This is a genomic window from Streptomyces scabichelini, from assembly GCF_011045015.1.
GTDB lineage: Bacteria > Actinomycetota > Actinomycetes > Streptomycetales > Streptomycetaceae > Streptomyces > Streptomyces scabichelini.
The window spans coordinates 1-53,371 of record NZ_JAAKZY010000055.1 but is presented as its reverse complement, the minus strand read 5'-3'; the positions used below and the strand labels follow the sequence as shown (position 1 = coordinate 53,371).

The 53,371-nt window shown below is 69.9% G+C and carries 43 protein-coding genes and 2 pseudogenes; 18 read left to right on the top strand and 27 right to left on the bottom strand.

The annotated features are described in order from the left end of the window. Positions 1-81: pseudogene (locus tag G5C60_RS53700) on the bottom strand (DUF4937 domain-containing protein); the annotation flags it as partial. Positions 82-233: 152 nt separating this feature from the next. On the opposite strand from G5C60_RS53700, the gene G5C60_RS19135 reads away from it, so the two are divergent. Next, the gene (locus tag G5C60_RS19135; RefSeq protein ID WP_165260837.1) at positions 234-767 is read left to right on the top strand and encodes a TerD family protein; all 534 of its coding nucleotides are present in this window, start codon (positions 234-236) and stop codon (positions 765-767) included. 60 nt (positions 768-827) lie between these two features. Here the strand turns inward: G5C60_RS19135 and G5C60_RS19130 are convergent, their stop codons facing one another. Next, a complete protein-coding gene (locus G5C60_RS19130; RefSeq protein ID WP_165260835.1) occupies positions 828-3,713 on the bottom strand; it encodes a vitamin B12-dependent ribonucleotide reductase in 2,886 nt (961 codons plus the stop codon). Between the two features lie 150 nt (positions 3,714-3,863). Beyond that, positions 3,864-4,415 (bottom strand): transcriptional regulator NrdR, encoded by a 552-nt coding sequence (nrdR, locus tag G5C60_RS19125; protein ID WP_165260833.1) that lies wholly within the window; start codon positions 4,413-4,415, stop codon positions 3,864-3,866. A 508-nt stretch (positions 4,416-4,923) separates the two neighbouring features. Between nrdR and lexA the strand changes: the two genes are divergently transcribed. Further along, on the top strand, positions 4,924-5,706 hold the full coding sequence (gene lexA, locus G5C60_RS19120) for a transcriptional repressor LexA (protein WP_033318887.1): 783 nt from the start codon (positions 4,924-4,926) through the stop codon (positions 5,704-5,706). Between the two features lie 90 nt (positions 5,707-5,796). Here the strand turns inward: lexA and G5C60_RS19115 are convergent, their stop codons facing one another. From G5C60_RS19115 to G5C60_RS19100, 4 genes are all read right to left on the bottom strand, one after another. Beyond that, on the bottom strand, positions 5,797-7,809 hold the full coding sequence (locus G5C60_RS19115; RefSeq protein WP_165260831.1) for an ATP-dependent DNA helicase: 2,013 nt from the start codon (positions 7,807-7,809) through the stop codon (positions 5,797-5,799). A gap of 240 nt (positions 7,810-8,049) precedes the next feature. After that, positions 8,050-8,850 (bottom strand): GNAT family N-acetyltransferase, encoded by an 801-nt coding sequence (locus tag G5C60_RS19110; protein ID WP_165260829.1) that lies wholly within the window; start codon positions 8,848-8,850, stop codon positions 8,050-8,052. 39 nt (positions 8,851-8,889) lie between these two features. Beyond that, positions 8,890-10,827, bottom strand: a complete 1,938-nt coding sequence (locus tag G5C60_RS19105; RefSeq protein ID WP_165260827.1) for an IucA/IucC family protein — start codon at positions 10,825-10,827, stop codon at positions 8,890-8,892. 21 nt (positions 10,828-10,848) lie between these two features. After that, on the bottom strand, positions 10,849-12,273 hold the full coding sequence (locus G5C60_RS19100; RefSeq protein WP_165260845.1) for a diaminobutyrate--2-oxoglutarate transaminase family protein: 1,425 nt from the start codon (positions 12,271-12,273) through the stop codon (positions 10,849-10,851). Between the two features lie 361 nt (positions 12,274-12,634). Between G5C60_RS19100 and G5C60_RS19095 the strand changes: the two genes are divergently transcribed. Beyond that, positions 12,635-13,864: a trypsin-like serine peptidase gene (locus tag G5C60_RS19095; protein ID WP_206439702.1), complete on the top strand. Its 1,230-nt coding sequence runs from the start codon at positions 12,635-12,637 to the stop codon at positions 13,862-13,864. Positions 13,865-13,984: 120 nt separating this feature from the next. Here G5C60_RS19095 and hflX read toward each other — a convergent pair whose 3' ends face one another. The 6 genes from hflX to miaA all read right to left on the bottom strand — a co-directional run bounded on the left by hflX (position 13,985) and on the right by miaA (position 22,090). Then, positions 13,985-15,478, bottom strand: a complete 1,494-nt coding sequence (gene hflX, locus G5C60_RS19090; protein ID WP_165260825.1) for a GTPase HflX — start codon at positions 15,476-15,478, stop codon at positions 13,985-13,987. Between the two features lie 184 nt (positions 15,479-15,662). After that, the gene (locus G5C60_RS19085) at positions 15,663-17,189 is read right to left on the bottom strand and encodes a M1 family metallopeptidase (protein WP_165260823.1); all 1,527 of its coding nucleotides are present in this window, start codon (positions 17,187-17,189) and stop codon (positions 15,663-15,665) included. A gap of 101 nt (positions 17,190-17,290) precedes the next feature. Then, positions 17,291-19,447, bottom strand: coding sequence for a RelA/SpoT family protein (locus G5C60_RS19080; RefSeq protein ID WP_165260821.1), 2,157 nt, complete (start codon positions 19,445-19,447; stop codon positions 17,291-17,293). Positions 19,448-19,616: 169 nt separating this feature from the next. Then, positions 19,617-20,486, bottom strand: a complete 870-nt coding sequence (gene dapF, locus G5C60_RS19075) for a diaminopimelate epimerase (protein WP_165260819.1) — start codon at positions 20,484-20,486, stop codon at positions 19,617-19,619. Positions 20,487-20,545: 59 nt separating this feature from the next. After that, a complete protein-coding gene (locus tag G5C60_RS19070; RefSeq protein WP_165260841.1) occupies positions 20,546-21,043 on the bottom strand; it encodes a hypothetical protein in 498 nt (165 codons plus the stop codon). Between the two features lie 108 nt (positions 21,044-21,151). Then, the gene (miaA, locus tag G5C60_RS19065; protein WP_165260817.1) at positions 21,152-22,090 is read right to left on the bottom strand and encodes a tRNA (adenosine(37)-N6)-dimethylallyltransferase MiaA; all 939 of its coding nucleotides are present in this window, start codon (positions 22,088-22,090) and stop codon (positions 21,152-21,154) included. A gap of 182 nt (positions 22,091-22,272) precedes the next feature. Here miaA and G5C60_RS19060 point away from each other — a divergent pair, with 182 nt between their 5' ends. Beyond that, positions 22,273-22,545 (top strand): hypothetical protein, encoded by a 273-nt coding sequence (locus tag G5C60_RS19060; protein ID WP_165260815.1) that lies wholly within the window; start codon positions 22,273-22,275, stop codon positions 22,543-22,545. Positions 22,546-22,568: 23 nt separating this feature from the next. Next, the gene (locus G5C60_RS19055; RefSeq protein ID WP_165260813.1) at positions 22,569-22,844 is read left to right on the top strand and encodes an antitoxin; all 276 of its coding nucleotides are present in this window, start codon (positions 22,569-22,571) and stop codon (positions 22,842-22,844) included. 164 nt (positions 22,845-23,008) lie between these two features. Here the strand turns inward: G5C60_RS19055 and G5C60_RS19050 are convergent, their stop codons facing one another. The 3 genes from G5C60_RS19050 to miaB are packed head-to-tail and all read right to left on the bottom strand — an operon-like array spanning position 23,009 to position 25,543. After that, positions 23,009-23,740, bottom strand: a complete 732-nt coding sequence (locus tag G5C60_RS19050) for a class III extradiol dioxygenase subunit B-like domain-containing protein (protein WP_165260811.1) — start codon at positions 23,738-23,740, stop codon at positions 23,009-23,011. 10 nt (positions 23,741-23,750) lie between these two features. Further along, the gene (locus tag G5C60_RS19045) at positions 23,751-24,032 is read right to left on the bottom strand and encodes a hypothetical protein (protein WP_165260809.1); all 282 of its coding nucleotides are present in this window, start codon (positions 24,030-24,032) and stop codon (positions 23,751-23,753) included. A 23-nt stretch (positions 24,033-24,055) separates the two neighbouring features. Further along, positions 24,056-25,543 (bottom strand): tRNA (N6-isopentenyl adenosine(37)-C2)-methylthiotransferase MiaB, encoded by a 1,488-nt coding sequence (miaB, locus tag G5C60_RS19040; RefSeq protein ID WP_206439701.1) that lies wholly within the window; start codon positions 25,541-25,543, stop codon positions 24,056-24,058. Between the two features lie 137 nt (positions 25,544-25,680). On the opposite strand from miaB, the gene G5C60_RS19035 reads away from it, so the two are divergent. Beyond that, on the top strand, positions 25,681-26,679 hold the full coding sequence (locus G5C60_RS19035) for a TAXI family TRAP transporter solute-binding subunit (RefSeq protein WP_165260805.1): 999 nt from the start codon (positions 25,681-25,683) through the stop codon (positions 26,677-26,679). An 80-nt stretch (positions 26,680-26,759) separates the two neighbouring features. On the opposite strand, the gene G5C60_RS19030 is transcribed toward G5C60_RS19035, so the two are convergent. Further along, positions 26,760-28,163, bottom strand: coding sequence for an ATP-binding protein (locus G5C60_RS19030; RefSeq protein ID WP_165260803.1), 1,404 nt, complete (start codon positions 28,161-28,163; stop codon positions 26,760-26,762). Positions 28,164-28,172: 9 nt separating this feature from the next. Continuing rightward, complete coding sequence (locus tag G5C60_RS19025; protein ID WP_165260801.1) at positions 28,173-28,859, bottom strand: response regulator transcription factor; 687 nt, start codon at positions 28,857-28,859, stop codon at positions 28,173-28,175. 282 nt (positions 28,860-29,141) lie between these two features. Between G5C60_RS19025 and G5C60_RS19020 the strand changes: the two genes are divergently transcribed. The 8 genes from G5C60_RS19020 to G5C60_RS18990 all read left to right on the top strand — a co-directional run bounded on the left by G5C60_RS19020 (position 29,142) and on the right by G5C60_RS18990 (position 35,602). Then, positions 29,142-29,918 (top strand): amino acid ABC transporter ATP-binding protein, encoded by a 777-nt coding sequence (locus G5C60_RS19020; protein ID WP_165260799.1) that lies wholly within the window; start codon positions 29,142-29,144, stop codon positions 29,916-29,918. A 56-nt stretch (positions 29,919-29,974) separates the two neighbouring features. Next, entirely contained in the window at positions 29,975-30,826 is an 852-nt protein-coding gene (locus G5C60_RS19015; protein WP_165260797.1) for a glutamate ABC transporter substrate-binding protein, read from the top strand. 96 nt (positions 30,827-30,922) lie between these two features. Beyond that, on the top strand, positions 30,923-31,597 hold the full coding sequence (locus G5C60_RS19010) for an ABC transporter permease subunit (RefSeq protein ID WP_165260795.1): 675 nt from the start codon (positions 30,923-30,925) through the stop codon (positions 31,595-31,597). Beyond that, positions 31,594-32,502: an amino acid ABC transporter permease gene (locus G5C60_RS19005; protein WP_165260793.1), complete on the top strand. Its 909-nt coding sequence runs from the start codon at positions 31,594-31,596 to the stop codon at positions 32,500-32,502. Before G5C60_RS19010 ends, G5C60_RS19005 begins: the two co-directional genes overlap by 4 nt. A 281-nt stretch (positions 32,503-32,783) precedes the next feature. Then, the gene (locus G5C60_RS19000) at positions 32,784-34,382 is read left to right on the top strand and encodes an FAD-dependent monooxygenase (RefSeq protein WP_165260791.1); all 1,599 of its coding nucleotides are present in this window, start codon (positions 32,784-32,786) and stop codon (positions 34,380-34,382) included. Between the two features lie 89 nt (positions 34,383-34,471). Further along, positions 34,472-34,558, top strand: coding sequence for a putative leader peptide (locus G5C60_RS54185; RefSeq protein ID WP_420907385.1), 87 nt, complete (start codon positions 34,472-34,474; stop codon positions 34,556-34,558). A 79-nt stretch (positions 34,559-34,637) separates the two neighbouring features. Next, positions 34,638-35,174 (top strand): cupin domain-containing protein, encoded by a 537-nt coding sequence (locus G5C60_RS18995; RefSeq protein WP_338145865.1) that lies wholly within the window; start codon positions 34,638-34,640, stop codon positions 35,172-35,174. Next, positions 35,165-35,602: a rhodanese-like domain-containing protein gene (locus G5C60_RS18990; RefSeq protein ID WP_165260839.1), complete on the top strand. Its 438-nt coding sequence runs from the start codon at positions 35,165-35,167 to the stop codon at positions 35,600-35,602. Before G5C60_RS18995 ends, G5C60_RS18990 begins: the two co-directional genes overlap by 10 nt. A gap of 144 nt (positions 35,603-35,746) precedes the next feature. Here the strand turns inward: G5C60_RS18990 and G5C60_RS18985 are convergent, their stop codons facing one another. The 6 genes from G5C60_RS18985 to G5C60_RS18960 form a co-directional block, all read right to left on the bottom strand. Next, on the bottom strand, positions 35,747-38,278 hold the full coding sequence (locus G5C60_RS18985) for an FtsX-like permease family protein (protein WP_165260787.1): 2,532 nt from the start codon (positions 38,276-38,278) through the stop codon (positions 35,747-35,749). Then, the gene (locus tag G5C60_RS18980; protein WP_165260785.1) at positions 38,275-39,033 is read right to left on the bottom strand and encodes an ArsR/SmtB family transcription factor; all 759 of its coding nucleotides are present in this window, start codon (positions 39,031-39,033) and stop codon (positions 38,275-38,277) included. Before G5C60_RS18980 ends, G5C60_RS18985 begins: the two co-directional genes overlap by 4 nt. A 237-nt stretch (positions 39,034-39,270) precedes the next feature. Further along, positions 39,271-40,242: a recombination regulator RecX gene (recX, locus tag G5C60_RS18975; RefSeq protein ID WP_165260783.1), complete on the bottom strand. Its 972-nt coding sequence runs from the start codon at positions 40,240-40,242 to the stop codon at positions 39,271-39,273. A gap of 3 nt (positions 40,243-40,245) precedes the next feature. After that, complete coding sequence (gene recA, locus G5C60_RS18970; RefSeq protein ID WP_165260781.1) at positions 40,246-41,370, bottom strand: recombinase RecA; 1,125 nt, start codon at positions 41,368-41,370, stop codon at positions 40,246-40,248. 306 nt (positions 41,371-41,676) lie between these two features. Then, the gene (locus tag G5C60_RS18965; protein ID WP_165260779.1) at positions 41,677-42,936 is read right to left on the bottom strand and encodes an AI-2E family transporter; all 1,260 of its coding nucleotides are present in this window, start codon (positions 42,934-42,936) and stop codon (positions 41,677-41,679) included. Positions 42,937-42,996: 60 nt separating this feature from the next. Next, the gene (locus tag G5C60_RS18960; RefSeq protein ID WP_165260777.1) at positions 42,997-43,191 is read right to left on the bottom strand and encodes a DUF3046 domain-containing protein; all 195 of its coding nucleotides are present in this window, start codon (positions 43,189-43,191) and stop codon (positions 42,997-42,999) included. A gap of 79 nt (positions 43,192-43,270) precedes the next feature. Between G5C60_RS18960 and G5C60_RS18955 the strand changes: the two genes are divergently transcribed. Further along, positions 43,271-44,215 (top strand): hypothetical protein, encoded by a 945-nt coding sequence (locus G5C60_RS18955; RefSeq protein ID WP_165260775.1) that lies wholly within the window; start codon positions 43,271-43,273, stop codon positions 44,213-44,215. A 77-nt stretch (positions 44,216-44,292) separates the two neighbouring features. Here the strand turns inward: G5C60_RS18955 and G5C60_RS18950 are convergent, their stop codons facing one another. The 3 genes and pseudogenes from G5C60_RS18950 to G5C60_RS18940 form a co-directional block, all read right to left on the bottom strand. Beyond that, complete coding sequence (locus G5C60_RS18950; RefSeq protein WP_165260773.1) at positions 44,293-44,601, bottom strand: AzlD domain-containing protein; 309 nt, start codon at positions 44,599-44,601, stop codon at positions 44,293-44,295. Further along, on the bottom strand, positions 44,598-45,359 hold the full coding sequence (locus tag G5C60_RS18945; RefSeq protein ID WP_165260771.1) for an AzlC family ABC transporter permease: 762 nt from the start codon (positions 45,357-45,359) through the stop codon (positions 44,598-44,600). The genes G5C60_RS18950 and G5C60_RS18945 overlap by 4 nt, the downstream gene beginning before the upstream one ends. A gap of 113 nt (positions 45,360-45,472) precedes the next feature. Further along, positions 45,473-46,222, bottom strand: a pseudogene (locus G5C60_RS18940) (AraC family transcriptional regulator); the annotation flags it as partial. Positions 46,223-46,661: 439 nt separating this feature from the next. On the opposite strand from G5C60_RS18940, the gene G5C60_RS18935 reads away from it, so the two are divergent. The 3 genes from G5C60_RS18935 (at position 46,662) to G5C60_RS18925 (ending at position 53,276) form a co-directional block, all read left to right on the top strand. Continuing rightward, a complete protein-coding gene (locus tag G5C60_RS18935) occupies positions 46,662-51,443 on the top strand; it encodes an ATP-dependent helicase (protein ID WP_165260769.1) in 4,782 nt (1,593 codons plus the stop codon). Positions 51,444-51,651: 208 nt separating this feature from the next. Beyond that, positions 51,652-52,479: an Fpg/Nei family DNA glycosylase gene (locus G5C60_RS18930; protein ID WP_165260767.1), complete on the top strand. Its 828-nt coding sequence runs from the start codon at positions 51,652-51,654 to the stop codon at positions 52,477-52,479. A 32-nt stretch (positions 52,480-52,511) separates the two neighbouring features. Continuing rightward, a complete protein-coding gene (locus tag G5C60_RS18925) occupies positions 52,512-53,276 on the top strand; it encodes an SDR family NAD(P)-dependent oxidoreductase (RefSeq protein WP_165260765.1) in 765 nt (254 codons plus the stop codon). The last annotated feature ends 95 nt before the right edge of the window (positions 53,277-53,371 follow it).

Below are 53,371 nucleotides of genomic sequence, written 5' to 3'. Positions count from 1 at the left end.
CAGAAGCCCCGCCCATTTCCGCTGCCCCCGCTCGAACCCGCGGCGGTCCACCACGGTGCAGCGAATCCACTTGACCAGCACCGCGCCATCGTAAGGCCACAGAACGTGGCCTCGGTCACGCTCCGGCGGAGTACATGCGGCGTGCGCCCCCATGTGCGTGACACGATGGACAACACGCCTCAACTGCTCGGCAGTTGGGGCGACTGTCACAGGGGACCAGGAGGGGAGATCTGGTGAACGGCCTCAACAAGGGCATCAGCAAGGTCGAGGTCGCGGTGAAGTGGGACCCGAGTCCCGCCGGAGAGCCGCCCACCGATCTCGACCTCGTCGCCGCGACCTACTTGGCGACCGACACACACGAAAACCCTGACTACGTAGTGCACTTCGACAGCCGCTCCCCGGACGGCACCGTCTACCTCAACCGGGACAGCAAGGACGGCAAGGGCTTCGGCTGGGACGAGGTGATGACGCTGGAGCTCGGCCGTCTCGACCAGCGGTACGCGCGCGTGGTCGTCGGCGTCTGCATCCAGCAGCGCTCAGACCGCAGGACCTTCGTCGGCGTGCACAACCCCTCGCTGCGCATCCGCGAGGGCTATACCGTCCTGGCCGAGGACGACTTCGGAGGCGTACTGGGAGCGACGTCCGCGACAGTCGCCGAGTTCGTACGCGACGACTCCGGAGAGTGGTCCTTCCACCCCGGCGTCCGAGGTTTCGACACGGACCCGGTGTCCTTCGCCAGGATCATGGGCAGCCGCCACGAATCCTGACCCGCTCAAGCCGAAGGGGCGGCACGGCCGGTGGCCGTGCCGCCCCTCACGGTGTGCGGATCAGCTGCAGCCGCTGGTGGAGCCGCAACCCTCGCAGATGTAGCAGGACCCGGCCCGCTGCATCTTCGTACCGCAGGAGAAGCACAGCGGGGCGTCCGCCTGGATGCCCAGCTGCATCTCGACCAACTCGGCGTTGGTGTGCGCCTGCTGCGGGGCGGGCTTGGCCTCCTCGACCTCGGCCCTCGGGGAGGCCACGGCCTTCAGCTCCTGCGCACGGGGCGCCGACTGGGCGAGACCCTCGACGTCGAGCTCGTCGTCGGTCGGCTCGTACGAACCGGTCTCCAGGTGACGCTGGCGTTCCTCGGCGGAGTGGATGCCGAGCGCGGAACGGGTCTCGAAGGGCAGGAAGTCGAGCGCCAGGCGGCGGAAGATGTAGTCGACGATCGACTGCGCCATCCGCACGTCCGGGTCGTCCGTCATGCCGGCCGGCTCGAAGCGCATGTTGGTGAATTTCGAAACGTACGTCTCCAGGGGCACGCCGTACTGAAGGCCCACGGAGACGGCGATCGAGAAGGCGTCCATCATGCCGGCGAGGGTGGAGCCCTGCTTCGACATCTTCAGGAAGACCTCGCCGAGACCGTCGTCCGGGTAGGAGTTGGCGGTCATGTAGCCTTCGGCGCCGCCCACCGTGAAGGAGGTGGTGATGCCGGGACGGCCCTTGGGGAGGCGCTTGCGGACCGGGCGGTACTCGACGATCTTCTCGACCGTCTCGCGGATGGTCTCCTCCGCCTTCTCCGCGACCTTCTCCTCGTACTTCTTGGCGGAGAGCGGCTGGCCGACCTTGCAGTTGTCGCGGTAGATCGCGAGCGCCTTGACGCCCAGCTTCCATGCCTCGAAGTAGACCTCTTCGACGTCCTCGACGGTCGCCGACTCCGGCAGGTTGACCGTCTTGGAGAGCGCGCCGGAGATCCAGGGCTGGATCGCGGCCATCATGCGGACGTGGCCCATCGCGGAGATGGAGCGCTCGCCCATGGCGCAGTCGAAGACCTCGTAATGCTCGTGCTTGAGGCCGGGGGCGTCGATCACATTGCCGTGGTCGGCGATGTGGGCGACGATCGCCTCGATCTGCTCTTCCTGGTAGCCGAGGCGGCGCAGGGCCTGCGGCACGGTGCCGTTGACGATCTGCATCGAGCCGCCGCCGACCAGCTTCTTGAACTTGACCAGTGCGAGGTCGGGCTCGAGGCCGGTGGTGTCGCAGGACATCGCCAGACCGATGGTGCCGGTCGGGGCGATGACGGACGCCTGGGAGTTACGGAAACCGTTCTTCGCGCCGAGCCGGATCACGTCCTGCCAGGCCTCTGTGGCGGCGGCCCAGACCGGGGTGTCCAGGTCGTCCACGCGAAGGCTCACGGCGTTGGCGTCGGCGTGCTGCTTCATGACGCGCTGGTGCGGCTGGGCGTTGCGGGCGTAGCCGTCGTACGGGCCGACGACCGCAGCGAGCTCCGCGGAGCGCTTGTACGACGTACCCGTCATCAGGGAGGTGATGGCGCCGGCGAGAGAGCGGCCGCCGTCGGAGTCGTACGCGTGGCCGGTCGCCATCAGGAGGGCGCCGAGGTTGGCGTACCCGATGCCCAGCTGGCGGAAGGCGCGGGTGTTCTCCGCGATCTTCTGGGTCGGGAAGTCCGCGAAGCAGATGGAGATGTCCATCGCCGTGATGACCAGCTCGACGACCTTCGAGAAGCGCTCGACCTCGAAGGACTGGTTGCCCAGGCCGTCGTCCTTCAGGAACTTCATCAGGTTCAGCGAGGCGAGGTTGCAGGACGTGTTGTCCAGGTGCATGTACTCGCTGCACGGGTTCGAGCCGTTGATACGGCCCGACTCCGGGCACGTGTGCCAGTGGTTGATGGTGTCGTCGTACTGGATGCCCGGGTCGGCGCAGGCCCAGGCGGCCTCGGCCATCTTGCGGAAGAGCTCCTTGGCGTCGACCTCTTCGATGACCTCGCCGGTCATCCGCGCGCGCAGGCCGAACTTCTCGCCGTTCTCGACCGCTTTCATGAACGCGTCGTTCACACGGACCGAGTTGTTGGCGTTCTGGTACTGGACGGACGTGATGTCGTCGCCGCCCAGGTCCATGTCGAAGCCCGCGTCACGGAGGGCGCGGATCTTCTCTTCTTCCTTGACCTTGGTCTGGATGAAGTCCTCGATGTCGGGGTGGTCGACGTCGAGGATGACCATCTTGGCGGCCCGGCGGGTGGCGCCGCCCGACTTGATCGTTCCTGCCGAGGCGTCGGCACCGCGCATGAAGGAGACCGGACCGGAGGCGTTGCCTCCGGAGGACAGCAGTTCCTTGGACGAACGGATCCGGGAGAGGTTCAGGCCGGCCCCCGAGCCGCCCTTGAAGATCATGCCCTCTTCCTTGTACCAGTCGAGGATCGAGTCCATGGAGTCGTCGACGGCCAGGATGAAGCAGGCGGAGACCTGCTGGGGCTGCGGCGTGCCGACGTTGAACCACACCGGCGAGTTGAAGCTGAAGATCTGGTGCAGGAGGGCGTACGCCAGCTCGTGCTCGAAGATCTCGGCGTCGGCGGGCGAGGCGAAGTACTTGTAATCCTCACCGGCCTTCCGGTACGTCTTCACAATGCGGTCGATGAGCTGCTTGAGGCTCACCTCGCGCTGCGGGGTGCCCACAGCACCCCGGAAGTACTTGCTGGTGACGATGTTGACCGCGTTCACCGACCAGAACTCGGGGAACTCGACGCCACGCTGCTCGAAGTTGACCGAGCCGTCGCGCCAGTTGGTCATGACGACGTCACGACGCGCCCACTCGACCTCGTCGTACGGATGCACGCCCGGGGTGGTGTGGATGCGCTCGATCCGCAGCCCCTTGTTCGCCTTGGTGCCCTTGGCTCGGGAACTCCGTGCCGGACCGCTCGCCGTCTCTGTCATGCCGCCTCCCTGTATCGGGCCAAAACGCCCTGAAGTGCCTCGTTCTTCCCGGGCACGGTGTGTCTCTGGTTGTTGCGCGCACCGCGTACGCGTCCGCTCGCAACAGGTCTCTGGTCGCCGCCGACCGGCCGACGCGGGTCGGCCCGCTCGTCAGTCGGCGGCGCTGGCGGGCACGGGGACTTCGGCAGTCCCTCCGGACCCGCGGTCGCTCCCCTGGCGCCCCTGGCCCGCGTCATCGTCGTCCGCGGCGGGGCGCTGCGTCTGTTCCCTGAGTTCCGCGATGGCGGCCTCGAAGTCCTCCGGCGAGTCGAACGCCCGGTACACGGACGCGAATCGCAGATAGGCGACGAGGTCCAGCTCCTGCAGCGGGCCGAGGATGGCCAACCCCACGTCGTGGGTGGTCAGTTCGGCGCTTCCGGTGGCCCGCACCGCCTCCTCGACCCGCTGGCCGAGCTGGGCGAGTGCGTCCTCGGTGACAGGTCGTCCCTGGCACGCCTTGCGTACGCCGTTGATGACCTTGGTACGACTGAAGGGTTCGGTGACTCCGGACCGCTTGACCACCATGAGCGAGCACGTCTCCACCGTCGTGAATCGACGGGAGCAGTCGGGGCACTGGCGGCGCCTGCGGATCGACGTACCGTCGTCGGTCGTACGGCTGTCGACGACGCGGCTGTCGGGGTGCCTGCAGAAGGGGCAGTGCATCGAACTCCAACCCTCCTTCACAGCACGACTCAATAGCCTCGGAAGGCCACTCGGGCCCCTCGAAGCAGCTCCCAGCATAGGCGATGATCAGACCCTGGAGGACCCGGGGGACCACAACTTCTGGGCTGCTATTGCCATCCAACCACTAGATCTGGGGTTTGACCGCAAAATTACCCCCCGCGCGCGTGTCGCGCCGGTGCCGACAGGTGCTGCACACCCATATCGGGGCCGGGGCCTGCGGAGATAACGTGGGCGCGGCACACAGGGGGCCGGTAACCGGTTGACGGGATACCGGATGGCAGACTGGGCGCCGACCCACGAGGTCGTCGTCCCGGCGGCGAAGAGTACACCAATCAGCCGTTTTGTCCGCCAGGTGCCATGTTGGCCATACACCCAAACACATGATCAGGCCAGGCAATTCGCAATCTTTCACTCGAACGTGTGTTTGGCGCAACCTTTCGAAAGCAACTACCGTTGTCCAGCAGGGAGACGAACGAGAGGGGCCGACGTGACCACCACCGCAGACAGTGCCACCATCACTGCCCAGGACCGCTCCCAGGGCCGACTCGAGCCGGTGCATGCCATGAATGAAGCATTGAATCAGGAGGGACCCAAGCCCACACGCTCCCTGCCGGGCCGACCTCCAGGAATCCGGGCGGACAGCTCGGGACTCACCGACCGGCAGCGCCGGGTGATCGAGGTCATCAGGGACTCCGTGCAGCGTCGCGGGTACCCGCCGTCGATGCGGGAGATCGGGCAGGCCGTGGGCCTCTCCAGCACCTCCTCGGTCGCACACCAGCTGATGGCACTCGAGCGCAAGGGCTTCCTGCGCCGCGACCCCCACCGGCCGCGCGCCTATGAGGTCCGGGGATCCGACCAGTCCACGGTGCAGCCCACCGACACGGCGGGCAAACCGGCCGCGTCGTACGTCCCGCTGGTCGGCCGCATCGCCGCCGGTGGCCCGATCCTCGCCGAGGAGTCGGTCGAGGACGTGTTCCCGCTGCCCCGGCAGCTGGTCGGCGACGGCGAGCTGTTCGTCCTGAAGGTCGTCGGCGACTCGATGATCGAGGCCGCGATCTGCGACGGAGACTGGGTGACGGTGCGCCGCCAGCCGGTCGCCGAGAACGGCGACATCGTGGCCGCGATGCTGGACGGCGAGGCCACGGTCAAGCGCTTCAAGCGCGAGAACGGGCACGTGTGGCTGCTGCCCCACAACTCCGCGTACCAGCCGATCCCCGGCGACGAGGCGACCATCCTCGGCAAGGTCGTGGCGGTGCTGAGGCGGGTCTGACACTCCGCCCCTGACCGGGCCCCGGGACCAACTGCGCCGGTTCCGGGGCCCTGTGCTGTCCCCGGCCGACACCGGGGACAGCACAGTCGGCTACTCGCCCTCCGCCTCCCGTGCCGCCTCGGCCTCCTGTGCCACCTCGGCCTTCCGTGCCGCCTCGTCGATCGCGGCCAGCGACCTCCGTACCTGGTTACGGTCCGTCGTGTACCAGAAGTCGGGCAGTGACGCCTTCAGGTAGCTGCCGTAACGAGCCGTGGCCAGCCGCTGGTCCAGTACGGCGACCACGCCGCGGTCCCCCATCGCTCGTACGAGGCGGCCGGCGCCCTGAGCCATGAGCAGTGCCGCGTGCGTGGCGGCGACAGCCATGAAGCCGTTGCCCCCGGCGTCCTCGACGGCCTTCTGGCGAGCGCTCATCAGGGGGTCGTCCGGGCGCGGGAAGGGGATCTTGTCCATGACGACCAACTGGCAGCTGGAGCCCGGCACATCGACCCCCTGCCAGAGGGAGAGCGTGCCGAAGAGACACGTCTTCGGATCGGCCGAGAAGTTCTTGATCAGCTCGCCGAGCGTCTCCTCGCCCTGGAGGAGGATCGGGAACTCGGGAATGCGGGAGCGCAGCTCTTCGGCCGCCAGCTGAGCGGCCCGCATCGACGAGAAGAGCCCGAGCGTCCGGCCGCCTGCCGCCTGGATCAGCTCAGTGAGCTCGTTCAGCATGTCCGTGCGGTCGCCGTCGCGCGCGGGACGCGACAAATGCTTGGCGACGTACAGGATGCCCTGCTTCGGGTAGTCGAAGGGCGAGCCGACGTCGACGCCCTTCCACTGCGGGAGGTCGTCGCCCTCCGTGCCTTCGGGCGCCAGCCCCAGGGACGCCCCGACTCCGTTGAAGTCGCCGCCGAGCCTCAGTGTCGCCGAGGTGAGGACCACGGAACGGTCCGTGAAGAGCTTCTCCCTGAGGAGGCCCGAGACGGACATGGGCGCGACGCGCAGGGAAGCACCGAAGCGGTCGTGGCGCTCGTACCAGACGACGTCCCACTCGGAACCGTTCGTGATCCGCTCGGCCACATCGTGGATCGTCTCCACGGCGGCGAGCGCCTGTTTACGGACCGCGTCCTCGTCCCCGACCGACTTGTCGCGTGTCGTCCCCATCGCGGAGATCACCGTACGGGCGGCGTCGCGCAGTGCCATCAGTGCGTACCCGAGGTCCTCCGGGAGCTCCTCCAGGCGGCCCGGCAGGGCCAGCTCCATCAGGCGCTCGAAGCCCTCGGCGGCCGTCTGGAGCTGGTCGGCCGCCTTCTCGTTGACGAGCTTCGCGGCGCGGCGCACGGCGCGGTTGACCTGGCCCGGGGTGAGCTCGCCGGTCGCGACTCCGGTGACGCGGGAGACCAGTTCGTGGGCCTCGTCGACGATCAGCACCTCGTGCTGCGGCAGGACCGGGGCGCCTTCGATGGCGTCGATCGCGAGGAGTGCGTGGTTGGTGACGACGACCTCGGCGAGCTTGGCGCGCTCGCGGGCCATCTCGGCGAAGCACTCGGCGCCGTACGCGCACTTCGAGGCGCCCAGGCACTCCCTGGAGGACACGGAGATCTGTGACCAGGCCCGGTCGGAGACGCCCGGGGTGAGGTCGTCGCGGTCGCCGGTCTCGGTGTCGTCCGACCAGTCCCGCAGCCGCAGGAGGTCCTGGCCCAGCTTGCTGGTGGGCGCGGCCGCCTCGAACTGATCGAAGAGGCCCTCCTCTTCGTCCTGCGGCATGCCTTCACGGAGGCGGTGCAGGCAGAGGTAGTTCGACCGGCCCTTGAGCATGGCGAACTCCGGGCGGCGGCGCAGCAGCGGGTGCAGCGCGTCGACCGTACGCGGAAGGTCCCGCTCCACCAGCTGCCGCTGGAGCGCCAGGGTGGCCGTCGCGACGACGACTCTTTCCCCGTGTGCGAGCGCGGGCACCAGGTAGCCGAGCGACTTACCGGTGCCGGTGCCCGCCTGGACCAGCAGATGGGAGCCGGCGTCGATGGCCTCCGCGACGGCTTCGGCCATGGTCACCTGGCCAGGGCGCTCCGTACCGCCGACGGCTGTGACGGCGGCATGCAGGAGTTCGGGGAGTGAGTGCTCTGTCATAGCGCGACCACCCTACGGGTCGCCACCGACAACCGGGCGATCAATGCCGGGGCGAGGGGCGCGATCAAGACGCGTGGGGAGACGGTGATCACTGCTGGTACAGCCGGTTCGGGACGGCGGGGGTTTCGGCACGGGACTCCTCGACTGGGAACCGGATCGGGTTCGCGAGTTCGGCTGAGAACCGGATCGGGTTCGACTGGGAACCGGATCGGGACGAGCGGTGTACCAAAAGTGATGGCGCTACAGCAGATCGCGCAGGACCCGGTCTCGGACCATGAGGGCGGCCCGTTTGCCGGGCAGGTCGACCTCGGCGGAGAACCGGAAACCGGCGCTCAGGAAGGCGGACACGGAGGGGGGGTTACGAAGATCGGGTTCCGCGACGACACGTGCGCACGACGGGCGCCGGTCGAGTACGAGGTCGGAGACGGCCCTGAGCAGGGCTGAGCCGAGTCCCCGACCACGGTTGGCGACACCGCCGATGAGGAGGTGGATTCCAGTGTCATGGAGACGAGCGGGATAGTGGCGGGCCAGCGGGTCGAGGTCCGCGCGATAGATCTCCCAGTAGCTCATCGGCGTGCCGTCCAGCACGCCGAGACAGGGAACGCTGCGGCCGTCCCCGTCGAGCTGGGCGCTCAGGTGGTCCCCGGCCACCTTCTCGGGTCCCGCCAGCTCCCAGAACGCCGCGACGGCGGGGTCGTTCATCCAGCGGCTGACGAGCGGAAGGTCGCGGTCGATGCGTACGGGGACGAGGTGGAGGACGCCGACAGGGGTGGCGATCGGACCCCAGTCGCCGACGCCGTCGAGCAGGTCGTCACCGGCCGGGGTGCCGAGGTCGGGCTTCGCCGTGCCCTTCCTGTCGTCCCGTTCCGCTGCGCGCTCTGCTCCCCCGGCTGCTTCGCCCTCATCGGCGAAGAGCGCGATGAGTTCGTCGGGCAGGCGCAGGTCGAGTGTGTCCTGGCTGTCCGCGCCGGGGCCCGTGTCGCTGCCGAGGGACGAGCTGGGGGCGGTGCCGGCGTCGGTGCTCGCATCGGTGGGAGGCACGGCGACGCTCCTCTCAGGAGATGGGGCGGGTCATGTTCCTCAGGAATGAAGGGGGTTGGCGATGGTGATGTAGACGGACTGGGTGTCGACCGGGCCGATGAGTTCGTCGAGCCCGTGCAGCCGGGTCAGCAGGTTGGCCTTGCAGCGCAGTACGGGTGAGTCGAGCAGGTGGGCGGGCAGGGGTGTACGCAGTCGGGCAGGGCCTGAGGCGACATCGGCGAGGAAGCGACGGAACGCGGCGAGCAACAGCCGTTCGTCGGCGAGGTGTTGGGAGCCGAAGGCGCCGATGAGGCCGAGCACGTTGTTGATGGCGAGGTAGTAGGCGAAGCGTTCGTCGGTGACCTCGTCGGAGACGAAGGTGTCGCTGTGTCGGCCGATGCCGGGAAGCCGCCTGTCCAGCTCCGCGCGCCGGGACTCGCGGAAGTAGTAGCCCTGGTTGTCGCGGTAGCGGCCGCCGACGGGCCAGCCCTGTGCGTCCAGCAGGAGCAGGGTGTTCTGCTGGTGGGCCTCCAATGCGATACCGGCCTCGCTGTCCAGCCAGAGGACGGGGCGGATCACCTGTTCCAGGTAGCGGAGGAACCACTCGGCGGCGACGGCGCCACGCGGTCGGCCGGTCCGTCCGGCCAGGCGCGTGACGATCTCGGTGAGCCGTGACCGCATCGTGGGCCTGCCCTGCTCGGAGCGCGGCGATCCGCCGGGCTGGACCGTGGGCCTTGCTGAGACGAGTCCGGCGATACAGGAGACGGCGTCCGTCGGCGTGAACGGGTTGTGGCGGATCATCACGTCGAGCCCGGGCACGGGGTTGCCGTCCGGGTCGTCGACGGCGAGCCAGGCCGGGTCACGGACGATGTCGAAGCCCGGGTGGGCCGCCTGCCACTGCTCGGCGAGACCGGAACGCAGCAGGCGGTGGACCTCGACACCGCGGTGGAGTTCCTTGCGGAGGTTCTCCCGGCGGGAGTTGGTGATGCGCAGGCCCAGCGGCAGCTTCAGCATCGCGGGGGCGCCGGAGCGGTAGAGCGTGCGTACGGAGGAGGTGGGGTGCCAAGGGGAGCCGTGAGGGCCGAGGTCCTGGAGCAGACCGGCGTCCAGCAGTTGCGCCGTCGCGGAGCGGTGGCGGACCTCGCGGATCTGCCAGGGGTGCACGGGGAGCGCGGCGTATCCGTCGGGCAGCGGCAGTCCGGAGCCGGCAAGCCGGGTGGTGAGCTGCTGAGCGGGTACGGGACGTCCACGCTCGGTCCAGGCAGAGTCAGTGGCGAGTACGGAGGGGGCTACGGCCATCCAGTGCAGCGGGAAGGAGCCGCGCGACTCGGGTGAGTAGAACCGGGTCTCGGCCTCGGAGAGTCCTTCGCGGCTCTTCGGGGAGGGATGCAGCGGGTGACCGAACAGGAGCGACTGCTCGGCGGCGAGGAAGAGGTCCGAGCTGTCGGCAGGGTGCTTCCTGCGCTCGCTGATGAACACGACGGTTCGCTGGACGGAGTCGGCCACCCGGCCCACCAAGTCTCCGCTGTCAGCCTTCGTCCCGGCCTTCCCCTCGGCCTTCGCCTCCGTCTCTGCCTCGGTCTCCGTGCCGCCCGCCAGAGCCTCTCGTCCGAGGAGCGCCGCCAGCGTGGCCGCGTCCGTGGGGGGCGCCTGGTCGGGGGCGTCGGAGAGGTAAGGAGGCCCGAGGCGGTGCCAACCCGTCGGGGACCAGTAGTGCACCGGGACGACGAGGGCAGTGCCGCTGGCGGGAAGGGGGATGCGGAGGGTGCCGTCGTCGGGTGCGGTGAGGTCGTTCTCCCGTACCCAGCAGCGCAGCAGGTTCTCCACAGCTGCGGCCTGGGCTGCGGTGTGCGCATCGGGGTGATCCAGCGGGTCGGCGGTTGCACCGCGCAGCCGCTCGGACTCCCCGGGCCCTTCCTTCTGCCTGGGGACGAACTCTGCTCCCGGGCCCCGCTCAGTGGTGTGGAGGCGGCTACGGGGTGCGGGGGTGGCGTTCAAGAGCGTTCCTTGGGAGGTGGTTCAGACTTGTGCTGCGACGAACCGGGGCTGTTCCGGCGTTGGTTGGACCTGGGTCTTTCCGAGTTGCGGCCCCGTCGGAGCCGCTGCAACCGCCGCGACCGCTTCCGACAGCCGCTCGAGCACCGCGTTGGCCTGCTCGTCGGTGATCGTCAGGGGCGGCAGGAGCCGCACCACGCTGGAGTGCCGTCCGCCGAGTTCCACGATCAGCCCGCGGCGCAGGCACGCCCGCTGAACGGCGGCCGCCAGGTCGGGGGCGGCGGGGCGCGGCCTGCGGGCGGGGCCTGCGGCGGTGGACTCGGGCGGTTCCTCCGGGTCGACGAGTTCGACACCGATCATCAGTCCTCGTCCGCGTACGTCGCCGACGCAGGGGAAGTCGGCGGCCAGGCACCGCAGTTGGGCCAGCATGCGGGCGCCCAGGAGGGCGGCGCGCTCGGCGAGACGGTTCTCACGGACGTACGCGAGGGTCGCAGCGCCTGCGGCCATAGCGAGCTGGTTGCCGCGGAACGTGCCTGCGTGGGCGCCGGGTTCCCACATGTCGAGGTCGTCGCGGTAGACCACGACAGCCAGGGGCAGGCTGCCGCCGATGGCCTTGGAGAGGACCATCACGTCGGGTGTGATGCCGCTGTGTTCCACGGCCCAGAAGGTGCCGGTACGACCGACGCCCGTCTGGACCTCGTCGGCGATCAGGGGGATGGAGCGCGCGGACGTGATCTCGCGCATTCTCCGCATCCAGTCGTCACGCGCCGGGATCACGCCGCCCTCGCCCTGCACCGGTTCAAGGATCATCCCGGCGGGTTTCGGCACTCCGGACTTGGCGTCGTCGAGGAGGGACTCCGTCCAGCGAGCGGCGAGTTCGGCTCCCCGCTCGCCGCCGACGCCGAACGGACAGCGGTAGTCCTGCGGATAGGGCAGGCGCGCGACGCGTACGTCCGACGCGCCCCCGGATGCTTCGAGCGCCCCCGCGGTCATCCCGTGATAGGCGCCGGCGAAGGCGAACATCCCGGTGCGCCCGGTCGCGGCGCGCACCAGCTTCAGCGCGGCCTCGACCGCGTCCGTGCCCGCGGGCCCGCAGAACTGCACGCGCGCGTGGTCGGCGAAATCGGATGGCAGCGTACGGAACAGCTCGGTGGTGAACGCGTCCTTGACGGGTGTGGCCAGATCGAGGATGTGCAGCGGCGCCCCCGAGTCGAGGACGTTCCTGATCGCTTCCAGCACCACCGGGTGGTTGTGGCCGAGAGCCAACGCCCCCGCACCCGAAAGGCAGTCGAGGTAGCGCGCCCCATCGGCCCCCTCGATCGTCATCCCCCGCGCGCGGACGGGCACGATCGGCAGGGCACGCGCATAGGTGCGTGCCGCGGACTCGCGCGCCGACTGCCGTCGCAGAATCCCCTCATGTGCAAGGGGCGCGACCTCGGCCTCGTGCATCGCGGACGCCACGCCGGGCGCAGACTCGGTCACGGCCACGTTGTCGGTCCTCCCGCTGTCCAGAGGCGAGTTGCTCGGCCACCCCGAGGGGCGGCAAGGGATGAACGCAGGCGGAACGTCCCCCGTACGTACCAACGACGTGGACCCCGAGGGGCAACGGTGGGACGAAGATCCCTGCCGTGACGGAACCGTTGCCGTTCCGTCGGAAGTCCCCCACAGCAACGGCATAGTCTTTGGTGCCGTTCAGCGATCCCTGCTGAACGGCGTACACGGTCCCGTCCGGGCAAGTCCGGATCGGCAGATCCGTACGAAGCTGCATATGGCAGCTCAGAGTTCTCTTACGTCCAGGGGGAGTTACACCATGCGATCCATACGCCCGCTCTTCGCCGCCCGTCGAGGGAGGGGCACGCGCCGCGGAACCTCCCCCGTGCTGGCGGCGGTCGGCCTGGCCACCGCGCTGGCACTGACCGCCACCGCCTGTAGTTCCGGCGACGACACGAACGCGGGCGGCGACGCGTCCGCCACCGCGGCCGCCGGCGGCGAAAAGATCCAGATCCCGGACGACATCAAGGACCGGCTCAAGGAACACGGGATCGATCTGGACCAGTGGAAGGGCGGCGCCTGGAAGAACTGGGACAAGGACGACTGGCTGCGCGAGGCCGGCGACTTCGTCAACCCGATCATCGAGGACCTGTGGGACCCGGACCGCATGCGCGAGGCCGAGGACCCGGACCAGGGCAAGGGCGTCGACGAGAACGACATCTCCGGTGACCAGGGCGTCACCGACCCGGAGCCGGCGCCCGTGGAGGCGCAGCCCGTGCAGGCTGCGTACCACGACAACGCCCCCGAGGCGGGCAAGGTGTTCTTCGACTCGCCCGAGGGCACGATGGTCTGCTCCGCGACCGTGGTCGAGGACCCGGCCAACCCCGGCAAGTCCAACCTCGTGTGGACGGCGGGCCACTGCGTGCACGCCGGCAAGGCGGGCGGCTGGTACCGCAACATCGCCTTCGTGCCCTCGTACAACAACGACGCCAAGTCGGCGGCTGAGCTCACGAACGCCACCCAGGAGGAGGTCGCTCCGTACGGTGTCTGGTGGGGTGACTGGGTGCAGACCTCGGACCAGTGGATCGAGCAGGGCGGTGCGACGGGCGGCCAGGGTGCCTCGTACGACTTCGCCGTCATTCATGTGACGCCGGAGGAGGGCAGTGGCGGCAAGTCCCTGGAGGAGACGGTCGGTTCGGCCCTTCCGGTCGAGTTCGACGCTCCGGCCGTGTCCGAGGTCGGCGGCATCACGGCGACCGGTTACCCGGCCGCGAAGCCGTTCGACGGCGAGACGATGTACCAGTGCAAGGACGAGCCGGGCAGGCTCTCGCTCGCCAAGTCCGACCCGACGATGTACCGCATCGGCTGCACGATGACCGGCGGTTCGTCCGGCGGCGGCTGGGTGGCGACGGGCTCGGACGGCAAGCCCGCGCTGGTGTCCAACACCTCGATCGGCCCGGTGACCGCGGGCTGGCTGGCGGGCCCGCACCTGGGCAAGGAGGCCAAGGGCGTCTACGACGAGGTGAGCGAGAAGTTCGCAGGTCAGTGACCGCACGCTGACGGGTGAAGGCCCGCCCCCTCTCGAGAGGGGGCGGGCCTTCACCGTGTGGAGCTGTGTGGACCAGAGGAACTCTGTGACGATGCCTGTGGACCAGACGAACTCTGTGGATCAGAGGGCCGGCGCCGGAACGTACGGTGCCAGCTCCGCCGCCAGTTCCTCATGCACCCGCAGCTTGAGCAGCGTGCCCTCCGGGGTGTGCTCCTCGGAGATCACCTCGCCGTCGGTGTGAGCGCGGGCGACGAGCCGGCCGTGCGTGTACGGCACGAGCGCCTCGATCTCGACCGAGGGGTGCGGCAGTTCGACGTCGATGAGCGCGAGCAGCTCGTCGATGCCCTGGCCCGTGCGGGCCGAGACCGCGATGGAGCGCTTCTCGATCCGCATCAGCCGCTGAAGCACCAGCGGGTCGGCAGCGTCCGCCTTGTTGATCACCACGACCTCGGGCACGTCGGTCGCGCCCACGTCGCGGATGACCGCGCGCACGGCGGCCAGCTGCTCCTCCGGCGCCGGATGCGAACCGTCCACCACGTGCAGGATCAGGTCCGAGTCGCCGACCTCCTCCATCGTGGAGCGGAACGCCTCGACGAGGTGGTGCGGCAGGTGTCGTACGAACCCGACGGTGTCCGCGAGCGTGTAGAGCCGCCCGCTGGGTGTCTCAGCCCGACGCACGGTCGGGTCGAGGGTCGCGAACAGCGCGTTCTCGACCAGGACGCCCGCGCCCGTGAGCCGGTTGAGCAGCGAGGACTTGCCCGCGTTGGTGTAACCGGCGATGGCGACCGAGGGCACCTTCTTGCGACGGCGCTCCCGGCGCTGGATGTCGCGGCCGGCCTTCATGGCCGCGATCTCCCGGCGCATCTTCGCCATCTTCTCGCGGATACGGCGCCGGTCCGTCTCGATCTTGGTCTCACCGGGACCACGGGTGGCGAGACCGCCGCCCTTGCCGCCGCCCATCTGACGGGACAGCGACTGACCCCAGCCTCGCAGCCGCGGCAGCATGTACTGCATCTGCGCGAGCGCGACCTGCGCCTTGCCCTCTCGGGACTTGGCGTGCTGGGCGAAGATGTCGAGGATCAGGGCGGTGCGGTCGATCACCTTGACCTTGACGACGTCCTCGAGGTGGATCAGCTGTCCCGGGGAGAGTTCACCGTCGCAGATGACGGTGTCCGCGCCGGTCTCGAGCACGATGTCGCGCAACTCGTTGGCCTTGCCGGAGCCGATGTACGTGGCCGGGTCCGCCTTGTCGCGGCGCTGGATCACGCCGTCGAGCACCAGAGCGCCCGCTGTCTCCGCGAGAGCGGCCAGCTCCGCGAGGGAGTTGTCCGCGTCGGCCGCGGTCCCCGAGGTCCACACCCCGACGAGCACCACACGCTCGAGGCGGAGCTGTCGGTACTCGACCTCGGTGACGTCCTCGAGCTCGGTGGAGAGGCCCGCGACGCGGCGCAGTGCCGCGCGGTCGGAACGGTCGAACTGGTCGCCGTCCCACTCTCCGTCGATCGCGTGGCTCCAGGCGACGTCCTCTTCCATCAGGGCATCGGCCCGAAGACCTTCGGGGTAGTTCTGCACGAGGCTCTGCGTGTCCTGGGAAGGGGAAGAAGAGGAGGTCATTGGGTCCTTACGTCGATGGGGATACCTGTGGGGCGACGAACCGCGGTCCGTCACTGGAGACAACGTCCGGGGCCGCCGGGAGATTCCCGGCCCGGGGCGTGTCCGGCGGATCATGCCGGAGACCCGGGGTGCCGCGTCGTCGACCTGACGATGGTTGCACGGCAGCCCCGTCTCGTCATCCGAGTTATCGCTTGAGCCTCGCCCTCTCCTTGGCGGGCGCGACGCTCCGCCAGTCCGGGTGTCCCGGCATGGACGGGGTCTTGTTTCCGTACAGCCAGGCCTTGAAGAAGCCGCTCAGATCGCGGCCCGCGCTGGCCGACGCGAGGTCTTCGAAGTCCGCGGTCGTCACGGTGCGGTCACGGTGGATGTTCGCCCAGGTCCGCTCCAGCCGCTCGAAGGCCGGGCGGCCGATCTCCTGGCGCAGCGCGTACAGAACCAGGGCGCTGCCGTCGTAGACGTTCGGCCGGAAGATGCTGATCTTCTGGCCTGGCTCGGGACCCTTGGGTGCCGCGGGAGGGCCTCCGGCGGCCCGCCAGGCGTCGGACGCCTGGTAGGCCTCACGCATCCGCGTCTTCAAGGGCTTGCCTGCCGTCTCCTCCGCGTACAGGGCCTCGTACCAGGTGGCGTGTCCTTCGTTGAGCCACAGGTCGGACCAGGAGCGCGGGGTGACGCTGTTGCCGAACCACTGGTGTGCCAGCTCGTGCACCATGATCGACTCGACGTACCACTTCGGGAAGTCGGGCCGCGTGAAGAGCTCTCTCTCGAAGAGAGAGAGCGTCTGTGTCTCGAGTTCGAACCCGGTCCGCGCGTCGGCGACCAGCAGCCCGTACGTCTCGAAGGGATAGCTGCCGACCTTCCTCTCCATCCAGGCGATCTGCTGGGGTGTCTTCCTGAGCCAGGGCTCCAGCTTCTTGCGGTCCTTGGTGGGCACCACATCGCGTACGGGAAGACCGGCGGGGCCGCTTCTGTGCGGCACGGAGGAGCGGCCGATGGACACCTGGGTGAGTTCGGTGGCCATGGGGTGCTCGGTTCGGTACGTCCAGGTGGTCGTTCCCGCGCGGCGGGCCGTTCCGAGCGGCAGTCCGTTGGCCACGGCCGTGTATCCGTCTGGCGCGGTGACACGGATGGTGAACATCGCCTTGTCGGAGGGGTGATCGTTGCTCGGGAAGACCCGGTGTGCGGCGTCGATCTGGTTGGCCATGGCGAGCCCGTCCTTGGTCCGCACCCAGCCGCTCTCCACGCCCTTTCCGGGCGTCGGGTCGCTGTGGTGGCCCACGGTGATCCGCATCCGGCTGCCCGGGACCAGCCGCTTCGCGGGTGTGACCACCAGGTCTTCACCCGCGCTGCGGAACTCCGCGGGCACGCCGTTGACCTCGACCGATCGCACTGTTCCGTGCGAGTAGTCAAGATTGATCTGCTCCAACCGGTCTGTCACCCAGGCATCGATCGTGGTGACGGACGGCAGTGGCTCGCTGTTGTTGCCGCGATAGGCGAAGGCGAGGTCGTACGCCAGGACGTCGTACCCAGGGTTGCCCAGGTGCGGGAAGAGGCGGTCGCCGACACCGAGCGGCGCCGCCGGTGCGGGGGCACTCGCGGCGATGAGGCAGACGCAGGATGCGGAGGCGAGCAACGCCGTACGGAGTGGTCTGTGGGCCTTCGGGCGTGCGGCCCTGGTTCTGAGAGTCGTGGTGTTTCTGGAGGTCAGCGGCATGGACCACGGCTATCAGCGCCCGCGCGGCGCGCGGTGACGACTCGCTCCGCGCACACTCGAACGGGTGGCCGATGACCTGCTGATGGCCCGCCGATGGCCTACTACGGAGTCGTCGCCTGGTGCTGGGCCCGGCTCACGTCGTACACGCCCGGCACATTGCGCATCGCCCGCATCAGCGCGGGAAGATGTGCGGCGTCCGGGAGTTGGAGCGTGTAGGTGTGGCGTACGCGCTGCTGGCTGGGGGGTTCGACGGTCGCCGAGACGATGGCGACACCCTCCAGGGCGATGGCTTCGGTGAGGTCGGCCAGCAGATGGGGCCGCCCGAAGGACTCGGCGACCAGCGTGACGCGGCACTCCGTGGTATCGCCCCAGCGCACGTCGACCTCCGTGCGCCCCGCGCCTTTCATGCGCGCCACCACGGCGCACTCGGCGCGGTGCACGGTCACCACTCCCCCGCGTACGACGAAGCCCGTGACCGTGTCGGGCGGTACCGGCGTACAGCAGCCCGCGAGCCGTACGGTCGCTCCGGGCTGGTCGACGACGGCGTTCGCGTCGGCGGGTGGCATGGAGGGCCCGTCGGCGGGCGGCCTGAAGGACGCGGCCGGGATCTCCTCGTCCGGAGTCTCCCTGGGTGAGGGATGTGTGGCGAGCCAGCGTTCGATGGCGATGCGTGCGGCCGGCGTACGCGCGTGCTCCAGCCACTCCTTGGAGGGCTCCGAGGACGCGTCCTGGCCCATGAGCAGCTGCACTGTGTCGCCGTCCCGCAGGACCGTGCTCAGCGTCGCCAGGCGCCCGTTGACGCGGGCGCCCATGCAGGCGTGCGCGTCCTCGCCGTACTGCGCGTACGCGGCGTCCACGCAGCTGGCGCCCGCGGGCAGCCCGATCGTGCCGCCGTCGGGACGGAACACGGTGATCTCCCGGTCCTGGGCGAGGTCTTCGCGCAGCGTGGACCAGAACGTGTCGGGGTCCGGCGCCGCCTCCTGCCAGTCGAGGAGGCGGGAGAGCCAGCCGGGGCGGGTGGGGTCGATTCGCTCGCCGTCACTGTCCATTTGCTCCTCCGAAGGAGGAGCGTAGGGATTGCCGAGCGCGACGACGCCGGCCTCGGCGACCTTGTGCATCTGGTGTGTGCGGATGAGGACTTCGGCGACCTGGCCGGCCATGTGGGTCCCCCCGGGCGAGTCCGTTCGAGCCTGGGGGAGGGCGACCGCCGTGTGCAGCGACTGGTACAGGTTGAACTTGGGGACGGCGATGAAGTCCTTGAACTCCGAGACCACCGGCGTGAGGCAGGTGTGCAGCTCGCCGAGGACTCCGTAGCAGTCGGCGTCCTCGTTCACGAGCACCAGGAGGCGTCCGAAGTCCACTCCGCGCAGCCGGCCGCGCTTGCGGGAGGTGCGGTGCAGGGAGACGAAGTGCCGTGGCCGGATGAGGACTTCGGCCTGGAGTCCGGCCTCGCGCAGGATGGTGCGCACTTCTTCCGCGATCTCCGCGAGGGGGTCGTCGGCGCGCGCGGCGTTGTCGACGATGAGCCCCTTCGTGTGCTCGTACTCCTCGGGGTGCAGGATCGCGAAGACTAGGTCCTCGAGCTCGGTCTTGAGCGCCTGGACGCCGAGCCGTTCGGCGAGCGGGATCAGCACGTCCCTGGTCACCTTGGCGATGCGCGCCTGTTTTTCGGGGCGCATGACGCCGAGGGTGCGCATGTTGTGCAGCCGGTCGGCGAGTTTGATCGACATCACACGTACGTCGTTGCCGGTGGCCACGAGCATCTTGCGGAACGTCTCCGGCTCGGCGGCCGCTCCGTAGTCGACCTTCTCCAACTTCGTGACGCCGTCGACGAGATAGCGGACCTCCTCGCCGAACTCCTCCCCCACCTGGTCTAGCGTCACTTCCGTGTCCTCGACGGTGTCGTGGAGCAGGGACGCCGTCAAGGTCGTGGTCTCCGCGCCGAGTTCGGCGAGGATCAAGGTCACGGCGAGCGGGTGCGTGATGTAGGGCTCACCGCTCTTGCGCATCTGGCCGCGGTGCGAGGACTCGGCGAGGACGTACGCCCGGCGCAGTGGCTCCAGGTCGGCGTCGGGGTGGTGGGCGCGATGGGCCTCGACCACGTGGCTGATCGCGTCGGGCAGCCGGTCGCGGCCCGCGGGCCCCAGGAGCGCGGCCCTGCCGAGGCGGCGCAGATCGATGCGCGGGCGGCTCCTCCTGCGCTGCGCTCCGGGCGCGATCGGGCCGGGCGTCGCGGGGTTTGTGGCCTCCGCACTCATGGGCACCTCCGGCTGCGTTGACCGACGGACGGGGTACCCCATGGCGTACACGGCTCTGGGGATGGTGTCGTTCCCCCGTCCGGGCCGGTGCTTGATGCTACCGAGCCGAACACGCTCGGCTGACCGCCTCACGCCGAGCGTGAAACGGATCACCCATTCGAGCGATGGTTCAGGGGTTTACGGTTTCGAGCCACTCTGCGTCGATCTCGCCCTCGGCGACGATCACCGCGGGTCCGCTCATCTCGATCTCGCCGTCGGGCCGCTCGGTGATCACCAGGCGTCCGCCGGGCAGATCGACGGTGTACGTCGCCGGGGTGCCGGTCACGGCGGGATCGGCACCGTCTCGTCTCGCCGCCGCCACCGCGACGGCACACGCGCCCGTGCCGCACGAGCGGGTCTCGCCGGCGCCACGCTCGTGCACCCGCAGCGCGACGTGCCGAGGGCCCCGGTCGACGACGAACTCGACGTTCACCCCGTCCGGGTAGGCGGAGAGAGGGCTGAAGGGCGGCGGCTGGAACAGGTCACCGGCGGCGTCGAGGTCGTCCACGAAGGCGACCGCGTGCGGGTTGCCCATGTTCACGTTGCGCGCGGGCCAGCTGCGCTCTCCGACGCTCACGGTGACATCCCCTTCGGGGAGGAGCGCCTTGCCCATGCCGACGGTGATGTCGCCCTCCTTGGCGATGTGCACTGTCTTCACGCCCCCGCGCGTGGCGACCGCGATGTCCCCTTCGGCGACATGTCCGGCGCGTTGGAGGTAGCGCGCGAACACGCGCACTCCATTGCCGCACATCTCCGCGATCGACCCGTCGCCGTTGCGGTAGTCCATGAACCACTCCGCCTCGGCGGCCATCTCCTCGGCCTCGGGATGCGCGGCGGACCGTACGACATGCAGCAGACCGTCTCCGCCGATGCCCGCGCGGCGGTCGCAGAGGGCGGCGACGGCGGCCGGGGACAGGTCGATGGCGTTCTCGGGGTCGGGGACGATGACGAAGTCGTTCTCGGTCCCGTGCCCCTTGAGGAAGGCGATCCGCGTGCTCATTCCTCGATCGTACGGGGTCGCTACGACACCGCGGCCATCCGTCAGAAGCCCTCTGGGCCTCAGCGCAGGCGGGCCACCCGCCACACGGCGAGGACGACGACCAGGGCGACGACAACGGTGTACGCGATCACGACCCGCCAGTCCGGGCGTCGGCTGGAGCCTCGCTGCGGCAGGCCCGGCCAGGTGTACCCGACGCGGCGGGCGGCCATCATGCCCCAGCCCGCGGCACAGGAGGAGATCAGCAGCCCGAGCATGGCGATCATGGCTCCGCTGTCGCCGAAGTCGAACGCCAGCGGGAAGGCGAACATGAGGGAGCCGAGCGCGGCGAGGCCCACGATGGGCGCGAGCTGCCAGATGCGCAGTCGGCGCTGCGGACGCAGCTCGACCTCGACCTCGGGCTCCGCGAACATCTCGTCGGGCCCGGGTCCGTCGGCGGTCACGCCGCCCGAGGTCTCGTCCGGCCCGTCGGGGCTCAGTCGGTCCCCGTCCGGATCCTGCTGATCCCGTACGGTGTCGTGCTCTGCGCCTTGTGCGGTGTCGCGAGGGCCGGCCTCCATCGCCACGCGCCCTCCCAACTCGGACTCCACTTGGTCGATCGAAGCTCGATGATGGCACGGTGTCAGAGGCCGGGATGACGGGCGGAGCGTCCCGATGCCATGACGTGATCAGGCTGTAACCGGTCGTTCGACCAATGTCAGTGCGTGCCGTGGAAGTTCCCTGAGATCCGCCGCGGCCCCACTGAGCCAATGCACCCGTGGGTCGCGCCTGAACCAGGAATCCTGACGGCGCGCGAAGCGCTTGGTGGCGCGTACGGTCTCGGCCCGCGCCTCGTCGTCGGTGCACTCTCCGGAGAGCGACGCCAGAACCTGCTGGTAGCCGAGTGCCCGCGATGCCGTACGCCCCTCGCGCAAGCCCTGCGCCTCCAGCGTGCGCACCTCCTCGACGAGTCCTTCCTCCCACATACGGTCCACCCGGCGGGTGATGCGGTCGTCGAGTTCGGGGCGCGCCACGTCGACGCCGATCTGCACGGTGTCGTAGACGGAGTCATGGCCGGGGAGGTTGGCGGTGAAGGGCTTGCCGGTGATCTCGATGACTTCCAGGGCGCGGACGATCCGGCGGCCGTTGCTGGGCAGAATCGCATGGGCCGCCTCCGGATCGGCGACCGCCAGCCGGGCGTGCAGGGCACCCGAGCCGCGCAGAGTGAGCTCTTCCTCCAGGCGGGCCCGTACCTCGGGATCGGTGCCGGGGAATTCCAGGTTGTCGACGGCTCCGCGGACGTACAGGCCGGAGCCGCCGACGAGGATCGGCCAGCGGCCCTCGGCGAGGAGCGCGTCGATGCGGGCGCGCGCGAGCCGCTGGTACTCGGCGACGCTCGCGGTCACCCTCACGTCCCAGATGTCCAGGAGGTGGTGCGGAATGCCGCGGCGCTCCTCGGGCGTCAGCTTGGCGGTGCCGATGTCCATCCCCCGGTAGAGCTGCATGGAGTCGGCGTTGACGATCTCGCCGCCGAGTTGCTGGGCCAGCTGAACTCCCAGATCGGACTTTCCCGCCGCGGTGGGACCGACGACGGCGATGACCCGCGGGGCGGGGGCAGAACTACTCACCGCAACAGTCTCGCAAACCTCAGGGCCTCTCCTCGAACGAGTTACGTGACGCCACGGGGCCGGGTTCGTTGCCTGTTGCGAGGTTCCAGCCGCCGGTTTTGAGGACCGGCGACCCGGGCGACGCAATGGGACGCACCGGGCGGCACGGAATTTCGCCCACACGAGTAACGTATGGAGACGATATGGGCGTTTTTGCACGGCTTCTTCGGAAAGACAAGCCTCAGTCCAAAGGCTCGGAGGAGGCGTCAACCTCCGAGGCACAGGCCGGCACACTGACGGCCGAACCCGACTCCGAGGCCAAGCTCGAGGACGCGGCACAGGCGTCGGCCGACGCCGAGGCCGCGGAGACGTCGGCGGACTCCACCGGGACCGCGTCGGACGGTGCCGAGATCCCGAAGCAGCAGTCCGCCGGAGAGGCGGCCGACAACGAGGCCGACGAGGGCGCCCGCAAGTAACTGTCCCGCGAGGGAGGTGAACCATGGGTCTCCTGGACCGTCTGAAGGCCAGGCTCGCGCCCGCCAAGGGGAAGGTCTCGCACCTCGCGCAGCAGCACGAGGGCAAGATCGAACACGGTCTCGACAAGGCCGCGAAGCTGGCCGACAAGAAGACCAAGGGCAAATACAGCGACAAGATCCAGAAGGGCACGGGCAAGGCCAAGGGGGCCCTGGACCGGCTCGCGCACCAGGAACGTGACGGGGCGGACGGCGGCGCGACGCCTCCGTCACCCTCACCGCCACCACCCTCGGCATCCTGAAAAACAGCACATCGGCGGACGGCCATGGAGCGTTCGAGGCTCCAAGCCGTCCGCCGTGTTCTCTTGACCGACGCCCGGAGAGTCCAGACGCCGGGCGTGGTCTCCGACACTCCGGGGCGCATGCCGGCCGCAATGCGCCCACCGCGGCCGCCGTCGCCTCGCGCCTACGACCAGGCCGCCACCAAGTAGCCCACGCCATAAGGCGCTTCCTCGTACAGCAGCGCGCCGCCGAGGGCCGCGCCCTCGCCCGCGCCCGCGAGCACCTGCCAGGGGGCCCGGCCGGAGGCCTGCAGCTCGTACGCCAGCTCGGAGTCCAGCGCCTTGAGCGCCGCCACGTCCACCGCCGCCAGTGCCCGCGCGACCTCCGCGTCGAATCCCGCCGCCCGCTCGTCGAGATACCCCGGTGCCTTGAGTGTCCGGCACGCGCTGGCGTCGCCCATCACCAGCAGTGCCACCCTCTCGGCCTTCCCGACGATTTCCTTCCCGATCTGAATACACCGCTCGGCCGCGAGAGGTTCCCCCACCACAAGACCTTCGAGGGGAGCGTGGGACCAGTCCGTCCGTTGCAGCAGCCAGGCGGCGACGGCGAGAGAGGCCGGAAGCTCGCGCTCCGACTCGGCCGGATCCAGCCTGTCTCCGCCCGGGCCAACGCCCAGACGGACATCGAGATTCACGCCGAAGCCGCGGAACGACCCCCGCGTGCCCTCCGGATACGGCCCGTGCCCGCTCTGCTCGGCGGGGCCGACGACCACCAGCCGGTCGGGCCGCGCGTCGGCCAGCACCCCGAGGGCGTCCGTGCACGCGGCGCGCGCGGTGTCCAGCTCGGGTGCGGCGCCCGCGGCGACCTCGGGCACGAGCAGCGGCGGACAGGGACAGACGGCTGCGGCGACCAGCATGATCGCCAGCCTACTGCCGCGGTTCCCAGTCGGAGTTCCAGACCAGCTCGGCGGCTCGGAACACCATCTCGTGCGTCAGTACAGCGCCCATGACGTACACGTAGTACGCATCACCGCCGGCGTAGCGATAGATGAGCCTGCGCCGCTCGCGCCGTGCCGACTTGTGTGTGCGTGCGGTGTCCGCGAGCATGCGCTCGGCGTCCTCACGCGTACCGTCGAACTCCGCGATCGTCTCCATGCCGGGCCCCGAATCCAGCTTCGGGTACTCCACTGTGATCATCCAGCGCGCCATGGCCCCCCTTTGCGCAGTGCGGATCAGTGAGCGGAGCAGCCCCCTGTGGGGGTCGGCAGCGGCGCCGGGACGCCCACGGCCGGCAGCCCGAGCATCACGCCCGCCGGCTTCGCGGTCTCGGTCGCGTTGCGCTTCTCCCAGGCGTCCCCCGCGCGCGTGCGGCGCACGTCGAGGACGGTGCCCTCGGCGAGGAGGTGGTGCGGGGCGGCGTACGTGATCTCCACGGTGACCACGTCGCCGGGGCGGACCTCGGCGTCGGGCTTGGTGAAGTGCACCAGGCGGTTGTCGGGGGCGCGGCCGGAGAGGCGGTGCGTGGCGCCGTCCTTGCGGCCCTCGCCCTCGGCGACCATCAGCTCCAGGGTGCGGCCGACCTGCTTCTTGTTCTCGTCCCAGGAGATCTCCTCCTGGAGGGCGACAAGACGCTCGTACCGCGCCTGCACGACCTTCTTGGGGATCTGGTTCTCCATGGTGGCCGCCGGGGTTCCGGGGCGCTTGGAGTACTGGAACGTGAACGCCTGCGCGAAGCGGGCCTCGCGGACCACGTGCAGGGTCTGCTCGAAGTCCTCCTCGGTCTCGCCGGGGAAGCCCACGATGATGTCGGTGGTGATCGCGGCGTGCGGGATCGCGGCGCGGACCTTCTCGATGATCCCGAGATAGCGGTCCTGCCGGTACGAGCGGCGCATCGCCTTCAGGACGGGGTCGGAGCCGGACTGCAGCGGCATGTGGAGCTGGGGCATCACGTTCGGCGTCTCGGCCATCGCGGCGATCACGTCGTCCGTGAAGTCGCGAGGGTGCGGCGAGGTGAACCGCACGCGCTCCAGGCCTTCGATCTTCCCGCAGGCCCGCAGCAGCTTGCTGAAAGCCTCACGGTCGCCGATGTCGGAACCGTAAGCGTTCACGTTCTGCCCGAGCAGCGTGATCTCGGAGACGCCCTCGCCGACCAGTGCCTCGATCTCGGCGAGGATGTCGCCGGTCCTGCGGTCCTTCTCCTTGCCGCGCAGGGCCGGAACGATGCAGAACGTGCAGGTGTTGTTGCATCCGACGGAGATGGAGACCCAGGCGGCGTACGCGCTCTCGCGGCGGGTCGGCAGCGTCGACGGGAACGCCTCGAGCGACTCGGCGATCTCGACCTGCGCCTCTTCCTGAACGCGGGCGCGCTCCAGAAGGACGGGCAGCTTGCCGATGTTGTGCGTCCCGAAGACGACGTCCACCCAGGGCGCCTTCTTCACGATGGTGTCGCGGTCCTTCTGCGCGAGGCAGCCGCCGACAGCGATCTGCATCCCGGGCCGCTTCGACTTCATCGGCGCAAGGCGGCCGAGATTGCCGTACAGGCGGTTGTCGGCGTTCTCCCGCACGGCGCACGTGTTGAAGACGACGACATCCGCGTCGCCGTCCGCGCCGTCGGGCGCACGTACGTATCCGGCGTCCTCCAGCAGCCCGGAGAGCCGCTCGGAGTCGTGGACGTTCATCTGGCACCCGTAGGTGCGCACCTCGTAAGTCTTCGCGCTCATCTCGTACACCAGAGTACGGGGTCACCACGCGCGCGTTGGCGGGTATATCCGGGCCGTACGGTCCCCACGCGCGCGAGCGGGTGCCTTGCGCGTCCGGCCCTGGTCATCCTCGTCGGTGAGCTGGCAGGATCGCGCGCATGTTCCAGGAACTCTCCCGTATCGGCAGACGTCGGGCCCTGCAGGGCTCGGCCGCCGCCTTCGTGGCCTTCGGGCTGCTGTTGTGGTGGCTGCTGCCGCTGGGCAAGAGCTCACCGGGCGGAACGGTGTCCTTCAGCACTGGGTCGGCGACCGGCGTGTACCAGCTCTACGGGACGCTGCTGCAGGAGGCGCTCGCAAAGGACATGCCGCGCCTGAATGTGCAGCTACGGGAGAGCGTGGGCTCCCAGCAGAACGTGCAACGGGTGGCCACCGGGGAGGACGACTTCACCATCGCGGCGGCCGACGCGGTGAAGAAATACCAGCGGCAGGGTGGTCAGGGCGCGGATCTGCTGCGCGGCTGCGCGCGTCTGTACGACGACTACGTGCACGTGATCGTCCCTCAGACATCCTCCGTGGAGAACATCGCGGACCTGAAGGGCAAGAAGGTGGCGGTGGGGCAGCCCGACTCCGGAGTGCGACTGATCGCGGAGCATGTACTGAGGGCGGCCGATCTCGACCTGGAGAAGGACATCGAGCCGGTGTCCGCCGGCATAAACGAAATGCCGGAGCTGCTGGAGACGGAGAAGATCGACGCCTTTTTCTGGTCCGGCGGACTTCCCACGGGTGCGGTGACCGAGCTCTCGAACAGGTTCGACATCAGGCTGGTCCCGATCAAAGAGGCCCTCGTGAAGGAGCTGCACAAGCAAGGCGGGGAGGCCGAGTACTACCGGTCCGCCGTCATGCCGGCGGAGGCCTACCCCAGCGCCCAGTCCGGAGAGTCCGTACAGACGGTGGCGGTGGCGAACCTGCTCGTGACACGGGCCGGCACGGACGCGAAGCTGACCGAGGGGATGACCCGCACCCTGATCAACAACCGCGACAGCATCGGCGACCAGGTGCACGCGGCGCAGCGCGTGGACCTGCGGACCGCCATCTACACCGACCCGTTGGACCTGCACGAGGGCGCGGGACGCTACTACCGCTCGGTCAAGCCGTAGCGGCTCGTACGGCGGCCGCGGGCCCCCTTCGGGCCGGGGACCCCCTCGACAGACGCCCCGTAGGCGCCGTAGTGGCCCATTCAGGCCCCGGGCACCGTCCGCGGCACGCTCACCGTCACCTTCAGGCCGTGCGGCTCGTGGTGCTCGTATGCGATGGAGCCGCCACCTGCGGCGAGCAGGGCCCGGGAGATGGACAGGCCCAGGCCCGAACCCCTGACGTTCTGGTGGCTGGGGCTGCGCCAGAAGCGGTCGCCGACGCGGGCGAGTTCCTCGTCGCTGAGGCCGGGGCCGTGGTCGGCGACCACGACCGTCGACAGCGCGCCGTTGGAGGACACTTCGACCTCGACGCACTCTCCCTGAGGGGTGAACTTCAGCGCGTTGTCGATCACGGCGTCCAGGGCACTGGACAGGGCGACGGGGTCGGCCCAGGCGGTGGTGGCAGGGCAGGTCCCGACAAGTCGTACGCCCTTGTCGTCGGCGACAGGCGACCAGGACGCCAGGCGCTCGGCGGTCAGCTCGCCGATGTCGGTGAGCCGCAGGTCCGCCTCGGCATGCTCGGCAAGAGCGAGATCCAGGAGATCGTCCAGGACATGGGCAAGGCGCTTGCCCTCGGTGCGGACGGAGGCGATCTCCTCGTTGCCCTCGGGGAGTTCCAGTGCGAGCAGTTCGATGCGCAGCAGCAGGGCGGAAAGGGGGTTGCGCAGCTGGTGTGAGGCGTCGGCCACGAAGGCGCGCTGCTGCTCCAGGACCTCCTCGACGTTGTCGGCCATCTCGTTGAACGAGCCGGCCAGGCGCCGGAGTTCCGGCGGACCGCCGGCGGCCGCGACCCGTGACTTGAGGCGGCCCGTCGCGATGTCGTGGGTGGTGGCGTCGAGGACGCGTACGGGCCGCAGCACCCAGCCGGTCAGGCGCAGCGCGGCGCTGAGCGCGAGGAGCATCGCGGCGATCTCACCGGCGCCGATGACCAGCCAACCGCGCAGGATCTTCGAGCGCATCTGCCCGGTGGGCGAGTCGGTGACCACGACGGCGAGGACATCACCGTCCCGGATGACGGGCGACGCGACGACGAGACGGTCCCGTTCCCACGGCCAGACCTGTTTCGGGTCATGGCTGCGGCGGCTCTGGAAGGCCTCGTCGAACGCGTCCTTCACCTCACCGTCCCCGGGGATGTACCAGTCCGCGGGCGCGTTGGCCATGACCTCTTCGCGGTAGAAGACGCCGGCCTTGATGCCGTACAGCCCGTTGTACTTGATGAGTTCCCTGGTGAGGGTCTTGAGGCGTTCGTTCGGGGAGTTGACACGTGAGCCCTTTGGGGGGCTGGTGACGAACTGCGCGAGGGACGCGAAGCGTGCCGTGTCGTCGATCCGGTCGACGACCACCTTCTGCTGCTGGGCGGCCGCCAGACTGACGGCAAGGGGGATGCCGAGCGCGAGCAGCACGGCCGCCATCAGGACGATGAGCAGCGGGAGGAGGCGTGCGCGCACCTGGGCCCGCTATGCGGCGGGGGCGACGAGCCGGTAGCCGACGCCTCGCACGGTCTCGATCAGGGCGGGCATGCGCAGCTTGGAGCGCAGGGACGCGACATGCACCTCCAGGGTGCGGCCGGTCCCTTCCCAGCTGGTGCGCCACACCTCGCTGATGATCTGCTCCCGTCGGAACACCACTCCGGGGCGCTGGGCAAGGAGCGCGAGAAGGTCGAACTCCTTGCGGGTCAGTTGGACAATCGAACCGTCCACGCTGACCTGGCGGGTGGGCAGTTCGATTCGTACGGGACCCAGGTGCACAGAGGTCTCTGCGGGGGCAGCCGTTTCATCGTGAACGGTGCGTCGGCTGACCGCGTGGATACGGGCGAGCAGTTCCCCGGTGTCGTAGGGCTTCACTACGTAGTCATCGGCGCCTAGGTTGAGTCCGTGGATCCGAGAACGTACATCGGAGCGCGCGGTCACCATGATGACCGGGGTACTGGTGCGCTTACGGATCTTTCCGCATACCTCGTAGCCGTCCTGGTCGGGCAGACCCAGGTCGAGCAGGACCACTCCGAAACCCGCACCCTCCGGGACGAGCGCCTGAAGCGCCTCCTCGCCGCTGCGGGCGTGCGTGACATCGAAGCCATGACGCGCGAGGACCGCGGACAGAGCGGCGGCGACATGGTTGTCGTCCTCGACGAGGAGCAGTCGCATTCCGGCCCCCTTCGGTTCATCGGCCATACAGTCTCGGCGCATAGAGATGGGCACGCGCGCGTGCACCAAGGAAGTCACGCCGATGGACGAGTACGGCGTCAAGGGAGTTCGGGGCGCGGCGGGTTTCCGTTACGCAGCCGGTACGGACCGGAGGCGACCGTTCACGAAGAGTGTCCGGTTGCTACCAGATCGTTATGCTCAATTTCCCCTCAGATGTAATGACGCTGGTCGTACGGCGTTACTACTGTCCTCCGCAACCGAGGAGGACGGAGCAAGAGGCCGATGACCGAAGTATCGGTGACCAAGGACGCCGTACCCACGGCTGAAGATCTGGTCGTGCTGAAGAACGTCAACAAGCACTTCGGCGCGTTGCACGTGCTCCAGGACATCGACTTGACCATCGCCCGTGGTGAGGTCGTCGTGGTCATCGGACCCTCCGGGTCCGGAAAGTCCACCCTGTGTCGCGCCATCAACCGCCTGGAGACCATCGAGTCGGGAACCATCTCGATCGACGGAAAGCCGCTGCCCGAGGAGGGCAAGGAGCTCGCGCGACTGCGCGCCGACGTCGGCATGGTCTTCCAGTCGTTCAACCTGTTCGCGCACAAGACGGTGCTCGAGAACGTGACGCTGGGCCAGCTCAAGGTCCGCAAGGCGGACAAGAAGGCCGCGGAGGAGAAAGCACGGGCGCTGCTCGACCGGGTGGGTGTCACCGCTCAGGCGGACAAGTACCCCGCGCAGCTCTCCGGCGGTCAGCAGCAGCGTGTCGCGATCGCGCGGGCGCTGGCGATGGACCCCAAGGTCATGCTCTTCGACGAGCCGACATCGGCCCTGGACCCGGAGATGATCAACGAGGTCCTGGAGGTCATGCAGCAGCTTGCGCGCGACGGTATGACAATGATCGTAGTGACGCACGAGATGGGCTTCGCCCGTTCGGCTGCCAACCGGGTCGTCTTCATGGCGGACGGCAGGATCGTCGAGGAGGCTGTGCCGGACCAGTTCTTCAGCAACCCGCGCAGTGACCGTGCCAAGGACTTTCTGTCGAAGATCCTGCACCACTGACGACCTGCGCCACCCGCAACGACGGCCCTCTCCTCACCACTCAAAGGATGTTCACAATGAAGGTTCGCAAGGTCACCGCCGCGGCGGCCACTGCGCTCGTCCTCTCCCTTACCGCGACGGCCTGTGGTGGAGACGGCGACAGCGACAGCGCCGACACCGGGTCGGGCTCGGGTGGCGGCGACAAGATCAAGGTCGGCATCAAGTACGACCAGCCCGGTCTGGGCCTGAAGGAGCCGGACGGTTCCTTCTCCGGATTCGACGTGGACGTGGCGACGTACGTGGCCAAGCAGCTCGGTTACGACGCCGACCAGATCGAGTTCGTCGAGACCAAGACCCCCGACCGGGAGAACGCGCTGAAGCGCGGCGACGTGAAGTTCATCGCCGCCACCTACTCGATCAACGACGAGCGCAAGAAGGCGGTCGACTTCGCCGGCCCCTACCTGCTGGCCCACCAGGACCTGCTGGTCAAGGCCGACTCGGACATTACCGAGGGCACCGACCTCAATGGCAAGAACCTGTGCTCGGTGACCGGCTCCACCTCGGCGCAGAACGTCAAGGAGGAGATCGCTCCGAAGGCCAACCTCAAGCAGAACAGCAGCTACTCGGAGTGCATCTCCGCTCTGCAGAGCGGCGCCGTGGACGCGCTGACCACGGACGACTCGATCCTCGCCGGCTTCGCCGCGCAGGAGCAGTACAAGGGCCAGTTCAAGCTCCTCGGTCTCAAGCTCAGCAACGAGAACTACGGCATCGGTGTGAAGAAGGGCGACACCGAGACCCTCAACAAGATCAACACCGCCCTGGAGAAGATGGTCAGCGACGGCGCCTGGGAGAAGGCGGTCACGGACAACTTCGGTCCGGCCAACTACAAGAACGAGCCCGCGCCGAAGATCGGCAACATCGTCAAGTAGCGCGAGGGTTCACGGGCGTGCCGTCGCCGACTGCGATCAAGGCGGCGGCGCGCCGCGCTGTCCACGTACGCCACACACCCGGAAGCGCGGGAAATCGTGTTCGACTTTCTTTCAGACTATGACGACCCGAGCCTGTTGGGCGCCTTCTGGACGACGGTACAGCTCACCGTCCTCTCCGGCGTCGGCTCCCTGGTCTGGGGCACCCTCCTGGCCGCGATGCGGGTCAGCCCGGTGCCGCTCATGCGCGGGTTCGGCACGGCCTACGTCAACATCGTCCGGAACATCCCCCTGACCGTCATCATCGTCTTCACCTCGCTCGGCCTCGCCGACATCTTCGGCGTGACGATGGGTGCGTCCGACTTCGAAGACCAGGGCTTCCGCCTGGCGGTCCTCGGTCTCGTCGCCTACACCGCGGCCTTCGTCTGCGAGGCGATTCGTTCCGGCATCAACACAGTGCCGCTCGGGCAAGCCGAGGCGGCCCGTGCCATCGGCCTGAACTTCACCCAGACCCTGCGGCTGATCGTCCTGCCGCAGGCCTTCCGTTCGGTGATCGGCCCGCTGGCCAACGTACTGATCGCCCTGACCAAGAACACGACCGTGGCGGCCGCGATCGGTGTGGCCGAGGCCGCTCTCCTGATGAAGGAGATGATCGAGAACGAGGCCCAGACGCTGCTCATCGGCGCCGTCTTCGCATTCGGGTTCGTGGTACTGACCCTCCCGACCGGCCTCATCCTCGGCTGGCTGAGCAAGCGACTGGCGGTGAAGCGATGAGCTCGGTTCTCTACGACACTCCGGGCCCCCGCGCCAAGCGGCGCAATGTGCTCCTCTCGGTGGTCTTCTTCATCCTGCTCGCCCTGGTCCTGTGGTGGGTCTGGCAGACCATGGACGACAAGGGCCAGCTGACGTGGGCCCTGTGGAAGCCGTTCACCGAGTCCGAGGCCTGGACGACGTATCTGCTGCCAGGCCTCGGCGACACGCTGAAGGCCGCGTCACTGGCGATGCTGATCGCCCTTCCGCTGGGCGCGGTCTTCGGTATCTCGCGCCTCTCCGACCACCGGTCGGTGCGGGGTGCGGCCGGCGTGGTGGTCGAGTTCTTCCGGGCGATCCCGGTACTGCTTCTGATGCTGTTCGCCAACGAGTTCTACGACCGCTACACGAACGTCAGCAGCGAACAGCGGCCCCTCTACGCGGTCGTCACCGGCCTGGTGCTCTACAACGCGTCCGTCCTCGCCGAGATCGTACGGGCCGGCATCCTGTCCCTGCCCAAGGGCCAGTCGGAGGCCGCGATGGCCATCGGCCTGCGCAAGGGCCAGACGATGACCAACGTCCTGCTGCCGCAGGCCGTCACGGCCATGCTGCCGGCCATCGTCAGCCAGCTCGTGGTCATCGTGAAGGACACCGCGCTGGGCGGCGTGATGATCGGCTTCACCGAGCTGCTCAACACGCGCGGCACGCTCGCTGCCAACTACGCCAACGTCGTTCAAAGCTTCGTCGTGGTGGCGGTCATCTACATCGTGCTCAACTTCATCCTCACCAGCTTCGCGAGCTGGCTGGAGCGCAGGCTGCGGCGCAGCAAGAAGAGCACGGGCGCGGTCCTCGGGGTCGACGACGTGGACGACATCAACGCCGGCGAGGTGGGGGGCGCGGCGGCGACCGGTGCCGGCGGCACCGTCTGATCAAGATCGGCTGCTCACGTCTTCAAGGACACGCTGAACACGTGGAATGCACCGGCAGAAACTGCCGGTGCATTCCTCTGCTTCTGCCGTCGCAGTCCCGCCCGAGGGTCCGAGCGAGCTCGCAACTGCCCGGGTGACGGCATCCCGGGAGTCACGCCCCTCCGTCACTTGACGCAAGCACCGGCAATGGGTTGCATACGTTCTGTGATCGTGCACCCTGCTCCAACTGCCAGTCCCGATAAGACACTCAGGACACCGCTCCGGGCAGGGGGAGCCGCGCCGTGGACCCGGTGATCATCGTCGGAGCGGGGCCCGTCGGGCTCACGCTCGCGCTGGCACTGGCGCGTCAGGAGGTGCCTTCCGTCGTCCTGGACGAGGGCCCCGGCAAGGACGAACAGCGGCCCGCGCGAACCGTCGTACTGCGTGAGGACACCGCCGCGCTGATGGAGCGGCTCGCGGGATTCCCGATCGCCGAGGCCGGTTTCCGTTGGGCCGGATGGAGGTCGATGCGGCGCAAGCAGGTGATGCGGCAGATCACGTTCGGCGACGACGATCCGGCGCCGCTGCACATCGCCCAGCACGTTCTGACGGCCGCCCTGCGGGACGCGATCGCGGGCGAGCGCCTGGTCAAGGTCGCCGTGGAGAACCGCCTCGACTCCGTCGAGCAGGAGAAGTCCGGCGTGACGGCGCATACGCGCGGCCCCAAGGGCACGTGGTGGCGCGGCAGTTACCTGATCGGCTGCGACGGTCCGCGCTCGACCGTGCGCAAGCTGGCGGACATCCGCTTCCCGGGACGTACGGCCGTGGAGCGACACGCCGTCGCGGCGCTGCGTACGGAACTTCCGTGGTCCGGTGAGGCGTTGTTGCATCGGATGCCGCCGTGGCGGACGTCGGGGCCTTCGGCCGGGGAGGTGACCGGACGTCCCCTCGCCGACGGCGTGTGGCGCCTGGACTGGCTGCTGCCGCCGGGGAAGGACCTGGTCACCCCAGACCTGCTGGTGGCGCGCGTCCGGGAGACCCTCGCGGGCTGGAGCGGTGGCTCCACACCGCCGTACGAACTTCTCGACACCGGAGTCCACATCGTCCACCACCGCCTGGCCCGCCGGTGGCGGGTCGGCCGTGTCTTCCTCGCCGGGGACGCCGCACACCTGCTCGGCGCACTCGGCACCCAGGGCCTCGACGAAGGTCTGCGGGACGCGGACAACCTCGCGTGGAAGCTGGCTCTCGCCTGGCACCACGGGCCGCACGAGGCACTGCTCGACAGCTACCAGGTGGAGCGACGCGCCGTCGTGGCCGCCCGGCTGCGCGCCGCCGACCAGTCGCTGCCGCTGCTGCGCGCCGGCGGAGGCCTGCGCTCCGTCGTGCCCGGCTCGGCGCGCGGCCATGACGCGCTCCTCACGGACGGTCACCTGGGGCGCGGCCCGCTGGGTGCGCCCGGGGCGCACGCCGATTCGCCCCTCACGCCTCAACACGCCGAGTCGGCGGTCGAGGTCGCCACGGAGGTGGGTGCTCCGGTCGTCGATGTGCGGGTGACGGCGGAGGACGGTTCGTTCGTACGGCTGCGGGAGCGGCTGGGCCGTGGGGCGCTCCTCGTGCTGCTGATCGCGCCGGGTACGGGCGTGTGGGAGCGCAAGCACTGGGTGACGGCCGGGATCATGCCACGGCTCGCGGCCGCTGTGACCGCGCTGCCGCACCCCGCCGAACTGCTGGTCGCCGAGAGCTATCCGGGTGCCGCCCCGCACACGGTGTTGCTGATCCGCCCGGACGGACACCTGGTCACGGCGTTGAGCGGGGTACGCCCGGCTGATCTGTACGAGGCTGCCGAGGCGACGCTGGGCGGACCACGGGTCACAGCGGACGCCACGGCGGGAACGGGCTGAGCACCACTGTCCTGGGGCGACACCGGGCCACTCGTCCATAGGGCGATCCTGAGTTGACCGGCCTGCACCATCATGGTGTACTCCGGAGCGTGACTGACACCTGTGTGCGCCTGTGGCGGAGGGTCCATATGGACCTCGTCCGCTATGCGGGCTGCGTGTGTCACTCGTCCTGCTGAATTCGCATCTCACTCAGCCGCGCGCGCCACTCATGTTCCGCTGCGCGCTCCCACGCGAACACTCATCTGGACGGTACCCGTGTCTGTGTCACCCTCGTCACCTGCTCTCTCCACTCCGATTCACACCCCGACCCAGGCCGACCTGCTCGACTTCGTCCGGCGGACGGCCGCCGACACCGAGCTGATCGCCTCGCTCCCGCTCGACCCCGAGGGCCGTACCTGGGTACGCCTGGAAGGCCCCGGCGGCAGCGAGGCCTGGCTCATCGGCTGGCCGCCCGGCACCGGCACCGGCTGGCACGACCACGCCGAGTCGGTCGGCGCCTTCCTCACCGCGTCGGGCGAGCTCAAGGAGAACTCGCTCACCGCCCGGCTGCCCACCGACGGCTGGAAGACCCTGGAACTCACGGAGGGGATCGACCAGGAACGACAATTGTCGGCGGGCAAGGGACGTGCCTTCGGCCACAACCATGTGCACGAGGTGCTCAACGAGTCCACCGAGGAGCACGCGATCTCCGTCCACGCGTACTACCCGCCCCTGCCGCGGATCCGCCGCTACAGCCGCAGCGGCCAGGTCCTGCGCCTCGAGCAGGTCGAGCGTCCGGAGGACTGGCAGTGAGTGCCGAACGACCCGTAGGAATCGACGAGTTGCTGGAACGGGTCCGCGCGGACCTCGACCGGGTCGAGGCCGCGGACGCCCACGATGCCGCTCAGGCAAGCGAGGCCCTGCTGGTCGACATCCGCTACGCGGCCCTGCGCGACCGCGACGGACTGATTCCCGGCGCCCTCGTCATCGAGCGCAACGAACTGGAGTGGCGGCTCGACCCACAGGGCAGCCATCGCACCCCCGAGGCCACGAGCCACGATCTACGGATCGTGGTGATCTGCAACGAGGGCTACGCGTCCAGCCTCGCGGCCGCGTCACTACGGCAGTTGGGGCTGCGTCGGGCCACGGATCTGGTGGGCGGCTTCCAGGCATGGAGGGCGGCGGGGTTCCCGGTGACTTCTCAGCTGCTGGGGTCCGGCAATCTGACGGGATCCAGCTAGCTGCCGGACTCCAGTCAGGCGCCGGTTTTCTGCCCGCCCTGGCGTGCATGCGTGAACAGTTGGGCATGTATCGCGGTGGGAGCCCCTTCACGTAAGGGGCTCCCACCATTGCGTATTGCCCTTACTCCCTGGGCGTATCAGCCCTCACTCCCTGGCCGTCGCCACCGTGACAGGACGAGGCTTCAGCGCGGCTCGCCCCGGCAGGGCGGTGGCGACGAGGGCCAGCAGGCCGGCCGCCGCGACCACCGCGACGTACACCAGGGGCGTGACTGCCGGGGCCGCGCTGCCGGTCATGCCGACGCTGAACGCCGTGAGGACGGCGAGCGCGATGCCGCTGCCCAGGGCCGTGGCCAGCAGCAGGACCGACAGCGCCTCGGTGCGCAGCATCCGCAGCACCTGGCGGCGGCTGGCTCCCGCGAGGCGGAGCATCGCGAACTCGCGGACGCGCTCGGAGACCGACATGGCCAGCGTGTTGACGACGGCGATGGCGGTGAAGGCCAGGACGAGCCCCATGGCGAGGTAATTGACCTCGGCGTTCGCCTGCTGGCGCTCGGCCTGCAGGGAGTCCGCGGTGTCCGGTGAGACAACCTGGACGCCGGGGAACTTCCGGACGGCGGCCGCGAGTTCTTTCTGTGATCGGGTGGTGGAGACGAGGACGGTGGCCGCGAGTGGGTTGTCGACGTGACGGGCGACCAGGTCGTGGGCCATGGTGAGGTCGCCGAAGCCGAGGCCCTTGGCGTAGACGGCGGCGACGGTGAGCGTGACGGGTGTGCCGTCGCCGAGGGTGATTTTCAGCGTGCTGCCGGGCTTCAAGTGGAGCTGGTCCGCGGCGAGTTCGCTGACGGCGACTGTGTCGTTCGTGAGCTTCGAGAGAGAGCCCGCGGTGACGTCCGGGTCCCACGTGCGAGTGAGCCCGGAAGTGGTGATGCCCTGTGCCGCGTACTTGTCGAGGCCGACCCGGACGGTTGTGCGGACGACTTCGGTGGCGACGTCGTCGTCCGTACGGAGCTGCTGCGCGGCCTGTGCCGGGACGCCGGGTCCCTGGGCGGCGAGGACCCAGTCGGCACGGATGCCCTCGCGGGCCTGGGCGCGGGCGGCGTCACCGAGCGTCGGCTGGACGAAGAGGACGGTGCAGGTCATACCGATGAGGAGGGTGAGCGGGGTGACCACGGAAGCCATGCGGGCGGCATTGCCGCGGAGGTTGGCCTTGGCGAGCCTGCCGCCCGGACCGGTCAGCCGCAGCGGGCCGCCCAGGATCGCCGCGGCTGCCCTCACCAGGAGTGGGCCCAGCAGGGCCACGGACGTGGAGAGAACCACAACGGCCAGGAAAGTCACGGGAGTCGAGGCGGGCTCGGTGCGCAGAACGCTGAGTACGGCGACGAGGACCGTGCCTCCGGCGAGCAGTGCGAGACCCGCGAGGATGCGCCCCCATGCGGGCCGGGTGCGCTCGACCCTGGCCTCGGCGAGCGCCTCAGCCGGGCGCATACGGGTGATGCGGCGGGAGGAGATACGGGCGGCGGCCCAGGCGCCGAACAGGGTGGCGGCGATCGCGGCGAACAGCGGGAAGACGCTGACCGTGTGCTGAAGTGTGGCGGGCACGGCGCCCATGGCGATAAACCTGCTGTACAGCCAGCTGCCCAGTGGCAGTCCCGCGAGCGCTCCGGCAGCTCCGGCGGCCGCGCCTACGAGCAGGGCTTCCCGGCCGAGCAGCTTGCGGATCTGCCCCGGTGTGGCGGCGATGGCGCGCAGCAGGGCGAGTTCGCGGTGGCGCTGCTGCACGGAGAGCGCGAAGGTGCCGACGACCACGAGTACGGCGACGAGCAGGGATGTACCGCCCATCGCGCCGCCCATGCTGACCAGTCTGATGCGGGCGGCGGCCGCGTCCAGGAACTCGACGGGGCCGCGCTCGTCGCCCGCGCTGATCTGCGCGGTGGTGCCGTGCAGCGCCTTGCTCACGGACGCTTTGAGGGTTGCCGTTTCCGTGCCCTTGTCGGGGATGACGCCGAACGCCGTGACCTGTCCGGGGTGCGCGGCGAGGCGCCGGGCCTCGGCGGTGGAGAAGAAGAGCGAGGTCTGGTGGCGTACGTCGGCGACGGTGGGCGTCGCGATTCCAGTGATCCGGTACGTACGCGGGCTCTTGGTGGACTGGACGGCGAGGCGGTCGCCGGGCTTGAGGTGAGCGCGGTCAGCGAGGTAGCGGTCGACGACCAGATCGCTCTGTGTTTTGGGCGGGGTGCCCGCGGTGAGCTTGTACGGGGTGAGAACCGCGGAGTCCCAGGCGTGACCGTAGGGAGTCCTGTCACCGGTGCCCCCGGGTGTCAAAGGCTGGGCCATGAAGGTCAGTTCGGGGACGACCTTGCCTACGCCGGAAGCGCTGTTCAGTCTTGCGGCGAGGTCGTCGGACAGCCACGCCCGCTCGGCTATCGGTTTGGCCTTGTGTTTGGTCTTCGTCTTGCCCTTCTTGTGCTTGACGGTGGTCTGGTGGACGTTCTGGTCGGCGGAGACCACGACGGGGGCGGCGGCGTAGCGCTCGGTGCCGATGGTGCCGCGGAGCCCGGTTTCGAGGAGGGTGCCGCAGGCGGTGATGAGGGCAGCAGCGCACATCAGGGCGATGAAGGCACCGAGGAAGCCGCCTTTGCGGTCCCGGACGGTCTGCAGGGCGTAGCGCAGCATCATGAGGTCTCGGTCTCTTTTCTGTTGTCGGGCGTGGAGTCGCCCGGGGCGTCGATCCGGGAGTCGTCCGGCTTGTCGGCCTGGGTGGCTCCCGGCGCGTCGGCCTGGGTGGCCCCCGGCGCATCGGCCTGGGCGGGATAGGCGAGGAACCGGGTGAGCACCGTGCGCGCGCCGGGCGGGGTGTCGGCCTCGGGGCGCTTGTAGCGGTTGAGGAGCGCGATGTACTCCTCGAAGAACTCGCGGAGTTCGGGGAGCGTCAGCCGGATGGTTCCGCGTGAGTACGGGAACGCGTCGGCCCACGGGTCGTCGGCCGCGTCCCGCTGGAGCTGTTCGAAGAGTTCGAGGTCGGCGGCGTACGCGTGGTGGTTCAACTCGTCCATGACGAGCCGCATTTCGGGGCTCTGGCGGCTGCGGGGCGGGAAGCGGCGGTCGCCGGGGACGGCTCGCCACCAGCGCTCCCGGCCGTGGCCGGCGCTTCCGTCTGCCGCCTCGGTCTCCTCGACGAAGCCGTAGCGGGCAAGTTCGCGCAGGTGGTAGCTGGTGGCCCCGGTGTTGAGTCCGAGGGCCCGGGCGAGCGTCGCGGACGTGGCGGGGCCGTGCACGGTGAGGTGCTGCAGCATTCGCTGCCGCCGGGGTTGGGCGAGCGCTTTGAGGGCGGCGAGGTCGGAGAGCTCGATGGGGGCGGGCGGCTCTGCCGAGGGGCTGGTCTGGGCGGGCCCCTGCTCCGCGGGGTGTGTGGCGCCGGGTTCCTGTGCCATGCGTACACAGTCGTCTGTGCACAGGTGTCTGTGCACTACGGCGGCCCAGCGTCTTCAGCGGGGGTTAACCCCACTCCGGGCGGGGAGTTGGGCCCTGCGTCTCACCAGGGTCCGGGCAGGCATCCGGGTCCTGAACGCGATCGGCGCCCCCGCGCGTCTACCGTGTTCAGGACCCGTGAAGGGGCAGCCGCTTCTGGACAACCAAGGTGCGCCTGGCAGCCACGGTCGGGCCTTGGATCAGAACCCGTCTTCTCCCAACCCCTCCGTGTCCTCGCCTTCTTCCTCCAAGGCCTGCCGGACCACACGCAGGGCCATGCCCTCGGAGTAGCCCTTGCGGGCCAGCATGCCCGCGAGGCGCCGTAGCCGCTTGTCGCGGTCGAGTCCGCGGGTGGAGCGCAGCTTGCGGGCCACGAGTTCGCGCGCCGTCGCCTCCTCCTGCTCGGAGTCGAGTTGAGCCACGGCCTCGTCGATCAGCGTCGAGTCCACGCCCTTGGTCCGCAGCTCCTGCGCGAGTGCCCGCCTGGCCAGACCCCGGCCGTGGTGCCGGGATTCCACCCAGGCGTCCGCGAAGGCGCTGTCGTTGATCAGGCCGACCTCTTCGAATCGGGACAGCACCTCGGCCGCCACGTCGTCCGGGATCTCGCGCTTGCGCAGCGCGTCCGCGAGTTGCTTACGCGTGCGCGGGGTCCCGGTGAGCAGACGCAGACAGATTGCCCGCGCCCGCTCAGCCGGGTCCCCTGAAGGCTCCCCCGCCTCGGCCCTCGACGAGGAAGGGGGGCCTTCGTCCTGCGGGCCGCCGGACGTTTCACCGAAGCCGCGCTTCCGACGGCCACGGGCCCGTCCACGGCCACCGCCCCGTGGACCGTCATCGCCCTGAGGCCCTGTTTCTCGCGATCCGTCACCTCCATGCGACCAGCCACCGCCGCGCCGACCACCCCGACGCGAGCCGCTGCTTGGCGCACCGTCACCGTGCCGCAGACCATCGCCCTGGGACGAGCCGTCACCACGGCTCGGATCACCGTCCGGCCTGCCGTCACCGTCCGGATCACCGCCGTACGCCCCCGCGGCGCCCCATGCGCCGGTGCCGTCCAGCCCGTCACCGCCGTCCACCCTGTCGCTGTCTCCGACGAAGCCGATGTCACCTCGGTGGCCCTGTCCCTCCGGGACACCGGGGTAGACGTACTCGGCCCAGTCGGTTCGTCGCGTCATGGATCAGCTCTTGGCCGCCGCGGCCTTGGACTTGGTGGCCTTGGCCGCCGGAGCGGGCACCGTCTTCACGGCTTCGTCCGGGGCGGCCGAGACCGCCGCGTCCGCGCCCGGCTCGACGGTCGGCTCCGCCGGCTTCACACCGACGCCCAGCTTCTCCTTGATCTTCTTCTCGATCTCGTTGGCGAGGTCGGGGTTGTCCTTGAGGAAGTTGCGGGCGTTCTCTTTGCCCTGGCCGAGCTGGTCGCCCTCGTACGTGTACCAGGCGCCGGCCTTGCGGACGAAGCCGTGTTCCACGCCCATGTCGATCAGGCCGCCCTCGCGGCTGATGCCCTGTCCGTAGAGGATGTCGAACTCGGCCTGCTTGAAGGGCGGGGCGACCTTGTTCTTGACGACCTTGACGCGGGTGCGGTTGCCCACCGCGTCCGTACCGTCCTTCAGGGTCTCGATGCGGCGGATGTCCATGCGCACCGAGGCGTAGAACTTCAGCGCCCGGCCACCGGTCGTGGTCTCCGGGGAGCCGAACATCACGCCGATCTTCTCGCGGAGCTGGTTGATGAAGATCGCCGTGGTCTTCGACTGGTTGAGCGCGCTGGTGATCTTCCGGAGAGCCTGGCTCATCAGGCGGGCCTGCAGACCCACGTGCGAGTCGCCCATCTCGCCCTCGATCTCCGCGCGCGGCACCAGGGCGGCGACGGAGTCGATGACGATGAGGTCGAGGGCGCCGGAGCGAACCAGCATGTCGACGATTTCCAGGGCCTGCTCGCCGTTGTCCGGCTGGGACAGGATCAGGTTGTCGATGTCGACGCCGAGCTTCTTCGCGTACTCGGGGTCGAGGGCGTGCTCCGCGTCCACGAACGCCACCTGGCCGCCGGCCTTCTGCGCGTTCGCCACCGCGTGCAGCGTCAGGGTCGTCTTGCCGGAGGACTCCGGTCCGTACACCTCCACCACTCGGCCGCGCGGGATGCCGCCGACGCCGAGCGCCACGTCGAGTGCGGTCGACCCGGTGGGGATGACCTCGATGGGCTCGTTCGGCCGCTCGCCCATGCGCATCACTGCGCCCTTGCCGAACTGCCGTTCAATCTGTGCGAGTGCGGCTTCGAGGGCCTTCTCGCGGTCGGTTCCTGCCATGGGTTCCACCCGATTTGCTTGAGTCGATCGCTTCACGTCAAAGACGCTAACGCCTGCCACTGACAATGCGCCCCGACGCCCGTCCTGCCTGTGGATAACTCGGGCACTTCCCCGCGAAATCGCCGTCGTGAGCCCCGCCGGAGACTCCATAAGAATGGATGTTCGATTTTAGTGTCAAGCGCACCACACGGCTTCACCATGCCCGGGTTCACCACCGAACACCCGGCTGAACGCCCGGCCGCTGCCGGGGCCGTACGGGTGATGTGCGGGCGGCACGCGGGCGGTGTCCGCGGGTGCGCGGGTGCGCTACGAGGAGTCCGGCACCGCTTCCTCCTCCACGACCGGCTGCGTCCTCGGCCCCCGCAGGACGCCTCGCATGCGCGCGAGGACCACGCCCGACCCTCGCCCGCGGTGCCCGTGCACGCGAGGGTCGTCCGTGACGTCGTACCGCTTCACGTACGCCCCCAGGAATGCCTGCAGCGTGGCGACCGCGGGGATGGCGATCAGCGCGCCGACGGCGCCGAGCAGCGCGGTGCCCGCGATGACCGATCCGAAGGCGACCGCCGGGTGGACATCCACGGTCCTGGCGGTCAGTTTGGGCTGCAGCACGTAGTTCTCGAACTGCTGGTAGATCACGACGAAGATCATCACCCACAGCGCGTACCAGGGGTCGACCGTGAAGGCGATCAGCATCGGCAGGGCGCCGGCGAGATACGTGCCGATCGTGGGGATGAACTGCGACACCAGGCCCACCCAGACGGCGAGCACGGGCGCGTAGTTCACACCGAGGGACTCCAGCAGGATGTAGTGCGCTATACCCGAGATCAGTGCCATCAGGCCGCGCGAGTAGATGTAACCCCCGGTCTTGTTGACGGCGATCTCCCATGCGCGCAGCACCTCGGCCTGGCGGGCGGGTGGGAGTACTGAGCACAGCGCGCGCCGCAGTCGCGGTCCGTCGGCGGCGAAGTAGAACGCGAACAGCGTGATCGTCAGGAGCTGGAAGAGACCGCCCACCACCTGCGCGGACACGTCCAGGACGCCGCTCGCGCCGCTCTGCACGTACTTCTTGAGCCAGTCGGAGCGGAGCAGGCTGTCCTGGATGTCGACCCGATTGAGCTCCGTGTGGAAGGTCGTGTTGATCCAGCTGATCACCGAGTCGACGTACTTCGGGAAATCCTCGACGATGTCGATGATCTGTCCGGCGAGCATCGAACCGAGCAGTGTGACGAAGCCCGCGCTCGCGATCATCACGGCGAAGAACACGAGCGCGGTGGCCAGCCCTCGGCGCATGCCGCGCGACGCCATCCAGCTCACCGCCGGCTCGATGGCGAGCGCCAGGAAGAACGCGATCAGAATGTTGATCAGCAGCCCGGTCAGCTGATGGAAGGCCCAACTGCCCAGCTGAAAGGAGGCGATGAGGGCGAGCGCGAGCACCATGGCGCGCGGCAGCCAACGCGGCATGCGGGTGCTCCCCGCCGGGTCTGCGGCCGAGGGCCGCGTGGGCGGCGTCGTGCCTAGCGGGGATGCGTGCTGTCCGACCTGGGCGGTCTCGTCTGTCGATGCCACCGTCCAAGTCTGGCCCACGCCACCGACAATCGGTCCCGGTCCGCGGATCTTCGTGGCCGGTCAGCGCTTTTCGTACGGAACGTTCATGGCCGCGCACACCGCGTGCCACACGTCCTTCGCCTCCCAGCCCGCGTCCAGCGCCTGGTGCACGGTGCGTCCGCCGAGCTCCGACATCACGTGATCGCGCGCGAAGGTGTCGGCGTACCCCTTGCCGAAGTGATCCGCCATCCGCTGCCAGAAGACCGTCAACCGCATGACTCCAGTATCCCGCCCCTGAGGGTGGGGCCGAGCCGGGACCGTTCGCCGAGAACGCTTTCCGTCCTACGGTCGGACCATGGCCGAATCTGGAGCATCCCCACTCCCCCCGAAGCCCCCGGCGCACTCCCCGCTCGCCCGCGCCGAGCACTTCATCTGGCTCACCGCGCGCGTGCTGGAGCAGCGGCGTTTCGCGTACCACTTCCTCGGTGGCAGTGCCGACGCGGTCGAGACCGCGCTGGCCGCCTACCGCAACGAGGACGAGGGGTACGGTCATGCGCTCGAACCCGATCTTCGCGGCCCGGTCAGCCAGCCCCTGCACACCGGGCACGCGCTGCGTGTCCTGGACTCGATCGGGCGGTGCGGCGGGCAGCGGGTGGAGCGCGTGTGCCGTTATCTGACCGCCGTGTCGACGCGGGACGGTGCGCTGCCGGCGGTCCATCCCAGCCAGCGCGGCTATCCGGCGGCGCCCTTCGTGCCGGTCGTGGACGCTCCCCCCAGTGAACTCCTCTCCACGGGACCCGTGGTGGGCATGTTGCACCGCAACGAGGTGTGGCACGCCTGGCTGTTCAGGGCCACCGACTTCTGCTGGCAGGCGGTGGAGTCCCTGGAGAAGTCGCATCCGTACGAGATCGAGGCGGCCGTGGCCTTCCTGGACTCCGTGCCCGACCGCTCGCGTGCGGAGGCGGCCGCCGACCGGCTCGGCCGCCTGGTGCGTGAGCATCGGCTCGCGGCACTGGACCCGGAGCACCTCGATGCGTTCCCGGCGGCGCCCGGCTACGCGCCGGGCGAGCACCACTTCGTGCACGACTACGCCAAGACGCCGGACTCGCTAGCGCGCGCGTGGTTCACCGACGAGGAGATGGCGCGCTCGCTGGACTTCTTGGCGAGCGACCAGCAGGAGGACGGCGGCTGGCCGATCCGCTGGCGCCAGTGGGCGCCGGGGACCGCCCTGGAGGCACGTCCGATCGTCACGATCGAAGCGCTGCGCACCCTGCGGGCGTACGGACGGCCCATCATCTGACGTACCCGGGGCGAGGGCTCTCGGGGCGGTGCGCCCGTCGACGCGAACCGGCCTCCACGCGCGCGTGCCGTTCTCCGTCAACCTGCCATCGCCCGCACTCCTGCCGTCACCACCACGGCCGCCGCAACGACGAGCAGGAAGGGGGCCCGCAGAAGCAGGACCACGGCGGCTGCCGCGAGGCCTGCGGCCTTCGCGTCCAGTACGAGGACCCGGCCGTCGGCAAAGGTCTGCTGGGCCGTGAGAGCGGCCAGCAGAGCGACGGGCAGCAGGGCGGCCAGCCGTTTGACGAGCGGCCGTTCCAGGACGCCCGCGGGGACGAGCAGACCGATGAGTTTGACGGCGTAGCAGCCGACGGCGGTCACGCCGATCGCGATCCAGATGTTCAACGGTCTTCCCCCGGTGCGTCGTTGGCGGCCTCCATAGCGGTCGTACGCCCTCTGCGGCGGCCCTCCGCCCACAGGACGGCCGGTGCGGCGAGCGCGGCCACCAGGACGGGCACACCGGCGGGCAGTACGGGCAGGAGCCCGAGGCCGAGGACGACCGCGAGGCCCGCGACGGCCCGTTCCGTGGCGGTCTTGAGCATGGGCGCGAGCAGGGCGAGGAAAACGGCGGGTCCTGCGGCATCCAGGCCCCATGCGTCGGTGTCGCCGATGGCTTCGGCCCCCAGCGCGCCGAGCAGCGTGGTGAGGTTCCACAGCACATAAAGGGTCAGGCCGGTGACGGTGAAGCCGATCCGCACACTGCGCCGCGTGGGCTGGGCGAGCGCCACGGCCGCGGTCTCGTCGATGACCCACTGGGCGGCGAACGGCCGCACCGCGCGCGGGAGCGCCAGCAACTGCGAAAGACGCAGCCCGTAGAAGGCGTTGCGCACACCCAGGAAGAACGCGCCCGCGGCGGCGGTGAACGGGTTGCCCCCGGCCGCGAGCGCCCCTACGAGGGCGAACTGTGAGGCGCCGGTGAACACCAGGAGGCTGAGCGCGCAGGTCTGCAGCAGGGTCAGCCCGCTGCCCGCCGAGGTCACCCCGAAGGCGAAACCGGACAGTCCGACGGCCACCCCGACTCCGAGGGCGTCTCGTACGACGGCGGCGTCGGGTTTCCCGCCGTCTTCGCTGCGCGTGTCTGCGAAAGCTGTCTGTTCTGCCACGCCTCGGACGGTAGAACGAGCCTCTCCTGCGGGTCTTGTACGTTCTTGCGCTCGCGCTGGTACGCCCCCGGCGGCACGCCCACGATCCGGGTGAAGTGGCGGTTGAGGTGCGGCTGGTCGGTGAACCCCACGGCGTGGGCGGCTTCGGCGGGTGCGGTGCCCGCGTCCAGGAGGTGACGTGCGCGGCGTACGCGGGCGTCGGTCAGCCAGGCGTGGGGAGGCATGCCGTAGGTGTCCCGGAAGGCGCGCAGCAGTGCGAAGGGGCTGGTGCCGAGGTCGGCGGCGAGCCGTTCCAGGGTGGGCGGCTCGGTCATCCGTTCTTCGAGAACGGCACGCGCGCGTGCCGCTGCTCGGGCGCCCGCCGCGCGCGGGGCGCGCTGCGGGAGCGGCCCGCCGTTCAGTCGCAGCAGCCGGATCACGGCGACCCTCAGCAGGGTGTCGGCGGCGAGTGCGTTGCCCTCGTCGGCGGCGCGCAGCACCTGGTGGACCAGGCGCGCGGCGTACGGGTCGTCGAGCACCGGGCTGGTGAATCCGGGGGTGCCGCGGATCAGCGTGGTCTCGGCGGCGATCTCGGCCACCAGGTCCGGCGACGGGTAGACCGCCCCGTACCGCCAGCCCTCGGGAACGCCCGCGCGACCCGTGTGCGGGGTGTCGGGGTTGACCAGGGCCAGGGAGCCGGGTCCCGCGTACTGGTCCGCGCCACCGTGGTGGAAGACCTCGACGCCGTCGGCGATGGCGGCGATGACGAAGTTCTCGTGGGTGTGGCGGACGAAGGTCTTCCGGATGTACCGGGCCCGCAGCAGGTCGACACCGGGCAGTTCCGCGTACTGCCAGTGCCGCGCTCGCTCCCCCGAACCTGCCATGTGCCCATTCTGCGTCAGGTCGCTCCGCTGGGTTCGGCGGGCGCGGGCACCCTGTGCGTGGCGGCATCCCGGGTTCTGGGCGCCGCCACGCACAGGGCTCCGCCGGAAGCCCACACTCCGCCGCGAGGCAGGACGGTCAGAGCCGACGACAGTTCGGCCGACGGCCCCTACACCCGTCTCAGGCCGCTACCGCCAGTACTGCCAGTGCCGCACCGCCCTCACCGCACCGCCGGCACCGCCCTCACCGCACCGTCGGCACCGCTGGCCCCGCCAGCACCGCCCGCGCCGCCGGCACCGGAGCCTCCGCAGACCGCGACCGCAGCCCGTGTCACCGGCGAGGTCCCCCACGCCGGCCCTCGCCGCGAGACCGTTTCCGCTCGCCGCGAGACCGTTTTCGCAGGTCCGGGCCGTTGTCAGTGGGCGGGTGCAGGATGGGGGCATGGTCAGGTCTGCACACGGTGCCCTCGACGGCTTCTCCCCCGCGACCCGCGGCTGGTTCACGGGGGCCTTCTCCGCGCCCACCGACGCCCAGGCCGGGGCGTGGCGAGCCATCGGAGAGGGCTCGGACGTGCTCGTGGTCGCCCCGACCGGCTCGGGCAAGACGCTGGCCGCGTTCCTCGCCGCGCTCGACCAGCTGGCCTCGACCCCGCCGCCGGCCGACCCCAAAAAGCGCTGCCGGGTGCTGTACGTGTCGCCGCTCAAGGCCCTCGCTGTCGACGTCGAGCGGAATCTGCGCAGCCCGCTGACCGGCATCAAGCAGGAAGCGGTGCGTCTCGGGCTGCCCGAGCCCGAGGTGAGGGTCGGTATCCGCTCCGGTGACACCCCGGCCGCCGAGCGCCGCGCGCTGTCCACGCGCCCGCCGGACATCCTGATCACGACTCCGGAGTCGCTGTTCCTGATGCTCACGTCGGCCACGCGCGACGCGCTGACCGGTATCGAGACGGTGATCCTGGACGAGGTGCACGCCGTCGCGGGCACCAAGCGCGGAGCCCACCTCGCGCTGACCCTGGAGCGGCTCGACGAGCTGCTGCCGAGGCCCGCGCGCCGTATCGGCCTGTCGGCGACGGTCCGTCCGGTCGATGAGGTCGCGCGCTATCTCTCGCCGCAGCGCAAGGCGGAGATCGTCCAGCCGCCGTCCGGCAAGGAGTTCGACCTGTCGGTGGTCGTTCCGGTCGAGGACCTCGGCGAGCTGGGCGGCTCCCCGGTCGCCGACTCGGAAGAGGGTGCCGAGCGCCCGTCCATCTGGCCGCATGTCGAGGAGAGGATTACCGACCTCGTCCAGGCACACCGCTCGACGATCGTGTTCGCGAACTCCCGCCGGCTCGCGGAGCGACTGTGCAACCGGCTCAACGAGATCGCGTACGAGAGGGCGACGGGCGAGCCTCTGGAGGAGCACCATGCCCCGGCCGAGCTGATGGGCGGCTCGGGCGCGGCCCAGGGCGCCCCGCCGGTCATCGCTCGCGCCCACCACGGCTCGGTCTCCAAGGAGCAGCGCGCGCTGGTCGAGGAGGATCTGAAGGCGGGCCGTCTGCCCGCGGTGGTCGCCACCTCCAGTCTCGAACTCGGCATCGACATGGGCGCGGTGGACCTCGTCGTGCAGGTCGAGTCCCCGCCGTCCGTGGCCTCCGGGCTCCAGCGCGTGGGCCGCGCGGGGCACCAGGTCGGGGCGGTCTCCACCGGCGTGGTCTTCCCCAAGTACCGAGGGGACCTCGTCCAGGCCGCCGTGGTCACCGAGCGGATGCGCACCGGCTCCATCGAGTCCCTCCGCATCCCCGCCAACCCCTTGGACGTGCTGGCCCAGCAGGTGGTCGCCATGACCGCCCTCGACACCTGGCAGGTCGACGACCTGCTCGGGACGGTCCGCCGGGCCGCGCCGTTCGCGTCGCTTCCGGAGTCCGCGTTCACGGCGGTGCTCGACATGCTCGCGGGCCGCTATCCGTCCGATGCCTTCGCGGAGTTGCGGCCGCGCGTCGTCTGGGACCGCGTCGCCGGTACGGTCACCGGGCGTCCCGGCGCGCAGCGCCTCGCCGTCACCTCCGGGGGCACGATTCCGGACCGTGGCCTCTTCGGGGTGTTCCTTGCGGGTGCCGACCCCAAGAAGGGCGGCGGCCGGGTCGGCGAGCTCGACGAGGAGATGGTCTATGAATCCCGCGTAGGCGATGTCTTCACGCTCGGCACCAGCTCTTGGCGCATCGAGGACATCACACGCGACCGCGTCCTGGTCTCGCCCGCGCCCGGTGTGCCGGGCAGGCTGCCGTTCTGGAAGGGCGACCAGCTCGGCCGCCCGCTCGAACTGGGCCGCGCGGTGGGCGCGTTCCTGCGCGAGGTCGGTTCGCTGCCCAAGGAGGACGCCCGGCTCCGGCTCCTGGCCGCCGGCCTCGACGCCTGGGCCGCCGACAACGTCCTGTCCTACCTGGCCGAACAGCGCGAGGCCTGCGGCCACATCCCGGACGACCGCACCATCGTCGTCGAGCGGTTCCGCGACGAGCTGGGCGACTGGCGGGTCGTCGTGCACTCCCCCTTCGGCGCCCAGGTCCACGCCCCCTGGGCCCTCGCGCTGGGCGCCCGACTCTCCGAGCGGTACGGCATGGAGGCGCAGGTCATGCACGCCGACGACGGCATCGTGCTGCGCCTCCCGGACGCCGACCTGATGGGCCTGGACCTGCTCGACCAGGAACCCCTGAAGATGGGGACGGAGTACGACTCGGAACAGGCCCCCGTGGGAGCGGCGGACGTCGCCTTCGACAAGGGCGAGGTCAACCAGATGGTCACCGACCAGGTGGGCGGCTCCGCCCTGTTCGCGTCCCGCTTCCGCGAGTGCGCCGCCCGCGCCCTGCTGCTGCCGCGCCGCAGCCCCGGCAAACGCACCCCGCTGTGGCAGCAGCGCCAGCGTGCCTCCCAACTGCTGCAGGTGGCCAGCGAGTTCGGCTCCTTCCCGATCGTCCTGGAGGCGGTCCGCGAGTGCCTCCAGGACGTCTTCGACGTCCCCGGCCTCGCAGAGCTGATGGGCGACATCGAGTCCCGCAAGGTGCGGCTCGTCGAGGTCACGACCCCGGAGCCGTCACCGTTCGCGCGGTCCCTGCTGTTCGGATACGTCGCGCAGTTTCTGTACGAGGGCGACTCCCCGCTCGCAGAGCGCCGCGCCGCGGCCCTGTCGCTGGACTCGCGGCTACTCGCCGAGCTCCTCGGCCAGGCCGAGCTGCGCGAGCTCCTGGACGCCGACGTCCTGACCGAGCTGGAGCGCGAACTCCAGTGGCTCACCGAGGACCGCCGCGCCAAGGACCCTGAAAGCGTCGCGGACCTGCTGCGCCTGCTCGGCCCGCTCACGGACGCCGAACTGGCCGAGCGCGGCGCCGAACCGGAGTGGGTCCGGGAACTGACCGCTTCGCGCCGCGCCATCCGGGTCCGGATCGCCGGAGCCGACCACTGGGCGGCGATCGAGGACGCGGGCCGACTGCGTGACGCACTCGGCACGGCGCTGCCCGTCGGGGTCCCCGAGGCCTTCACCGAACCGGTCAAGGATCCGCTCGGCGACCTCCTCGCGCGGTACGCACGCACCCACGGCCCGTTCACCTCGACGTCAGCGGCGGCACGCTTCGGCCTCGGTACGGCGGTCACCGAGGGCGCCCTGCAGAGGCTCGCCGGAGGCGGCCGTGTCGTACAGGGAGAGTTCCACCCGGCGGGGATCGGCCAGGAGTGGTGCGACGCGGCGGTGCTTCGCCGGTTGCGGCGCCGTTCGCTCGCGGCGCTGCGGCAGGAGCTGGAGCCGGTGCCGCCCGCCGCACTCGCCCAGTTCCTGCCGCAGTGGCAGCACCTGGGCGGCGGGCACGGACTGCGCGGCATCGACGGACTCGTACGCGCCGTCGAGCAGTTGCAAGGTGCCTCAGTGCCCGCCTCCGCGCTCGAGAAGCTGGTCCTGCCGTCCCGCGTCGTGAACTACGCCCCCGCGATGCTCGACGAACTCACCGCCGCCGGAGAGGTGGTGTGGGCCGGAGCGGGCGCCCTGCCCGGCAAGGACGGCTGGGTGTCCCTGTATCTGGCGGACACGGCCCCATTGCTACTGCCACCCCCGCATCCACTGGAGCTGACCGCGCTCCACCAGTCGGTCCTGGACGCCCTCTCCGGGGGGTACGGCCTCTTCTTCCGCCAGATCGCCGACCAGATCCGCGCCACGACGCACCCCGACGCCACCGACCCCCAACTCGCCGACGCCCTGTGGGACCTGGCCTGGTCGGGTCGGCTGACGAACGACACACTTGGCCCGATGCGCTCCCTCCTGGGCTCGGGCCGCACCGCGGGCTCCACCGCCCATCGCGCGAAACGCACGGTGCCGCGCGGGCGGTACGGCACTCTGACGGCCGCCGCGCGCCCCGCATCCCGGACCGGCCCTCCCACCGTCGCGGGCCGCTGGTCGCTGTTCCCCGACCGCGAGCCCGATCCCACCGTGCGCGCCCACGCCCTGGCCCGCACCCTGCTCGACCGGCACGGCGTGGTCACCCGTGGAGCGGTCGCCGCGGAGGGCGTCGAGGGCGGCTTCTCGGCGACGTACCGCATTCTGTCCGCGTTCGAAGACAGCGGTCAGGCGCGCCGTGGCTACGTGGTGGAGGGGCTCGGCGCCGCACAGTTCGCGATGGACGGCGCGGTGGACCGCCTGCGCGCGGCGGCCAACGCTCGCGAACGGGGCGAGGCCCTGCCCGAGCCGGGGTTCCCGGGCACGCCTGGTTTCTCGGGCACCACCACAGGCTTCCAGGACCCCTTCGCCGATGCCTCGTCCGACACCGGCTTCCCGAACGGACCCACCTCCCGCTCCCGCCCCCGGCCGAGCAGTGCCACCCGTGCCATCGTCCTGGCCGCCGCCGACCCGGCGAACGCGTACGGCGCCGCTCTCCCCTGGCCGGAACCCCCGACCGGGGCGGGCCACAAACCCGGCCGCAAGGCGGGTTCCCTGGTCGTGCTGGTCGACGGCGAGCTGACGCTCTACATGGAGCGTGGCGGCAAGACCCTCCTGGCCTGGCCCTCCGGCCCGGACGTTGCACCGCTGGACGATCCACGCCTGCACATAGCCGCCGAAGCGCTCTCGGCAGCCGCCCGCGCGGGTTCCCTCGGCACCGTCACGGTGGAGCGCGTGAACGGCGCCTCGGCCCTGACGTCCCCCTTCGGCACGCTCCTGGAAGGAGCCGGTTTCCACGCGACCCCCCGAGGCCTACGCCTCCGCGCATGAGCCCACCCGCCCCGCGCACACGCACGTGCTGTCCGAACGAGGCCCAGGGCTCCAGTCAGCCCTCGCACCGCTGAGCCGCACCAGCGACCTGTCACCTGTCACCGTGCCGCATGCCCCCGTGCCCTCCGCGCCCCGCATACCCCGTCACCAGCGTTCCCGCCTTCCCTAGGCAAGACGCTTCCGCCCACCCCATGCCACCCTGGACCCCATGCCCGAAGGAGACACCGTCTGGCAGACCGCCCGGCGCCTGCACAGCGCCCTCGCGGGCCGCGTGCTCACGCGCTCCGACCTCCGGGTGCCCAAGTACGCCACGGCCGACCTGACCGGGCGCACCGTCCTGGACGTCACCCCACGCGGGAAGCACCTGCTCACCCGTATCGAGGGCGGGCTGACGCTGCACTCGCACCTGCGGATGGACGGTTCGTGGAAGGTGTACGCGCCCGGCGAGCGATGGAGTGGCGGCCCCGGTCACCAGATCCGTGTGATCCTCGGCACCGCGGAGCGCACGGCCGTCGGCTACCGGCTCCCCGTGCTGGAGCTGCTCCGCACCACCGACGAACACCGGGCCGTGGGTCACCTCGGTCCCGACCTCCTCGGCCCGGACTGGGACCCCGACAAGGCCCTGGAGAATCTCCTGCGCGACCCCGCCCGCCCGCTCGGCGAGGCCCTCCTCGACCAGCGCAACCTCGCCGGAATCGGCAACGTCTACAAGAGCGAGCTCTGCTTCCTGCTCCGGGCCACCCCCTGGCTGCCCATCGGCGAGCTCCCCGCCGAACGCGCCGCCCAGCTGCCCGCCCTCGCCAGAAAACTCCTGGAAGCCAACCGAGACCGCCCCGCCCGCAGCACCACGGGCCGCCGCGACCAGAACCTGTACGTGTACGGCCGCGCACCCCGTCCCTGCCTGCGCTGCCACACCTCGATCCGTACGGCGAACCAGGGCGACGGGTCCCGAGAGCGGCCCACCTACTGGTGCCCGACATGCCAGCCGGGCCCGGTCCCCGAGACGGGGCCAACTCCATCCCGTACAACTAATTGACGACCCGTCAGAAACCCTCGTACCGTCCCTTCATGCCCGTCTCGGCGTACGACCTCACCGGACGCACCGCTTTCGTCACCGGCGCCGCGAGCGGCATCGGCCGCGCCTGCGCCGTGCTGCTCGCGGAAGCGGGTGCCGTCGTCCACTGCGCGGACCGCGATGAGCGCGGCCTCGACGAGACGATGGCCCTGATCAAGGACAAGGGCGGCGTGGCCCACACGCACCCCCTCGACGTCACCGACCGCGTCCGCCTCGCCCAGGCCGTCGCGGCCTGCGAACGACTTGATGTGATGGCCGCCGTCGCCGGGATCATGCACAGCAGCCCGGTCCTGGAGACCCGCGACGAGGACCTCGACCGGGTGCTCGGCGTGAACTTCAAGGGCGTGCTGTACGCGTGCCAGGAGGCGGCCCGCGCCATGATCGCGTCCGGTACGCGCGGCAGCATCGTCACCATGGCCTCGGGTGCCGTCGACACCGGCGGGCCCGGCCTGCTCTGCTATGGGGCGGCGAAGGCGGCCGTCGTCCAGTTGACCAAGACCCTGGCGACCGAGATGGGTCCGCACGGCATCCGCGTCAACGCGGTGGCACCGGGCTGGATCCGTACGCCCATGACGGACCGCCACGGCGAGGAGGCCCAGGCGCGGACCGAGGCGTTCATGGCCCGGATGTCACCCCTGGGCCGGGTCGGCGAGCCGGACGACATCGCGCACGCGGTCCTGTATCTCGCCTCGGACGCCTCGGCCTTCACTACGGGCCAGATCCTCCGCCCGAACGGCGGCGTGGCGATGCCTTGGTAACACCAGCGCCGGCCCGGCCCCACTCCCCAAAGCACCCCAAAGCACCCCAAGGCCTCTCATCGGCCCCGGACACGCCCCCGCAGTTCCACCAGCCC

Excerpts from the sequence above, each read along its gene's own strand:
- G5C60_RS19060 (WP_165260815.1), top strand. The coding sequence starts at position 22,273 with ATGGGCGTTTTTGCACGGCTTCTTCGGAAAGACAAGCCTCAGTCCAAA.
- G5C60_RS18985 (WP_165260787.1), bottom strand. The coding sequence starts at position 38,278 with ATGATGCTGCGCTACGCCCTGCAGACCGTCCGGGACCGCAAAGGCGGC.
- G5C60_RS19070 (WP_165260841.1), bottom strand. The coding sequence starts at position 21,043 with ATGGAGGCCGGCCCTCGCGACACCGCACAAGGCGCAGAGCACGACACC.
- recA (WP_165260781.1), bottom strand. The coding sequence starts at position 41,370 with ATGGCAGGAACCGACCGCGAGAAGGCCCTCGAAGCCGCACTCGCACAG.
- hflX (WP_165260825.1), bottom strand. The coding sequence starts at position 15,478 with ATGACCTCCTCTTCTTCCCCTTCCCAGGACACGCAGAGCCTCGTGCAG.
- G5C60_RS19050 (WP_165260811.1), bottom strand. The coding sequence starts at position 23,740 with ATGCTGGTCGCCGCAGCCGTCTGTCCCTGTCCGCCGCTGCTCGTGCCC.
- G5C60_RS19045 (WP_165260809.1), bottom strand. The coding sequence starts at position 24,032 with ATGGCGCGCTGGATGATCACAGTGGAGTACCCGAAGCTGGATTCGGGG.
- G5C60_RS19085 (WP_165260823.1), bottom strand. The coding sequence starts at position 17,189 with ATGCCGCTGACCTCCAGAAACACCACGACTCTCAGAACCAGGGCCGCA.
- G5C60_RS18960 (WP_165260777.1), bottom strand. The coding sequence starts at position 43,191 with ATGCGGTTGACGGTCTTCTGGCAGCGGATGGCGGATCACTTCGGCAAG.
- G5C60_RS19080 (WP_165260821.1), bottom strand. The coding sequence starts at position 19,447 with ATGAGTGCGGAGGCCACAAACCCCGCGACGCCCGGCCCGATCGCGCCC.
- G5C60_RS18930 (WP_165260767.1), top strand. The coding sequence starts at position 51,652 with ATGCCCGAAGGAGACACCGTCTGGCAGACCGCCCGGCGCCTGCACAGC.
- G5C60_RS19130 (WP_165260835.1), bottom strand. The coding sequence starts at position 3,713 with ATGACAGAGACGGCGAGCGGTCCGGCACGGAGTTCCCGAGCCAAGGGC.
- recX (WP_165260783.1), bottom strand. The coding sequence starts at position 40,242 with ATGACGCGACGAACCGACTGGGCCGAGTACGTCTACCCCGGTGTCCCG.
- G5C60_RS19115 (WP_165260831.1), bottom strand. The coding sequence starts at position 7,809 with ATGACAGAGCACTCACTCCCCGAACTCCTGCATGCCGCCGTCACAGCC.
- G5C60_RS19015 (WP_165260797.1), top strand. The coding sequence starts at position 29,975 with ATGAAGGTTCGCAAGGTCACCGCCGCGGCGGCCACTGCGCTCGTCCTC.
- G5C60_RS19055 (WP_165260813.1), top strand. The coding sequence starts at position 22,569 with ATGGGTCTCCTGGACCGTCTGAAGGCCAGGCTCGCGCCCGCCAAGGGG.
- G5C60_RS18935 (WP_165260769.1), top strand. The coding sequence starts at position 46,662 with ATGGTCAGGTCTGCACACGGTGCCCTCGACGGCTTCTCCCCCGCGACC.
- G5C60_RS19095 (WP_206439702.1), top strand. The coding sequence starts at position 12,635 with ATGCGATCCATACGCCCGCTCTTCGCCGCCCGTCGAGGGAGGGGCACG.
- dapF (WP_165260819.1), bottom strand. The coding sequence starts at position 20,486 with ATGAGCACGCGGATCGCCTTCCTCAAGGGGCACGGGACCGAGAACGAC.
- G5C60_RS19100 (WP_165260845.1), bottom strand. The coding sequence starts at position 12,273 with ATGCACGAGGCCGAGGTCGCGCCCCTTGCACATGAGGGGATTCTGCGA.
- G5C60_RS18955 (WP_165260775.1), top strand. The coding sequence starts at position 43,271 with ATGGCCGAATCTGGAGCATCCCCACTCCCCCCGAAGCCCCCGGCGCAC.
- miaB (WP_206439701.1), bottom strand. The coding sequence starts at position 25,543 with ATGAGCGCGAAGACTTACGAGGTGCGCACCTACGGGTGCCAGATGAAC.
- G5C60_RS18925 (WP_165260765.1), top strand. The coding sequence starts at position 52,512 with ATGCCCGTCTCGGCGTACGACCTCACCGGACGCACCGCTTTCGTCACC.
- G5C60_RS19035 (WP_165260805.1), top strand. The coding sequence starts at position 25,681 with ATGTTCCAGGAACTCTCCCGTATCGGCAGACGTCGGGCCCTGCAGGGC.
- G5C60_RS19025 (WP_165260801.1), bottom strand. The coding sequence starts at position 28,859 with ATGCGACTGCTCCTCGTCGAGGACGACAACCATGTCGCCGCCGCTCTG.
- G5C60_RS19020 (WP_165260799.1), top strand. The coding sequence starts at position 29,142 with ATGACCGAAGTATCGGTGACCAAGGACGCCGTACCCACGGCTGAAGAT.
- G5C60_RS19005 (WP_165260793.1), top strand. The coding sequence starts at position 31,594 with ATGAGCTCGGTTCTCTACGACACTCCGGGCCCCCGCGCCAAGCGGCGC.
- G5C60_RS18980 (WP_165260785.1), bottom strand. The coding sequence starts at position 39,033 with ATGGCACAGGAACCCGGCGCCACACACCCCGCGGAGCAGGGGCCCGCC.
- nrdR (WP_165260833.1), bottom strand. The coding sequence starts at position 4,415 with ATGCACTGCCCCTTCTGCAGGCACCCCGACAGCCGCGTCGTCGACAGC.